Consider the following 57,671-nt stretch of genomic DNA (forward strand, 5'->3'; position numbering starts at 1 on the left):
GCCCGCCACCGCCACCCCGTTCCAGATCTGGGACTCCCCGGGCGGCGCCAACAACACGTGGACCTTCTGGTGCGGGTACCCGCGGGGGGTGGGGCGGGGGGCTCCCCCGCCCCACCCCGAAACCTCCGGGCCCACCGGGAGCCACCGGGGAGCACGACCCACCCGGTGCCGCGGCGCGGCCCGACCAGAATCCCGGTGACCTGGCAGTCGCCCAGGTCACCGGGCGTACGGAAGTCTCGACACCGTACGGGCAAGAGGCGCGGATTCCCGCGCCGGCCGAGTGACAACTCTTGGAGCGCGCACGCCCGGCGGCACTCGAATGCCGACAACACAGCCGTGTGCCAGCTCCGTCCGACCACCAAGGAGATTCTCCGTGCGCAGACGAAGTTCCAGCCGCGGGCACCTGTCCGCAGTACTCACCGCCGTGCTGGCGGTCGTGGCGGCACTGGCGACGCTGGTCGTCGCCAACCCCGCTCAGGCGGCCACCAGCGGCGCCCTGCGGGGCGTGGGTTCGGGTCGGTGCCTCGACGTGCCGAACGCCGGGCAGACCGATGGCACGAACCTGCAGATCTACGACTGCTTCGGCGGGACCAACCAGCTGTGGACGTCGACGGCCGGCAACCAGCTGACCGTGTACGGCAACAAGTGCCTGGACGTTCCGGGCCATGCCACCACGCCCGGCACCAAGGTGCAGATCTGGACCTGTAGCGGCGGTGCGAACCAGCAGTGGCGGGTGAACTCCGACGGCACGATCGTCGGCGTGGAGTCCGGGCTCTGCCTGGACGTCACGGGCGCCGGTACGGCCAACGGCACGGCCGTGGGGCTCTGGACGTGCGGCGGCGGCAGCAACCAGAAGTGGACCGGCCTGACCGGGACGACGCCACCGGGCGGCCCCTGTGCTCTTCCGGCGACGTACCGCTGGTCGTCGACGGGTGCGCTCGCGCAGCCGGCGAACGGGTGGACCTCGGTGAAGGACTTCACCACCGTGGTGTACAACGGCAAGCACCTGGTCTACGCGTCGGACGTGTCGGGCTCGTCGTACGGGTCGATGATGTTCAGCCCCTTCACCAACTGGTCGGACATGGCGTCGGCCGGCCAGACCGGGATGAGCCAGTCCACGGTGGCGCCCACGCTGTTCTACTTCGCGCCCAGGAACATCTGGGTGCTGGCCTACCAGTGGGGTGCCTGGCCCTTCATCTACCGGACGTCGAGCGACCCCACCAACCCCAACGGCTGGTCCGCGCCGCAGCCCCTGTTCACCGGCAGCATCCCCGGCGCCGCCCCGATCGACCAGACCCTGATCGCCGACGGCCAGAACATGTACCTGTTCTTCGCCGGTGACAACGGCAGCATCTACCGGGCGAGCATGCCGATCGGGAACTTCCCCGGCAACTTCGGCTCGTCGTACACGACGGTCATGAGCGACACGGTGAAGAACCTGTTCGAGGCGCCGCAGGTCTACAAGGTCCAGGGCCAGAACCAGTACCTGATGATCGTCGAGGCCCGGGGGGCGAACGAGCAGCGCTACTTCCGCTCGTTCACCGCCACCAGCCTGAGCGGGTCCTGGACCCCGCAGGCCGCCACCGAGAGCAACCCCTTCGCCGGCAAGGCCAACAGCGGTGCCACCTGGACCAACGACATCAGCCACGGTGACCTGGTCCGCGACAACCCCGACCAGACCATGACCATCGACCCCTGCAACCTGCAGTTCCTCTACCAGGGCAAGTCCCCCTCCGCGAACGGCCCCTACGACCAGCTGCCGTACCGGCCGGGCGTCCTCACCCTGCGGCGCTGACCTGCCCGAGCCACGGTGCTCGCGATCGGGTGCAGTCTGCCCGGTACGTGGAGCAGCGGTTCCACGACGTGGGCCACGACGCCGTGCCCCGGGCCCGGCCCCCGCCGCACGCGCCCCCGCTCGACGGGGGCCCGCGGCGGGGGCCGTCTCCGCACCGCTCCACGGTCCGTAGCCGTAGATCATCTTGTATGCGACCTCGGGCAGGAACTGCCCGGCGGTCGATCCGGCGCCGACGCCGCAGTTTCCGTCGGACTCACCGGGCACCTTGATCCACAACAGCATCTCGGCGCCGCCGCCCCACCGGGTCGTGGTCCCGATCCTCCGCCCCGCCGGGTTGCACCTGGCCGGATTCGCGGCCTGGGGTACCACCGCCCATCCTGTGCCGCTGTCCTGGGGCGGTGGCGGACGCGCTGGGGTCAGAACCCCTGGGCCAGCCGGTGGTAGGCCTGGTTCCAGCGCAGTTCCTTGGTGAACCGGCGGATGTTCGTGTCGTCGTCGATCACCAGCAGCTCCACGCCGATCATCTGGGCGAGGTCCTCCAGTTCCTCGACCCCGAGCGCACCGGAGAACACGGTGTGGTGCGGTGCGCCGGCCGTCAGCCAGGCCTCGGTGGAGGTGCGCAGGTCCGGACGCGGCTTCCAGACGGCGCGGGCGACGGGCAGGTTGGGCAGCGGTGCCGGCGGCTCGACCACGTCGACCTCGTTGGCGACCATGCGGAAGCGGTCGCCGAGGTCCGCCAGGCCGACCACTACCGCGGGACCGGGTTCGGCGTCGAAGACCAGCCGGACCGGGTCCTCGCGCCCGCCGATGGCGAGCGGATGGATCTCGCAGGACGGGGTGGCCGCCGCGATGCTCGGGCAGACCTCCAGCATGTGGGCACCGAGGATCAGCTCGCGGCCGGGTTCCAGGTGGTAGGTGTAGTCCTCCATGAAGGAGGTACCTCCGGGAAGCCCGGTGGCGGCCGCCTTGAGGGTGCGCAGCAGGGTCGCGGTCTTCCAGTCGCCCTCGCCGCCGAAGCCGTAGCCGTCGGCCATCAGCCGCTGCACGGCGAGGCCGGGCAGCTGGCGAAGCCCGCCGAGGTCCTCGAAGTTGGTGGTGAAGGCCCGGAAGCCGCCCTGTTCGAGGAATCCGCGCAGGCCGAGTTCGATCCGCGCGGCGTACCGCAGCGACTCGTGGCGCTCCCCGCCGGCCCGCAGCTCGGGCGCGAGGCGGTAGCCGTCCTCGTACTCCTTGACCAGCGCGGTGACGTCGCTCTCCACCGTCGCGTCCACGGCCTCGACGAGGTCGTTGACGCCGTAGGTGTTGACGGAGACGCCGAAGCGGAGTTGGGCCTCGACCTTGTCGCCCTCGGTGACGGCGACGTCGCGCATGTTGTCGCCGAAGCGGGCGAGCTTCAGGTCGCGCAGTTCGGCCCGGCCGACGGCCGCTCGGGCCCAGGTGGCGATCCTGGCGGACACCGCCGGGTCGCTGACGTGTCCGGCGACGGTCGTGCGCGGCACCCCGAGGCGGGACTGGATGTAGCCGAACTCGCGGTCGCCGTGGGCGGCCTGGTTCAGGTTCATGAAGTCCATGTCGATCGTCTGCCAGGGCAGTTCGACGTCGGCCTGGGTGTGCAGGTGGAGCAGCGGCTTCTGCAGGGCGTCCAGGCCGGCGATCCACATCTTCGCCGGGGAGAAGGTGTGCATCCAGGCGATCAGGCCGATGCAGTCGTCGGCGGAGTTCGCCTCCAGGCAGACCCGGCGAATCGCCGCGGCGTCGGTGAGGACGGGCTTCCAGACGATCTCGACCGGCACCGCGGCGTCGCCGTCCAGGGTCTCGGCGATCCGCTGGGACTGCCCCGCGACCTGGCGCAGCGTCTCCTCGCCATAGAGTTCCTGACTGCCGGTCAGGAACCAGACCTGGCGGCTCTCCAGTGGCTTCTTCATGGGGTGGCTCCTCACCGGGCCTGGGGCTGGCCGTAGACGTTCTGGTAGCGGAAGTTGAGGCTGTCGATGTCCGCCTGGGCGATCGGCAGGGGCTCGCCGAGCTGGCGGGAGAGGTGGACGGTGCGGGCGACGTCCTCGCACATCACGGCGGCCTTGACCGCTGCCTCGGCGTCCTTGCCGATGGTGAACACACCATGGTTCTGCATCAGGACGGCGGGCGAGCGGTGGCCCTTGAGGGTGTCCACGATGCCCCGGCCGATCGAGTCGTCGCCGATCAGGGCGAAGGGACCGACCGGGATCTCGGCGCCGAACTCGTCGGCCATCGCGGTGAGGACGCAGGGGACGGCCTCGCCGCGGGCGGCCCAGGCGCAGGCGTAGGTGGAGTGGGTGTGGACCACCCCGCCGACCTCGGGGAGGTGGCGGTAGACGTAGGCGTGCGCGGCGGTGTCGGAGGACGGCGCATGGCCGCCTTCGACGACGTTGCCGTCCAGATCGCAGACGATCATGTTCTGCGGTGTCAGTTCGTCGTAGGAGACGCCGCTGGGCTTGATCACGAGCAGGTCCTCGCCGGGGACGCGGGCCGAGACGTTGCCGGCGGTCCAGACCACCAGGTTGTAGCGGACCAGTTCCCGGTGCAGGTCGCTGACCTGTCGGCGGATGAGGTCGATGGTCGCGTTCGCGTTCACAGTGCCTCGCTGGGTGTGGTGAGGGCGGCGTTCCGGATGTCGCGCAGGCGGTGCAGGAGCTTGTCGGCGCCGAGGCCGAAGTGGTCGTGCAGGGCGCGGTACTCGGCGAAGAGCCGGTCGTACACGTCGGCGGCGGCCTGGTCCGGCCGGTAGGCGCCCCGCCGCACCCGGCCCATGGCGTCGGACGCGGTCCGTACGTCCGGGTAGGCCCCGGCGGCGACCGCGGCATGGATCGCCGAGCCGAGCGCGGGTCCCTGCTCCGACTCGGCCACCGAGACCGGCCGGCGCAGCACGTCGGCGTAGATCTGCATCAGCAGGGCGTTCTTCTTGAGGCCGCCGGTGACGATGAACTCGGTGACCGGGACCCCACCGCGTTCCAGTGCCTCGACGATGACCCGGGTGCCGAAGGCGGTGGCCTCCAGCAGGGCCCGGTAGATCTCCTCGGGGCGGGTGGCGAGGGTGAGTCCGACGATCACGCCGGACAGGTGGTGGTCGACCAGGGTGGAGCGGTTGCCGTTCATCCAGTCGAGCGCCACCAGGCCGTGGGCGCCGACGGGTTGGGCGGCGGCCTTGCGGCTGAGCAGCCGGTGCAGGTCCTCGCCGCCGGCCTCGGCCTCGGCCAGGTAGTCGGCAGGCACGCCCTGGCGCAGCCACCAGGCGAAGATGTCGCCGACGGCGCTCTGGCCGGCCTCGTAGCCGTAGGAGCCGGCGACGATGCCGTCCTCGACCACGCCACAGATGCCGGGGACGTCCGCGAGCACCGCGCCGTTGACGACGTGACAGGTGGACGTGCCCATGATGGCGAGGAGCCGGCCGTTGTCGACGGCGCGGGCGGCCGGGGCGGCGACGTGGGCGTCGACGTTGCCGGCGGCGACCGCGATGCCCTCCGGCAGGCCGGTCCACTGCGCCGCCCGTGCGGTGAGGGAACCGACCCGGGAGCCGAGAGGGGAGAGCGGGTGGTCCAGGCGGGTGCGGGCGAAGTCGGCGAAGTCCGGGTGGAGCGCGGCGAGGTAGTCCTCGCTCGGGTAACTCCCGTCCTGGTGGATGCCCTTGTAGCCGGCCGTGCAGGCGTTGCGGCTCTCGGCGCCGGTGAGCTGCCAGACGATCCAGTCGGCGGCCTCGACCCAGCGGGCGGTCGCGGCGTAGACGGCCGGGTCCTCCTCCAGGACCTGGAGTGCCTTGGCGTACTGCCACTCGGCGGAGATCCGGCCACCGTAGCGGGAGATCCACTTCTCGCCCCTGGCGTGGGCCAGGGCGTTGATCCGGTCGGCCTGGCCCTGGGCGGCGTGGTGCTTCCAGAGCTTGGGCCAGGCATGCGGGCGGGTCGCCCACCCGGACGTCTCGGCGAGCGGGGTGCCGTCGGCGAGCACCGGCAGGACGGTGCAGGCCGTGAAGTCGGTGGCGATCCCGATGACGTGCGCCGGATCGACCCCGGCGGCGGCGAGCGCGGCGGGGACGGCGGTGCGCAGCACCTCGCGCCAGTCACCGGGGTGCTGCAGCGCCCAGTCCGGCGGGAGCGGCCGGCCGGCGCCGGGCAGTTCGCGCTCGATGACGGCGTGCGGGTAGTCGTGGACGGCGGTTCCCACCTCCTCACCGTCCCGCACCCGGACCACCACGGCGCGGCCGGAGAGCGTGCCGAAGTCGATTCCGACCACGTAGCGGTCCGGATCCGGGGCGGCGGGATTGTTGGTCACGTGTGCTCATCCTTCGTACGGGGTAACGGCGTTGGTGCCGTGAGCAACTGTTGTCGCCTGTCGCCGGCACGGTCCACGACCGGGGCAGGGGGAGCACACCGGCGACAGGCGCCGTTCCGCTACCTCTCCCTCATGGAGGGCGGAACGCGGGGACCACCGGCCGAGCACTCAGAAGCGGGATGTCAGTGCTCGGCCGGTGGAGCTGGGAGGCTCTTGTTAACGCTCACAGGAATTGTGAGCGTTAACAATATCCGTGTCAAGAGAAGTTCCCTGGTCGGCGGCCAGGTTCGGAACGGGAGAACAGGAGCGCTACCGCGGACCTGCCGTGGGGTCAAGGCCGGGCAGCGGGGCCCACACTGTGGCGCAGCACCAGCTCCGGGGAGATCTGCACCTGGGCCGGAGAGGGCGCGGTGCCCTCCAGCTCCTCGACGAGCAGTTCCAGAGCCCGCCTGCCGAGTTCGCCGAAGTCCTGCCGCACGGTGGTCAGCGGCGGGATGAAGTAGGCGGCCTCCGGAATGTCGTCGAAGCCGACCACGCTGATCTCCGCCGGGACCGACCGGCCGGCCTCGTTCAGGGCACGCAGCAGGCCGAGGGCCATCTGGTCGTTGGCGCAGAAGACGGCCGTGACATCGGGCAGTTCAGCGATCCGCAGCCCCGCCTGGTAGCCCGAGCGGGCGCTCCAGTCGCCACGCTCCACGTCCGGCACGGGGGCTCCCGCCGCCTGCAGCGCGAGGCGCCACCCTTCCTCGCGGTCCTGGCTCTCGACCCAGTTCGCCGGCCCCGCCACGTGGTGCACGGTGCGGTGGCCCAGGTCGAGCAGGTGCCCGGTGGCCTCTCCGGCACCGAAGCGGTTGCCCACCGACACCATCGGCACCTGCGTCTGCCTGCCCGATCCGACCGCGACGACCGGCACCGAGCTGGAGAGCCGGGCCACCGCGCTGACGGCGGAGGTCTGCGGCGCGATCACCACGACGCCCTCCACCCCCTGGTCGCGCAGCCGGTCGACGGCCTCCTGGACCGATCGGCCGTCCAGCGAGCGCAGGCTGGTCACGCTGACGAAGTACCCGGCACTGCGTGCGGCCTGCTCGATTCCGTCCAGCATCGAGGCGGGCCCGTAGAGCGTCGAGTCGAAGCTGACGACGCCAAGGGTCTGCGAACGACGGGTGACCAGGGCGCGGGCGGCGGAGTTGGGCCGGTAGTCCAGCTCCCGGATGGCCGCCAGCACCCGGTCCCGGGTGTCCGGCCGGACGTGCGGCGCACCGTTGAGCACCCGGGACACCGTCTGGTGGGACACACCCGCCAGTTTCGCCACGTCCGCCATCACGGGCTGGCGCTGTTCCGTCCCGGCACTCTCGGTTCCCACTCGCAGTCCCCTCTCGGCTGTGACCACAGTACGCGACCAGGTCCAGGCCAATTCGTCACCCTCGATCCGAAGGGTGGTCCTCTTCTTACCAGCCCTTCCGGCCGCCGGCATGTGGCCATTGCGGCGAGGGAGCGCTCCGGAGTTCGCCCCAACCATCAAAAGGGCGCCGGATCGGACCTTTCGGCACGGACATGATCTCGACACCTCCGGCGCCTTCCCGCTTCGCGGCCGGGCCACAGTTTGGCGATCTCCACGCGCAAGCGACCACACCTCCGGTGACTCGACTCGGCCACCACCGCCGATCACCTGAACGCCAAGCGCGGGAGGAGGTCCTGAGCCCGCGCCGGATCCCGCCGCCCGCCCGTCGATCGGCCACGCCCTCACCCGACGTCTTCCGGCAGATCCTCCTCTTCGCCCCGCAGCGCACCGCGCACCCGGCCGACGGCGCACCGCGATCCAACGGTGATCCCGGACCCTCTTGACGCCACCTTTGTGAGCGTTAACAATTCATTTCACGCCAGGCCAGAGCTATCGCCGCCGAACACTCCACAGCGCGAGGACCCGCTCCGGCCGGCCCCCCTCGACCGCTCCCAGTCGCCCATCAGGGGTGCTTTGTGCCCGGTCGCGGAACATCACTGGAGGAACTGTGCGGAAGATTTCGGCGGGCCTGGTCGCCGGGGGCCTGGTGCTCTCGCTGGCGGCCTGCGGCCAGAGTGCCAACGGTGCCGGTGACGGCCCCGCCACGGGCGACGCCAAGGGTGGCCTGGTCGGCATCGCGATGCCGACCAAGTCGTCGGAACGCTGGATCAACGACGGCACCAACATGGTCAAGGAGTTCCAGGCCAAGGGCTACAAAACAGACCTGCAGTACGGCGACAACGTGGTGGAGAACCAGGTCTCCCAGGTGGAGAACATGATCACCAAGGGCGCCAAGCTGCTGGTGATCGCGGCCATCGACGGCTCCTCCCTCACCAACGTGCTGCAGAAGGCCGCCGACGCCCACATCCCGGTGATCTCCTACGACCGGCTGATCCGCGGCACGGCGAACGTCGACTACTACGCGACCTTCGACAACACGAAGGTCGGTGTCCTCCAGGGCAGCTACATCGTCGACAAGCTCGGACTCAAGGACGGCAAGGGGCCGTTCAACATCGAACTGTTCGCCGGTTCCCCGGACGACAACAACGCCACCTTCTTCTTCAACGGCGCGATGAGCGTCCTCAAGCCGTACATCGACCAGAAGAAGCTGGTCGTGCAGAGCGGCCAGACCGACTTCAACCAGGTCGCCACGCTGCGCTGGGACGGCGGTGTCGCCCAGTCCCGGATGGACAACCTGCTGAGCAAGGCCTACACCTCCGCCCATGTCGACGCCGTGCTCTCGCCGTACGACGGCATCTCGATCGGGATCCTGTCCTCGCTCAAGGGCGTCGGGTACGGCACCGTCAAGTCGCTGCCGGTCGTCACGGGCCAGGACGGCGAGCTGGCCTCGGTGAAGTCGATCATCGCGGGCGAGCAGACCCAGACCGTCTACAAGGACACCCGCCAACTGGCCAAGGCCGCCGTCCAGATGGGCGACGCACTGCTGACCGGCGGAAAGCCCGAGGTCAACGACACCAGCCAGTACAACAACGGCGCGAAGACCGTCCCGGCGCAGCTGCTCCAGCCGGTCAGTGTCGACAAGGACAACTACCAGCAGGTCCTGGTCGACAGCGGCCAGTACACCGCGGACCAGCTCAAGTAGCCCGCGGGGCCCGGCCGACGGGCCCCGCGCCGAGACCGGCGGTACGGATCCCGGGCTCCCCGGAGCCCCGGGGCCCTCCCCCACCGCACCGCCCCGAACGATACGGACGCACACCCATGGCTGGACCCGTTCTCGAAATGCGGTCGATCAGCAAGTCGTTCCCCGGTGTCAAAGCGCTCTCCGAGGTCAACCTGACCGTCTCCGCCGGCGAGGTGCACGCCGTCTGCGGCGAGAACGGCGCCGGCAAGTCCACCCTGATGAAGGTGCTCAGCGGCGTCTACCCGCACGGCGCCTACGAGGGCGAGATCCTCTTCGAGGGCGAGCCCTGCCGGTTCAGGGACATCCGGGCCAGCGAGCAGCGCGGCATCGTCATCATCCACCAGGAACTGGCGCTGGTGCCGTACCTGTCCATCGCCGAGAACGTCTTCCTCGGCAACGAACACGCCTCCCGCGGCATCATCAGCTGGCGCCGGACGCTCACCCACGCCGCCGAACTGCTCCGCCAGGTCGGCCTCGACGAGAGCCCGCACACCCGGATCGCCGACCTCGGCGTGGGCAAGCAGCAGCTGGTCGAGATCGCCAAGGCGCTGGCCAAGAAGGTCAAGCTGCTCATCCTGGACGAGCCGACCGCGGCGCTGAACGACGAGGACAGCCGCAAGCTGCTCGACCTGATCCTCGAACTCAAGGCGCAGGGCATCTCCTGCATCATCATCTCGCACAAGCTGAACGAGATCGCCCGGGTCGCGGACTCCGTGACCATCCTGCGCGACGGGCGGACCATCGAGACCATCGCGATCGGCCCCGGGGGCGCCTCCGAGGACCGGATCATCCGCGGCATGGTCGGCCGCGACCTGGAGCACCGCTACCCCGAGCGACAGCCCTTCACCGGTGACGGCGCCGGCGAACTCGCCTTCGAGGTCGAGGACTGGAGCGTCCGGCACCCCATCGACCAGCAGCGCATGGTGGTGGACGGCGCCTCGCTGAACGTGCGGCGCGGTGAGATCGTCGGCATCGCCGGCCTGATGGGCGCCGGCCGTACCGAGCTGGCGATGAGCGTCTTCGGCCGCTCGTACGGGCGGTGGGCCGCCGGCCGGGTGCGACTGCACGGCCGGGAGATCCGCACCCGGACGGTGCCCGAGGCGATCGGGCACGGCATCGCGTACGTGACCGAGGACCGCAAGCAGCTCGGCCTCAACCTCATCGACGACATCAGCCGGAACATCTCGCTGAGCGCGCTCGGCAAGGTCGCCAGGTACGGCCGGGTCAACCGACACGAGGAGAACAAGGTCGCCGAATCCTTCCGGCGCACCATGAACATCAAGGCCCCGACGGTGTTCACCCGGACCGGCACGCTCAGCGGCGGCAACCAGCAGAAGGTCGTCCTCAGCAAGTGGATCTTCGCCGAGCCGGAGGTGCTGATCCTCGACGAGCCCACCCGCGGCATCGACATCGGCGCGAAGGCGGAGATCTACACGGTCATCGCCGAGTTGGCCGCCCAGGGCAAGGCCGTGCTCGTCATCTCGTCCGAACTCCCCGAACTCCTGGGCCTGTGCGACCGGATCTACACCATGGCCGAAGGCCGGATCACCGGCGAGGTGGCCCGTGCCGACGCCACCCAGGAATCCCTCATGCGGCTCATGACCATGAGCACCGCATCCAGCAACGAGCAGGTGTGAGGCATGGCCCAGACCGAGATCATCCCCATCCCGGATTCGTCCCCGAAGGCACCGCAGGCCGGCCCCGGCCCCTCCCTCGGCGGCGTACTGGCCCGCGCGCTGCGCGGCAACGTGCGCCAGTACGGCATGCTGCTCGCCCTCGCGCTGATCGTGCTGCTGTTCCAGATCTGGACGGACGGCATCCTGCTCCAGCCGCTCAACATCACCAACCTGATCCAGCAGAACGGCTACATCCTCATCCTGGCGATCGGGATGATGATCGTCATCATCGCCGGGCACATCGACCTCTCGGTCGGCTCGCTGGCCGCCTTCGTGGGGGCCGCCGCTGCGGTGATGATGGTCAAGCACCACCTGCCGTGGCCCGTGGCGGTGCTGGCCGCGCTGGTGATCGGCGCCCTCGCCGGGGCCTGGCAGGGCTTCTGGATCGCCTACCTGGGGATCCCGTCGTTCATCGTCACCCTGGCGGGCATGCTGCTCTTCCGTGGCGGCACCCAGATCCTGCTGCAGGGCCAGTCGGTGGCGCCGTTCCCCAAGGGCTTCCAGAGCATCAGCAGCGGCTTCCTCCCCGAGGTCGGCCCGCACACCGACTACCACAACCTCACCCTGCTGCTGGGCCTCGCGGTGCTGGCCGTCGCGATCCTGCAGGAGGTGCGCGGCCGGCGGCAGACCGTCACGTACGGGCTGGAGCCGCTCCCCCTCGCGCTGTTCCTGGCCAAGCTCGCCGTGATCACCGCGGCTGTGTCCGTCTTCACCCTGCTGCTGGCCAGCTACCACGGCGTGCCGATCGTGCTGCTGATCCTCGGCGCGCTGCTGGTCGGCTTCGGCTATCTGATGCGCAACTCCATCATCGGGCGGCACACCTACGCCATCGGCGGCAACGAGCCGGCGGCCAAGCTCTCCGGGGTGAAGAGCAAGCGGGTCGTCTTCCTCGCCTTCACCAACATGGGCGTCCTCGCGGCGCTGGCCGGGCTGGTCTTCGCCGCCCGCCTGAACGCCGGCACCCCGCAGGCCGGCATCAACTTCGAACTGGAGGCCATCGCCGCCGCCTTCATCGGTGGCGCCTCCGCCAGCGGCGGCGTGGGCACCGTCCTCGGAGCGATCATCGGCGGCCTGGTGCTCGGCGTGCTGAACAACGGCATGTCGCTGGTCGGTGTCGGCACCGACTACCAGCAGGTCATCAAGGGCCTGGTGCTGCTCGCGGCCGTCGGCTTCGACGTCTACAACAAGCGCCGGGCCGGTTCCTGACCCCGGAACCACCCCGAACGCCCTCGCCCTCGGCCGTCCTCCATCGGACGGCCGAGGGCGACACGCGTTCGCGCCCCGGCGGACTCGACCAGGTCAGCCGGGCACGTGGTCAGGCCCGTGCCCGATCGTCAAGGCCGGACGCGGGCCACGAGAATCCTCGACCGGGCGGCAACCTCGCGCGCACCGGCGGCAACTGATGGACGACACCTTGGGCCGAACACCCCCGGGTCGTCCGATCGATCCCACCGCCGACCGCCGTCGCGCACCGCCTGACCGGGCGGGCGCGTGCTGGCGGGGCCGAAGCAAGGAGTAGCCCCCATGAACGACACGGATCCCACGGCGGACGGCCGCGACCGGCGCGGCCGCCCGGCCGCCAGTGGTGCGCGGCGTCCCCGTGGGCGTCACCGCCGGCGCTGGACCACGCTGGGCCTGGCCCTGGGTGTGCCCGGTGTGCTCGGCCCCTACCTGCTGTTCGGGCAGGCCGACTCGAAGGCCGCGTCGGTGGACCCCGACGCCTACTACACCGTGGTGTCCGTCCGCAGCGGCAAGGCGCTGGACGTGCCGGGAGCGGACACGGCCGACGGTGCCCGGATACGGCAGATGAACCGCGCGGCCGGCGCCGCGAGCCAGCAGTGGCGGACGCGGCTGACGGGGGACGGCTACTACGAGCTGGAGAACCGCGGCAGCCACAAGGTCCTCGGGGTGCGCGGTGACTCCTCGCAGTCCGCCGCCGCGGTCGAGCAGCAGAGCGACCGCGCCTCCGCCGCCCAGCAGTGGCGCATGCAGGACGTCGGGGACGGCGCGGTGAAGTTCGTCTCCCGCGGCACCGGCATGGTGCTGGACGTGTGGGGCGGCGGCAGCGACGAGGGCGTGCCCCTCGTCCAGTACGCCGACCGGGGCAGCACCAACCAGCAGTGGCGGCTGGTCAAGGTGTCCGGCACGGGCGGGTACACCTGGCACAACGCGCAGATCGTCGGCGGCGGCTTCGTCACCGGACTGGTCTTCAACCCCACCCGCAAGGACCTCCTCTACGCCCGGACCGACATCGGCGGCGCCTACCGCTGGGACGCGGCCGCCGGACGGTGGACCTCGCTGACCGACTGGATCGGCGGCACCGACTGGAACCTGCTCGGGATCGAGAGCCTGGCGACCGACCCGGTCGACCCGGACCGGCTGTACCTCGCCAGCGGCACCTACACCAACGACTGGGCGGGCAACGGCGCGATCCTCCGCTCCACCGACCAGGGCCGGACGTTCCAGCGCACCGACCTGCCGTTCAAGCTGGGCGGCAACGAGGACGGCCGGGCCATGGGCGAGCGGCTGGTGGTGGACCCGTCCGACCACCGCACGCTCTACCTGGGCACCCGCAAGAACGGCCTCTGGCGCAGCACCGACTACGGCGTCACCTGGAACCAGGTCGGCGGCTTTCCGGTCAAGGACGGTGCGAGCAGCGGGGTCGGCCTGTCCTTCGTGACCTTCGGCCCGTCCGGCAGCAGGACGATCTACGTCGGCGTGGCCGACAAGTCGACCTCGCTGTACCGCTCCACCGACGGCGGTGCCGGCTGGCAGGCCGTCCCGGGCCAGCCGACGGGGCAGCTGCCGCAGCACGGTGTGCTGTCCGGCGACGGCTCGTTCTACCTGACCTACACCAACGCGCCCGGCCCGAACGGGGTGACGGCCGGCTCGGTGTGGAAGTACACGCCGTCCACCGGGGCCTGGAAGAACGTCTCCCCGTCCAGCGGCGGTTACGGCTTCGCCGGCCTGGCGGTAGACCCGCAGCACCCGGCCACCGTGATGGTGACGACGCTGGACCGCTGGTGGCCCTCCGACGAGCTCTACCGCTCGACCGACGGCGGCGGCGCCTGGAAGGCCCTCGGTGCGAGCTCGGAGCGGGACAACTCCGCGGCGCCCTACGTGGGTACCGGCATCGGGCACTGGATGGGCACGCTGGCCATCGACCCCTTCGACTCCGGGCACGTGCTCTACGGCACCGGATCGGGAATGTGGGGCAGCAGCGACGTGACGGCGGCGGACAGCGGGCGTCCGACCCACTGGACCGTCCCCGCCAGGGGCCTGGAGGAGACCGCGACGCTCGGTCTGGTCAAGCCTCCCGGCCTCCCGCTGATCAGCGCGCTCGGCGACGTCAGCGGGTTCCGGCACGACGACCTCACCAAGGTCCCCGCCAAGGCGCTGAGCGGGCCTCTGTTCACCAACACCACCGGCATCGACTTCGCCCAGGGCAAGCCGGAGTTCATGGTGCGGGTCGGCCTCGGCGGCGCGCAGCACGGCGCCTACTCGACCGACGGCGGTACCGGCTGGACTCCCTTCGCGACGGCTCCGGTGGGCGACGCGGGCGGCGGTTCCACGGCCGTCTCGGCGGACGGCGGCGCCGTGGTGTGGAGCCCCGCGGGCCGGACGCCGTTCCTCTCGACCGACCGGGGCGCGTCCTGGGCGGCGGTCTCCGGCCTGCCCGAGGACACGGCAGTGGTGGCCGACCGTTCGGTGGCGAGCGCCTTCTACGCCCTCAGCGGTGGCACCCTGTACGCCTCCACCGACGGCGGGAGGCACTTCACCGCCCGGGCCGCCGGGCTGGGCGACGGGCAGCTCAAGGCGGTCCCGGGTGTCGCCGGTGACCTGTGGATCGCCGGCGGGGGCAACGGGCTGCGGCACTCCACCGACGGCGGGGCGGGCTTCCGCAAGCTCGACGGCGTCGAGCAGGCGAGCGCCGTCGGTTTCGGCAAGGCCGCACCCGGCGCCGGCTACCAGGCCGTCTACCTCAGCGGGAAGGTGAAGGGCGTGATCGGCCTGTTCCGCTCCACCGACGGCGGCTCGACCTGGGCCCGGATCAACGACGACCAGCACCAGTTCGGCGGGATCGTCATCAACGTCGTCTCCGGCGACCCCGACGTCTACGGCCGGATCTACCTGGGCGGCTACGGCCGCGGCGTGGTCTACGGCGACCCGTCCTGACCGGCCCGGCCCGCGGGCGGCAGATCCGCGTCGCCCGCCCCCGGGCCGGCCCCAGGAAGGGCCGGACAGAAAGCCGCGTCGGCGCGGCAACCTTTTCGCTCCCCGGCGCCCACTGCGCAGTGCGATGTCGAGTCGATCTACCGAATGGATGGGAATGAGGGCAACGAAGCACGCCGCCCCGCAGTCGAACCGCAGGCGTGGGCTGGTCATGGGCATTCCGTTGGCGCTGGCGGCGATCGGTGTGCTGATGTGCCTGGCCTTCGCACTCCTGCCGGGCCGCGGGGGTAGCGCCGAGTCCGCCGCGCCGGCTGCCGCCGGGTCCGCGGCGCCGGGTGCCGCCGGGTCCGCGGGGGCCACCGAGTCGAGCGTTCCGGCCTCCTCCGGCGTCCCGACCGGTGCCACTCCCTCGGCGGCGGCGCCGTCGGTGACCGGCCCCGCGCCCTCGGCCACCGGCACCCCGCCGTCCTCGGGCAGTCCCACGCCGCGGCCGGCCACCACGGCCTCCCCCACCGCGACCACTCCCGTCCCGGCCACCCCGTCACCGCCGGCCGCCGCCAGCGGTACCGGCGCCGCACCGGCCGCGGCGTCGCCGGCCGGGCGGATCAAGCCCGGGACGAGCTACCAGGGCGTCGCGACCTCCTACGACGCCGCCGACGGCAACGGCGCCTGCTCGTTCGGTCCGTCCGGCGATCTCATGGTCGCGGCGATGAACCACACCGACTACGAGTCGTCCAGGGCGTGCGGAGCGTCGGTGCTCGTCCGCGCCGCCAACGGGGTCGGCATCACGGTGCGGATCGTCAACGAGTGCCCCTTGCCCTGCGCGCCCGGGCAGCTCGACCTCAGCCACGAGGCCTTCGCCAAGCTCGCCGAACTCTCGGTGGGCCGCCTCCCGATCACCTGGACGGTGCTGAGCCCGGGCACGGCGCCGGACACGATGTCGATCCGGTACAAGAGCGGGTCCAGCCAGTGGTGGTGCGGGATCCAGGTGATCGGCCACCGGAACCCGGTGGCGGCACTGGAGGTCCGGACCGCCACCGGGTGGCGGCAGCTCGCCCGCACCGACTACAACTACTTCCTCTCCCCCGACGGTGGCGGGTGCGGCGGGCCGATCAGGGTCACCGACGTCTACGGGGAGCACCTGACCGTCGACGGGATCGCGGTGAAGCCGGACATCGCCCAGCCGACCCGAGTCCAGTTCGCCCGGCATTGACCGCGCCGCTCGCCCCTCGGCCGGCGGTCCCCCGCCGGGGCGACCACCGCCCCGTCCTGGAGACGGGCACTGCTAAGCTCACGCCTGTTGTTAGCGTTCACATTGCAGGGAGAGGGCGACCGGGGGAAATGCTCCTCGATGCCGCGGACGCGGAGTTCCACGACTTCTTCGAACGCCACTACGCCGAACTCGCCCGTCTCGCCCACCTCCTGACCGGCGAGACGGACGCGGCCGACGACCTCGCCGCGGACGCCCTGCTCGCCCTGTGGCAGCGCTGGGACCGGCTCCGCGCGGCCGACCACCCGCTCGCCTACGCGCGCGGGGTGGTCGCCAACATGGCGCGGGCCCGGATCCGCAGCGCGGTTCGCGAGCGGCGCCGGGTCCTGCTGTTCTGGTCCCGTGCCCCGGAGCGAACGGACGGCCCGGACACCGCTGCCGTGCTGGACGTCCGTTCGGCGCTCGCCCGGCTGCCGTTCCGCAAGCGGGCGTGCGTGGTGCTGCGCCACGCCTTCGACCTGTCGGAGAAGGACACCGCCGCGGCCCTGGGCGTCTCGGTGGGTACGGTGAAGAGCCAGACCTCGAAGGGCATGGCCGAGCTGGAACGCGCACTCGGCGCACGAGCGGTCGGCGAACTGACGACGGGAGGGAGGAACGAACGGTGAACGACCACATCGCCCGACGGCTGCGCGAGGCCGCCGAAGCCCACCAGCCCGACCGCGCACGGATGCTGGCACGGGTAGAACGCGGCGCGGCCGGCCCGCCCGCCCGCCACCGAACACCGTTGTTCGCGAGGTCGTGGCCCAGGGCCTCCCTCGCAGGCCTCGCCGTCGTCGGCATCCTGGCGACCGGCGGCCTCGCCGTCGCCGGCATCGTCCGGACGCCACCGCCGTCAGACACCGTCACCACCGCTCCGGCCGCCCCGTCTCCGACGGTCACCCCTTCGCCGACGCCACCGGCCGCCCCGAGCAGCGTCGCCCCGGCACCCGTGCCGGCCCCGGCCACCAGCACCCCGACCGGTCCGCGCCCGACCCCCTCGGCGAGCAGCCACCCCCAGGACGGATCGCTGCGGTCGGAGGGGTCGGTCGACCCGCACAGCACGGTCTACTGGTCCCAGCACAACCTCGTCCTCAAGACCGCCCAGCCGCTCACCTCACTCACCGTGGAGCTGCGCATCGCCCAGACCGGCGACGTACGGGACACCGGCAACTGGCGGACCCTGCCGAGCGACGACTTCACCGTCACCGCTCAGGAGTCCGGCGGCCTACTGGTCTACCGCTGGGTCCTGAAGCCGGGCCGCACGGTGCCGGCCGGACAGCACGAGTTCGCCGGCCAGTTCAACCACGCTACCGGCACGCGCAGCGCCGCGAACGACGGCTACCGGGTCGACGCCCAGTCGTCCAGCGGGCCCGCCTCGGTCTGGGGAGGGTTCGGCCCGGCACGGTGACTGGACGCGGCCGGCGCCCGCCGCAAGGACCTGCCCGCCCCGGGGGTGCGGGACGACGCCGAGCTGGCGCCCGCCGAGCGCAAGCGCTTCGCCGCGCTGAAGAAGGACGTCCGCACGGTGGCGGGGGATCAGATCCGCCGCCCGGAGGAGGCGATGATCGCCCAACGCTCATGGACGGCGCAGGAGTTCGACCAGATCTTCGTCGGGCATCCGCTGCTGCGGCACCTGGTGCGCCGCCTGGTGCGGCTGTCCGAGACGGACGGCGCGGTGACGGCGTCGCCTCGCCGAGGACCGCACCCTGGCGGACGTCCGGGACGAGGCGTTCGCGCTGCCGGCCACGGCCTCCGTCCGGCTGGCGCACCCGCTCCTGCTCGGCGACGGCCTCGCCGACTGGTCGGAGCTGTTCGCCGACCACGAGATCCTGCAGCCGTTCCGGTAGCTCGGCCGCCCGGTGTACGCGCTGACCGGCGAGGAGCGGGCCGGCCACCGCCTCACCCGCTTCGAGAACGGTCCGGTGCTGCCCACCACCCGGCTGGTCGGCATGGAACGGCGCGGCTGGCGGCGCGGCGAGCCCCAGGACAACGGCGTCGAGCAGTGGCTGTCCCGCCGGGTCGGGCCCGACCTCTACGTGGTGATCGCCGACCTCACCGAGCTGACCACGTTGTGACCCCTCGCCACCTCACCGACGGCCCCCCGGGTAGGCCTCCGTGACCACGATCACCACCGAGGAGGAGCTCCAGCGCCCGCCTGCCGAGGCCCGGCCCGCCGCGGCGTGCGCCGCGCGGGCCTCGGCCCGTCCCGGGTCACCGGCGGTCGACTGGCTGGACGCCGTCCACCGCCCCTGCCCGCGATGGCGTCTTCGTGACTTGTGAGGGCAGCGGACACGGGACCTATGCCCCAACCCGGGCCGGGCCGGGTACCTAGTACCAGGCGGTGCCCTTGGTGGAGCACTCCAGCACCTGGCTGCCGTTCAGCGCGCAGACCTGGAAGGTGAACTGGTCGCCCGACTTCAGACCCGTATGGGGGGACTGGTTGGAGGACTGGCCGTTCACACCGCTCTGCCAGCGGTGCCAGAGCGTCCCCGTCAGGCTGGAGTTGACCTTCTTCCAGATCACCCGGGTCGACGTCGTGTCGTCGGCCCGGTTGTCCCAGAGGCGGAACGTGTCGAGCTCGCTGATGTACTCGACGCCCGCGAGGTTGTTGGGCGTGCGCAGGGCGACGGTCTGGGCGGTGGCGGGAGCCACGGCCAGGGACACCGCGGCCACCGCTGTCGCGGCGGTGACGACGGCGCGACTCAGGTTCTTCATCGATCGCTCCTCAGGTCGACCCGCATCCTCGGCAGGATTGCCGTGGTGGGGTGCCTCGAGCTTGTGGACCGGCGCAGAGGTGGGTCAAGGTCGGTCGGTTGTCCCGGACACCATCCGGCGAGGCAGCGGGCTCTGGCCTGGCACGTCCCGGGCTGTCCGGGACGGACCCGGACGCCGTGAACCGTCCGCCCGGGCGGAATTCACCGGGGTGCGTGCCCTCGGCGGCCCTGACGAGGGCACCCGTCAGCAGTCCAGGCTGGTCTGCCGGCCGCCGGTGGGCCCTGCGCCGATGAGCTCGTCGGCGGTCGCGGCGCGCATGAACTTGCGCACCGTCTTCGGGTCCAGGCCCAGCTCGGCGACGATCTGGCTGTGCCCCATGCCCTTATCCATCAAGGCGTGGACGGCGGCGTGACGCTCGCGGGCCGCTGGGCGCGTCGTCCCTCGGGGAGCACCGTCCTCGTCCTTCTCCGGGGCGGGCGGAATCCACTGGGAGCGTAGGCGGGCGACCAGTCGCCCAGTGGCATCGCTGAGGTTCATCCACAGGTGGAACCTGTCGGCGACCTACGTGGCGGTGCCGGCACCACGGTTTGGCGCCATCGGCGTAGTAGCCGGCCCGGTCCCGGCAGATGACCTCGACGCCGGGGTGCGCGCGGTGAGCCAGGCGGCCAGCGTGTCGGCGGACCGTCCGGGCAAGACTTCGAGGGGGCAGCGGCCCTCGATGTCGATCAGGACAGTGCCGTAGTGGTGGCCCTTGCGCAGGGCGAAGTCGTCGACGCCGAGCACGCGCACCTGGCCGGTCGGCGGGTCCGGGAGTGCGCGGATCAGGCGAATCAGGGCGTCCCGGCCGATCCCGGCCGCCAGGTGCCCGGTAAGCCGGGCGCCGGCCCGACCACCCACGGCAAGGGGGCCTCGAGGATCTTCCGCAGTGGCACGGTATACCGCCCGTACCGGAAGGTCAGGCCGGTGACCTGCTCGGCGAAGGTCCGCTTCCCGCACCATGACCCGCCGCTCGTAACCGCTGTGGAACCGCTCGGACCGTGCCCCGCAGCCCGGGCAGCTCGCGCCGGCCGTCCGGCCCCGGGCGTGAACACGGACCGACCGGCCAGCCGATCTGACCAACTCGACGTGCGACAGCGCGAACTGAGGGAACAGGACGGCCAGAAGATCAGCAGCAGACACCAGTCATGATCGCCAACCGGCAACATCCCCGGGTGGCTTTCACGCAACTCCCGCCCCGGCCGTTTGCAGGAGTCGCTTCAACAGGACGGTCCGCGCCGCGCGGCGAGGGCCGTGCCTGTGGCGGGCCGGGCGGTGGCTCGGGATGGCGGGGTGCGAGAATTCGTGCAGGCCACCACTCATATGCCGGGTTCCGAACGGTTCCGGCCGAGGCCGACGGCGAGCGGACGGAAGGGCAGGAGAGCGTGGGAACGTACGGAACCGGGCTGTACTCAGACGACACCGCGTGCGATGTCCGTGATGCGTACCGTGAGGCTCTGGAAGCGGGGGCGGATACGGAAGAAGCCCGGGCACGGGTGCTGAATGCCTTCGCCGAGGAACTCTCCGCCCCGGACGAGTACGTCGTGGTACAGCTGGCACTGGCGGACACCCAGTTCAGGCTCGGTCGGCTGAGCGAGTCCGCCCGGCAGGAAGCCCTCGCCGTGCTGGACGCGGGCGGCGACCTGGAACGCTGGCAGGAAGCCGGGGTCGCGGAGGTACGCCGACGTGCTGCTGTCCTGCAACGGCTCCGAGCCCGCCTGGAGAGCCCACAGCCCGAACCACGTCCGGTCCGTGTCCGCCGCCCGAAGTCGTCACGGGCCGTCCCCGGCCGGGTGTACGCGTACCAGGCGAGGAGCGGGCAACCGTACCTGATCCGGGTGGTCGGCATTGCGGACGTAGGCTGCTCGACGGGCCCGGTCGTCCGGTTCCTCGACCATCCCGGGCCCGGCCTGCCGGACGCGGCCCACTTGGCGGAGATTCCCGAGCGGCGCTACCACCCGCGCTGGAAGCGGACCGAGGTGATCATCGCGGACGACGGCATAGCCGCACGCGAGCACGCCGGGCTGATCCTGGTCGGCGAGCACGCCCACACGCCACCGCCCCCGTCCCCCAACGGCCGGACAGTCTCCACCTGGACGCAGCTCTGCGCCTACGTGGAGACCCGCGACAACCCGGCCCCCACCGGCAACTGACTCGGTGCAGCTCGCCGAACGGCCAACGAGCTGCACGTCCTTCCCGGGGCAGAGGGATACTCGGAGGCGGGCAGGCCCTGCCGTGATCGCCAACCGGCAACACCCGTAGGCGGCTTTCTCGGAATCTGCGCCAGAGCCGCTAGGGTCTCGGCTGGCGGACACGTCAGATCCTTGCCCATTGAGAGGACGTTAAGTTCGTTAATCTGGTGTCGCCCGTTCGTGTGTACGGTGTCATTCGAGCTGACGGGCCTGTCGTGTGCATGTTGATGTTGGTGCGTGGAACGGATGCCGTACTCAACGGACTTGTCGGACGGGCAGTGGGCCTTGATCGAGCCGCTGGTCACCGCCTGGAAGCAGGAGCGGGTGTCGCGCTCGGCGACCGGGGACCCGGGCTCCTGCGACCTGCGCGAGGTCGTGAACGCGCTGATGCACCAGAACCGGACAGGCCGTCAGTGGCGACTCCTTCCGCATGACCTACCTGCCTGGTCGGCGGTGTTCTACTACTTCACCCTCTGGCGCCAGGACGGCCTTGACCAGCGGATCCAGGAGATCCTGCGCTGCCAAGTGCGGGAGCGGTCCCGGCGATTAGAGGACCCGTCCCCTGGTGATCATCGACACCCAGTCCGTCCGCGCGGCGGCCGGGGTGCCGAAGGAGACGACGGGGCTGAACGCCAACAAGAAGTCGCCCGGCAGGAAGCCGGGACTGGCCGTCGACGCACTGGGCCTGGTCATCGGCGTGGTGGTCCTGGCCGCAAGCGCGCACGACAACGAGGCCGGCATCGCCCTGCTGGACCAAGCGGTCGAACGATGCGGCATGCGCCTGGAGAAGGCCCTGGTCGACCAGGGCTTCAAGGACGCCGTGATCATCCACGGGGCGGTGAACGACATCACCGTCGAGGTGGTCCGCCGCAACCCCGACGACCGGGGCAAGGGCTTCGTCCCACAACCGAAGAGATGGGTGGTGGAACAGGTCAACGGCACCCTCATGCTCCACCGGCGCCTCGCCCGCGACTACGACCACCGGCCCGACAACGCCGCCTCCCACGTCTACTGGGCCTCCACCGCGGGCATGCCCCGCCGCCTCACCACCCCCAGCCCCGCCTGGCGCGACTACGTCGAGCTGGCCGCATGAACGTCACCGAACTCCTGCGGCGACTGCAGGCCGAGCAGGACGAGACCGCCTACAGCTCGATCGCCGACGCCTACGGCGGCTACACTTCCCGGCTGCGCGTGGTGACCATGCCGGACTGCACGCTGATCACGCCACAGCTCGCCGAGTGCCGTACGCGCACGCCGATCGACACCACCGTGGACCCGGCCACCAAGCGGATCACCGGCAGGATCGTCCTGCCGGGCGACACCGCGGCTCCCGCACAGGACTCCCCCGCGCACGGCTCCCTCACGAAGGTGCCCCAACCGAGGCGCCCCCCGCCACGACCGCAGCCTCCGCGCTCCGGCAGGAGATCCTGAATGAGCGCGGCCTCCGGTACCATGTCCCGCTGACCGCGCCGGTCGGCCCGGTCAGATAGCGCCACCCGTAGCACGCCGCAGGGCGTTTTCGGTGCAGGCAGCGGCCCCCGGGAGAGCCGGACAGCCCCGGCAGTCGTAAGCCGACCGCCCGACCGGAGACCGGCTACGGGGTGCGATAGTCCCGTATTGGATCGCGGGCCTCGTCGTGGTCGAACGGGGAGAACCAGTTCAGCGGTGCCGGGCTCACCAGGCCCAGAGTCTGGTTGACCTCGCTCTGCGGGTCTTCGGCGCCATCCAGACCGGCGTCGAAGAGCATCAGCACATCATGATCTTGAAGAAGCATGTCGGATGCGCCATCCAGGTCGATGTCGAACCGGTGGAACGGAGGTCCGCGATGCGCTCGGCCACCAGCCCGGGGCGGTCCTGCAGCAGTTCCTCGGCCCGGCGGATCGCCAGGTGCAATGCCAGCTCCTCGCCGGTGCGGCGTGGCAGCGGGGCACGATCGGCGGCGATGTCCGAGGCGAGACCGTCGAACGACCGGGCCATGTCCCTGCGCCAGGACCCGCCCAGACGCCGCGTGATGCGGGGCGGATCAGCGGACAGCCCGGCCGCCTGCCCAGAGAGCGCCTCGTCACCCAGCGCCGCGGCCTCCTCCCGCGAGGCCGCCGACCCGCACGCGATCCCGCAGCCGGCGGTTCCTGCCGCGGTGACGGCCTTCGACGACCGGTCCTCGCAGGCCGACGGCATCCACCCGTTCGGCGGCGGGCATGCATGCGGCGGATCCGGGCGGGGGAGACGGGGAGGCACACCTCGCAGCCCGCAGAAAGGAACCCTCATGTCCACCGACGCCATCGTTCTCCTCAAGGAGGACCACAAGGACGTCCGCCGTCTGTTCCGTGCCTTCACGAGCGCCGGCGAGAACGCCCGCGCGGAGAAGGCCGACCTGGTGAAGCAGATCCTGGAAGCCCTCACCGTGCACACCTACATCGAGAACGAGGTGATGTACCCCGAGGTCCGCAGGCTCGTGCCCGCCCTGGAGAGCGACATCCTGGAGTCCTACGAGGAACATCACGTCGCCGACCTGCTCTGCACCGAACTGTCCGCGATGAGCCCCGAGGACGAGCGCTTCGACGCCAAGACCACCGTGCTGATCGAGAGCGTGAGCCACCACATCGAGGAGGAGGAGAACGACTGGTTCCCCAAGGTCCGCGAAGCGCTGGGCCGAAAGGAGTTGCAGGAGATCGGCGCCCGCCTGATCGAAGCGCGGGCGAAGGCACCCCGCGCGCCGCAGCAGCCCGGCGCCCTGAAGAAGGCAGCCGACGCGATCCTGTCCTGACCCGAAGCGCTCCCGACCCGAACAGCCGCCCCAGCAGCGCGCCCGACCCACCCGGCCTCCATGCTGGGGGCGGCGCCAGGCCGCCTGGTCGTGAGTGCGCCGACCGATTCAGCACGTACCGCCCTTTCCGGCATCCGGAGGAACCGATGGACAAGTCCAACCCCGTACGGAAGGTCGTCGACGCCGTGGCGGACGCGGTGGCCGAGGTGAAGGACCGGGCCCGGCCGGCCGTCCCGGGCGCCCCCGGGGCCGAGCCACCGTCGGTGGCCGAGCCGACGGAACCGCGGGCTCCCCTTCCGTCCAAGCCCGACCAGGACGAGCCGGCCGTCGTCTCCGCCACCGGGCGCGACAGCGGGGCCGCTCGGGACGTGCGGTCGCAGAGCGGTGGCTACCTCACCACGGCGAACGGCACGCGGGTCTTCGACAGTGACCACTCGTTGAAGGCGGGCCCGCGGGGGCCGGTGCTGCTGCAGGACCATCACCTGCGCGAGAAGATCATGCATTTCGACCACGAGCGGATCCCGGAGCGGGTGGTGCACGCCCGGGGCGCCGCCGCCCACGGCGTGTTCCGCGGCTACGGCACCGCCGGAGAGGTCACCAAGGCGGCGTTCCTCGCGGACGGTGTCGAGACGCCGGTGTTCGTGCGGTTCTCCACCGTGCTGGGCTCCCGCGGGTCAGCGGACACGGTGCGCGACACGCGCGGCTTCGCGACGAAGTTCTACACCACCGAGGGCGTCTTCGATCTCGTCGGCAACAACATCCCGGTCTTCTTCATCCAGGACGCCATCAAGTTCCCCGACGTCATCCACGCCGGCAAGCCGCACCCGGACCGGGAGATCCCGCAGGCACAGAGCGCCCACGACACGTTCTGGGACTTCGTGTCCCTGCACACCGAGGCCACCCACCACACCATCTGGAACATGTCCGACCGGGGCATCCCGCGCTCCTTGCGGATGATGGAGGGCTTCGGTGTCCACACCTTCCGCCTGGTCAACGCCGAGGGCTCCGCCAGTCTGGTGAAGTTCCACTGGAAGCCGAAGGCGGGCGTGCACTCCCTCGTCTGGGAGGAGGCCCAGCTTCTGGGCGGCATGGACCCTGACTTCCACCGCCGCGACCTCGCCGACGCCATCGAGGCGGGGGCCTTCCCCCAGTGGGAGCTCGGCGTCCAGGTCTTCCCCGACGCCCCGGAGCAGACCTTTCACGGCATCGACCTGCTCGACCCCACCAAGATCGTTCCGGAGGAACTCGCCCCCGTCCGCCCGGTCGGCCTGATGACCCTCAACGCCAACCCGAGCAACTACTTCGCCGAGACCGAACAGGTCGCCTTCCACCCCGGCCACCTCGTGCCCGGCATCGACGTCACGGACGACCCGCTGCTCGCCGGCCGCCTGTTCTCCTACCTCGACACCCAGATCACCCGGCTCGGTGGCCCGAACTTCGCGCAGATCCCGATCAACCGCACCCACGCGCCGGTCAACGACATGCTCCGCGACGGCTTCCACCAGGACGCGGTGCACACCGGCGTCGCACCCTACAAGCCGAACTCGCTCGACGGCGGCTGCCCCTTCTTCGCCGGTGCCGACGAGCGCGCCTACATCGAGTTCCCCACCCCCCTCGCGGCCGCGAACAAGGTCCGCGAGGCGCCCGCGTCGTTCGGCGACCACTTCAGCCAGCCCCGGCTGTTCTGGCTCAGCCTCAGCCCCGTCGAGCAGCAGCACGTCATCGCCGCCTACACCTTCGAACTCACCAAGGTCTACGAGCAGGCGATCAAGGAGCGGGTTCTCACCGTCCTCGCCAACATCGACACCACCCTCTGTGCCGAGGTGGCGAGCGGCCTGGGCCTGCCCGCACCGCAGGCCACCGTCAAGCCCGCGGATGCCACCCCGAGCCCCGCCCTGTCCCAGCTCGGTGCGAGCTGGCCGGTCGACGGCCGCGTGGTCGGTGTCGTCGCCGCCCCCGGCAGCGACCTGGACACCGTCCGCCAGGCCCGCGACGCCGTCCGCGCGGCCGGCATGACCGCTCTGCTCATCGCCCCCACCGGCGCACCGCTCGCCGAGGACCTCACCGTTCAGCGGACATTCGCCGCCGCCCGCTCCGTGGAGTTCGACGCCCTCGTGGTCACCGGCGCGCCGGCGCCGGGCGCCGACGACCTGGGCGCGCGCGACGCCAAGTCCGGGCCGGCCCAGGGAGCGGTCGACTCCCGCGTCGCGCTGCTGGTCAACGAGGCCTACCGGCACGCCAAGCCCGTGGCCGGCCTCCCCGCCGCCCGGCCCGTCTGGGTGTCGGCCGCCGTCGACCCCCAGGCGCCCGGGGTACTCGTCGCGGACAACCCGGCCGACCTGGTCACAGGCCTGGCAGAGCTGCTCGCCACCCATCGCGTCTGGGCGCGCTTCCCCGCCCCGACCAGCTGACGCGGTTCACCCCGCTGACGCTCCTGCCCGCCGGAGCAGGCCTTCGGCCGACGCTCCGGCGGGCACCCCGGGACAGGCCCGGGGCGGAAGGTACACCGCGCTGGGCAATTGCCCGGACCGCGTCCGCGACGCGCTGCTCGGACCGCATCTGGACTCCTACACCCGGGAGCAGGACGGCTTCTGCGCCCACGTCCTTCACCTGACGGCCGCGCGGCACCTCGGCGAGCACCCGGAGGCGGCCGTGGTCCTCGACGGCCGCACCAGTTCCCGCCGCTACCGGGTCGATGACGTGCAGCGGCCGGCCGAGGAGACCGGCCGGCCGCTGCGCGTCATCGAGTGCGTCTGCACCGGGACGTGCGGACGGGCACGCACCCGGCCGCCAACCGCGACCCGGGCCTCCACCGGCGGCTCAAGACCTCCGCAGAGCCTGCTCACCGTCCCCGCGCTGCGCCTGGACACCAGCACCCCCGTGCAGGACTGCACCCGCGCCGCCCTGGCCCACCTGACGGCCGCGACCACCCTCACCCGACCTGCTCCGGAGGGAGCCGCTCACCATCCCGATATCGCCGCCCGCACCCGACAGCCGACGAGCGGGCCGGCGGCGATACCCGGTTCAACGACCGACCGGCCCGGCAGAGCACGGCCGTCGCGGATCCCGGCCGGAACGGCACCCGGCGCCCGGTCGGCCGGGAATGCCGGCGGGGCCCTCACCGGCCAAGGGTTCCTTGGCCGGTGAGGGCCCCGCGCGATGACGTGCCGTCAGAAGGCGGTGCCGGTGCCGCCGTAGTAGCCGTCGATTCGGTCGTGGTACTCGCGGTTGCCGGTGTGCTGGTCCTTGTCGAACGCCGGGGAGTTCTTCACCTCGTCCTGGGTCCGGGCGACCCACACCGTCTTCTCGTCCACGTCGACGCGGGTGATGGTGCCCGCCGGGAGGAGAACCTCGCGGCCGAAGATCCACGGGCCGGTGTCGACGACGATGTGGGCGGTGTCGACGTCCTCGGTGTGCTTGTCGACCTTGCCGATGTGCCCGTCGGTCGCCTCGACGCGGAAGCCGGTCAGGTCGGTGCCCGCCGCGTAGCCCTCGGTGTTCTCGTAGCCCCACAGTCCGCTGGTCACAATGTGCTCCTCGTCGTTCGGTGTTGCTTGGACGAGGGCCCGGCTACCCCAGCCGGTGGCCGGCATGCCTGCGCCTTCCGGAGGGATCAGGCCACGCGGGTGGCGGTGAGGTGCCGGGCCGACGCGGCTGGGAGAAGGAAGTGTTGGAGGCCGGATCAGGGGCAGGAGGGCGTGCCCGGGACGGTCGTGAGTGGGAGGTCATGGAATGCTGATCCTTCTGTTGGTGCTGCTGATCGGGGCGGCTGCCGTCGAAGTGGCCATCGCCCCCGCCGGGCGCCACCGAGGCGTTCGACGTGTCGTGCCGGTCGTCTCCGAGGGCGCGGCGGATGCCCGGCACCGCCGCTGACAGGCAGCCCGCCAGGCAGCCCCGTGAGACCCGTCTGATGCTGTGCCGGCGGCGGGGTCCGGGGCGTCGGCATGGAGGCTGTCAGCCGGTCCAGCCAATCTCGCTGTCGATGAAGCCACCGGTGAGCCCGCCCGGGCCGGCCATCACCGCGCCGGTGAAGCAGGAGGCGCCGTCCGGACCGAACTCGGCCTCGGTCGCTCACGGGTGGCCGTGTAGTCAGGGTCGCAGGTGCGGAAGGGTGAACTCGGGCAGGGCGTAGGCGCCGGCCTGGGGCGCTGCCGGGTCGGTCGGGAGGTCGGCTCCGGGAATGTCGACGGCGTGGGGTTCGGCGTTGTCGACGGGTGTGTAGTCCAGTACCGCCGGATCCGGGATCTCCCAGAAACGGCGGGCGTTGGCGGAGACTGCGTACACGGTGGCGAAGCGGGTGGAGGGCGGGGCCGTCAGCGCGGCCCGAATGTATCCGACGGCGTCGCGCGGGCTGAGCCACGTCGCCAGATGCCGGGGCTCGGTTGGGACGGGCTCGAAGCTGCCGATGCGCAGGCAGATGACGGACAGGCCGAACTTGTCGGCGTAGAGCTGTCCGAGAGCCTCGATGGCCGCCTTGCTCACCCCGTACAGGCCGTCAGGCCGTACGGGCTCCTGCGGCCTCGTGAGATGCCCGACGGGGTAGAAGCCGGTCACGCGGTTGCTGCTGGCCAGCACTACCCGCTCGGTGCCTGTTCGTCGTGCCGCCTCCAGGACGTGGTGGGTGCCGAGCACGTTGGCGTCGAGGAGATCCGTGAGCTGCGCTTCGTCCGGCACACCGCCCAGATGGAGCACCTGATCAGCGTCTGCGAGTGCCGATTCCACGGCGGCCGCGTCGCGCAAGTCGATGGTGCGCACGTCCTCGTTGTCGGCCTCCGGCCGCAGCGGCACCCGGTCGAGCAGGATCACACGCGCAGCTTCACCCCGAAGTGCCTGGCGCACGACGGACCCGATGTTCCCCGCCGCACCCGTTACCGCCACTGTCCCCAGACGCACTACGCCTCCCCGGATGACCTCGCCTTCTGTATCCTCGTCGCTGACCTTCCACCGATCAAGCGATGGCCCGCGAAAGCACCCGGCCACCCGGCGATCACCGTGGCCGGGTACGAGGAGCAGCCCGAAGAGGCTCCGGGGCTTTGTGCACGTTGAGCCGCACCTACCGGAGCCGTTCGGGCGTACGCCGACACGGGGAGGGCTGATCGCGCGTCAACCGCCGGGTTGACTTTCCGGCGCCCCGCCCGGGCGGCGAACCGAGGCGTGCCCGGCCGCTACTCCGTCCCGGCTCGGCGGGGCGGAGCCGGGGGCGTTCCGGACGGCCGTCACGACTGGGCTGGCGCACGGGCGGTCGGCGCGGCAGCACGGGTCAGGTGGGGAGGATGCCGCCTTCGCCGAGGTAGCGCAGGCGGCGGATGCCCGCCTGCGCGCCGAACCGGTCGAAGTACAGGGCGGACCTCGCCGCCGGCGGATGCCACCCACCGTCTCAGACCGCCCGGGAGCACCGACCCAGACTGTCGGCGGGCAGCCGCACCGCGACCCGCGGGGCCGCCGGTTCGTCCTGCAGCTCCGCCCCCGCCTTCCTCGCCAGGCCCCGACCCTACGTGCTTCGCCCGGCGTGCATACCGACAACGCGCACAGCGGGCAGGCGCACCGGACGGCCCGCGCCACCGGGGCGGCGCGCCCGGTGGTGTTCGGGAGCGCGTTCGGCGGCGGAACTCAGCGGGCCACCCTCCTTCTCGGGAGGGCGGCTGCCGGGATGGCGGTGCGATGACGAACGGACGACGAGGCCGCCGCCTTTCCCGGCTCAAGGAGCTGGGTGCCATCCCGGCCCCCGCCAGCGGGAACTGCCCCGGAATGGACGGTCGCCCCTCGCGCACTGGCTGGCCCGCCGCCTCCCCTCACCTCGCTACCGCGTGCGGAACCCGCCGCCGTCTCACCCCCGGGAGCGGGACCCAGGGCCCGGGGCGGCCGGGAGAAGCCGCTGTGGGTTGGCCGGACCCCCGGCTTCCACGAAAACTCCACCCGAATGGCGTGAATGGATCCGCGATCCCGGGGTATCCGGGGGCCGACTATTCACAGCGCGAGGGAAGGGAACGACATGGCCGTGACCAGTGGACTCCTCCAGGAGACCCGCCCCCTGACCGGCACGGAGGCCGCCCTCCCGTCCCGCTCGGCCGACATCGCCCCCGAGCTGGCCGACGTGGAGGACCTGGCGGAAGTCGCCCCCACGGATGCGCGGGACATGTCCCGGGTCCTGCTGGTGCGGCTGGCCTCACTGGAGGAGGGCACCCGCGAGTACTCCTACGTCCGCTCCTCCCTGGTCGAGCTCAACCTCTCCCTGGTGCGCTTCGTGCTGCGCCGCTTCGGCGCGCACCGCGAGAGCATGGAAGACCTGATGCAGGTCGGCTCGGTCGGCCTGATCAAGGCCATCGACCGCTTCGACCCCGACCGAGGGGCGGAGTTCACCACTTTCGCGATCCCCACGATCCTGGGCGAGATCCGCCGCCACTTCCGGGACACCACCTGGGCCGTCCACGTCCCCCGCCGCCTGCAGGAGCTGCGCCTGACGCTTGCCAAGGCCCAGGACGCGCTCGCGCACGACCTGGACCGGTCGCCGACGGTCGCCGAACTCGCCTCCTACCTGGAGATGTCGCAGGAGGAGGTCATCGAGGGCCTCACCGCGGCCAACGCGCACAGCGTCGACTCCCTCGACGTGCCGGCCGGCGACGGCGAAGGCCCGGGTGCGCTCGCTGCCCGGCTCGGTGGCACCGACGACCGCTTTACCCTGATCGAGGACCTCGTCTCCCTCCAGCCGCTGGTCGCGGCGCTGCCCGAGCGCGACCGGTTGATCCTGTCGATGCGCTTCACCCAGGAGATGACCCAGTCCCAGATCGGCGAGCGGCTCGGGGTGTCCCAGATGCACGTCTCCCGTCTGCTGTCCCGCATCCTCACCCAGCTCCGCAAGGGCCTGGAAGCAGCCTGACCCGCAACTCCTCGGGGCGGGGCGGCCAGTGCAGTGGCCGCCCCGCCCCGGGCGTGCGGACCGACACGACGCAGTTCCAGGAGGGGATGAGGATGTCGGCACGCCATGACCCGCCCGCGCTCGGAGCAGCGGATCTCGACGAGGAGGGTGTGCACGTCGAGATGCAATTGGCGCCCGGTCACACTGTGGTCGCCATCTCCGGCGACCTGGACATCGAGACCATGCTGCCGGCCCAGGAGGCTCTGGAGCGCGCCTTCTGGGACAACCAGGTCGTGATCGCCGACCTTGAGCAGGTCACCTTCTGCGACTCCTCCGCCCTCAACCTCCTCCTGAAGGTCCGTGCGAACGCGATCGCGGCCGGGGCGCAGCTGAGGCTGGCCGCGGTGTCGGAGCCGGTGCGGCGGCTGCTGGAGATCACCGGCTGCGCTGCGGTCTTCGATGTGTGCCCCACGGTGGGGGCTGCTCTCCCGGAAGCTTCGTGAGCACCGGCTCCGCACCGCCGCGCGGGCGGTACGAGCAGATTTGTGGTCTGAGTCGCGGCGCAGCGGGCAGTCGCAGCTCAAGACCGCTGATACGAAGGGCTGACCGAATGAGCGCACCCGGGCCGACCCTCAACGGCCACCGGCCCACGGCGGCACTGACGCTGCCGTCTGGCGGGCAGCGCCGCCGCCTGCCGCTCGCCGGGCAGCGCAGGCCCGTCGCTGTGGCGCGGGCCTTCGTCCAGACCGCGCTGGACGACTGGTCGTGGCCCGACCAGGGCGACATCGTGCTCCTGGTGGCGGAGCTGGTCGCCAATACGCTGCTGCACGCCGACGGCCCGCTGGAGCTGGTCCTGGACGCGACCGGGCAAAGGCTGCGGATCGAGGTCAGTGACGGCTCCCCGGTCCTGCCCGTCGCCCGCGAGCCGCACCTTCCCGCCCGGCCAGGCGGCCACGGCCTCCACATCATCGCCTGCACCAGCGACCGCTGGGGCGCCGCACTCCAGTCCTGGGGCAAGACGGTCTGGGCCGAGATCGACGCCCCGGCACCGCCTCGTCCCTGACCCTCCCCCACCACAGGCCGTGCCAGGGAGCCGACCACGCAGCCGGGCCGATTGTCCGCAGTGCGGCGGCAAGGAGGGGGGCGAGGGGGCAACCGGCTCGGGTGGCGGCGCGCGGGCCAGGCGCCGGATCCGGGCGAACGCGTCCTCCGGGGCGAGTTGGGCGGAGCGCTCGTCGGGGCTGTGGGCGAGCGCGGCGCGCCACACCGCCGGGGCGAGCAGGTCAGGTTGTTCTGGGGGATGTCCTCCAGCAGGCTGGCCGCGTCCGCGTTGCCCGGGGCAGTGAGTGCGGCGAGATCTTCACGCTGGTTCAGGATGGTCAGGCACCCGGCGTCAACGGCGTCGAGGACACTGTCGAGCATGTCCTCGATCTCGTCGAAGAGCTGCCTGGTCTCGGCTTCCACTGCCCTGGGGGCTTGCAGGTCCGTGCGGTGGGCGTGGGAGTGAAGGGTGCCGACGATACCCAGCCAGGTACTGCCGGCCGGGCCGGTTTCGGCGAAGCCGTAGGTGGCCAGGATCGACACCACCTCGCACTTCTGGGTGTCCTGCTTGTTCATTTCGGCCGCCTTGCGGTCTTCCTGGGAGACGAGGACCTCTCGGACCGAGCTCTCGAGCTCGCGCAGCGCGTGGAAGAGGTAGTTCGAGCGGCAGGCCGGCTGGAGGTCGTGGTCGACGAGGCGGCAGGCGTCGGCGAACCAGGCTGGCCGGCCCGGACCGAGGCGGGTGAGTCGGGTGGAGACGCTGGCCCGGCGCTGCTCGCGGTCGGGCTCCGGCATTTGAGGCTACGTCACCCATGTGGATTTCCAGATCACTTGGCCATCGGCGGCTCGATGGCTCGGGTGTTGGGCAGGGGATGAAGTGTCCTCGACTGCATTCTGAACGCGGCACGTCGACACCAGGACCGGGCCAGCCGCCTTGTTCGAGGACTCCGGGGCTGCGCACGGCCACCGCGTCCCAGGCGGCCGGGGCCGCCAGGTCCTCGGCGACGAGCCGGTCGAGCTTCACCGACAGGTAGGCCACGTCCGTGCAGTAGCGCTGGTCCTGGTCGAAGATGAAGGCCGGGCAGACGGGGTCGGCACTGGGTGCCGTGGAGTCGGCCTGGCCGCCCTCACCCGCTTGATCTAGTCGGCTCATATATGGGGCACCACGTCTTCGGTGAGGGTCAGCGCCAGGGTTAGGCCGATGGTGGCGGGGATGTACTTGACCTCGGTTCGTGTCTTTCGGTGAGTTCGGGAGCCGCTGATCGGGTGACCGACGGGTAGGACTCGGAGTCTCCGGGACGACGGCCATTGAGGCGCCCGTAGCTTTGCAGGGCGGGCTTTCGGTTGCCTCCCTGACACAACGTGGCCGGGGCCCGCTCCTTGGCGCGGTGCCGGTGTGTCACGGTAGCGCCTGGTGGGGCGTGTTGATGGGCTCGTTCGTCAGCGGAAGTCAAGCAAGGTGTGGGCGATGACCGCCTGCTCCGGCTGGAGCGTGCCGGCGCCGCCCTCGATGTCCCACAGAGCGTTCTGTAGGACGCGCCCGAGCGTCCACGCGGTGGCTTGCTGGCGGTCCAGCCCGATGACCTCGGTCATGAGATGGAACCGGTAGCTGACGGCGCGGGGAACGTTGCCGGTGGCCACGACGTCGTCCCATCGGTTGCGCAGGGCGGGTAGCAGTTCGAAGCCGGGGTGTCCGGCGAGCGGCTTCGGGTCGATGGCAAGCCACCGCGTCCGTCCCACGGGCTGGGACGCGGGGTGCTTGGCTAGGACGTTGTCGTAGTGGAGGTCCCAGTGCAGGAGCCGGTCGCCGGGTTCCGGGAGCACTTCCCGCGTCGCGGCCGCGCAGGAGGCGAGGAGGCGGCGGTCGGCCGGGGCGTCCAGCAGCGGAAGCGAGTGGGGTAGGCGGTCGAGCATCGCGGTGGCGGTGTCGGCCAACAGCGGCAGGCCCTGGGGTGCCGGGGAGGCCACCAGGCGGGACAGGAGCTCGCTGAGGACCTGCAGTGCGGCGGTGTCATCCGCCACGCCGGCGAGTGAGCGGCTGGCGTCCAGGCGTTCGAGGAGCATCGTCCCGGTGTCGGGGTCGCTGTCCAGGAGGCGGACCGCGTCGCGGCCGGACCACACGCGCAGGGCGAGCGGTTCGCCTCGGGTCTCCTCGTCCACCGGCTGAAGCTTGAGCACCGCCGGGGTGCCGTCGGCTCGGATGACCGGAAGGACCAGCGCGACGACCCCGTGGGCCGGCGGACCGTCCAGTCGCAGGTCCCAGCGGTCCAGGAAGCTCTCCGCCAGGGCGGGCAGGGCGGTGACCCATGCCCGCCCGAGGTCACCGCGGTGGGAGGCGGCCAACGCCTCGGGGACGCGGATTCGATGGTGCGGTGAGCCGACGGTCATGGCGCTCCTGCTTTCGACACCTGATGATGTCCCAGAATGCCTGGTGCGAGGACAGGGGCGGGCGTCAGGCCGGTGGCTCGGGTAGGCAGCGGCTCTGCGGTGCCGCCGGTCAGCCAGCGGCCGCTGCCGGGGCGGCGAAGGTCTCGCGGGGCCCGAGGTCTGTGTAGGTCACGGAGAGGGCGGATTTGGGGTTCGATGACGAGCACGGTCACGCCCATGTCGCCCCGAGGCCCCGGTGGGCATTGATAGTATGTCAATTACACAGTAGTGCAATGCTCTTGACCACCAAGGACTGGTACGCAACAGCGCAATTCCGGTCGGTGCGACGACGAAGGGACAGTCCGGTGAGTAGTCTCAACAAGGGTCTGGAACGGATCGAAGTAGGCCTGTTGTGGGATCCGAGTCCCGCAGGCTCGGCCCGTCACGATCTGGACCTCGTCGCCGCGACATACACCGCCCCCGCCCCGTCCGGCGCCCCCGCCTACCTGGTTCATTTCGACAGCCGCGCTCCCGACGGCACGATCACCCTCACCCGAGACAGCCTTGACGGCAAGGGCCTCGGCGTCGACGAACGCCTCGTCCTGGAGCTCGACCGTCTGGCCGACCGCTACGTCCGGGTGGTCGTGGGCGTCGCCATCCAACAGAACGCCGGCCGACTGACGTTCGGGGACATAGCGAACCCCGTGGTGAAGATCCGGAACGGGCGCGATGAGTTCGCGGCTGTGGACTTCGCCGGCGCCGGTGAGGCGACAGCGGCGAGGGTCGCGGAGTTCGTCCGGGACAGCTCGGGGGCCTGGGGATTCCAGCCCGGCGTCTACGGCTTCGATGCCGATCCGGCGACTTTCGCGAGGATCATGGGCACCTGAAACCTGTTGCAGAAGGTCGGGTACGAGTAGGCCGGGATGCCTTGAACTACCCTCCTGATGCCGTCCGCGATCTCCCGCACCAGCAGTTCACCCCCGCCTCCGGTGTGCAGGAGGGCGTTGGGCATTCGCAGCTGGGCTCGCACGATCTCGCGCACGTGCGGCCGGCGCGAGAGATCCCGCTAACCCCCGACACCATCGCGCCTGCCCTGAACCTGCCGCCCGCCGCCCCAGGCCCAGGACCCTCGGTGCGAGGCGATCACCCACGGAACCCTGGTCGGCTGACCGGTGGCACGCACCGCTGCCCGTCGGAGCGCGGCACCCCTCACGGAGCGGCAGCCCCCACGAAGTACCAGCCGGGGCGGCATTACCGCGACGGTGGCTGCCAGGCCCCGGATCGTGCGTGCGCCGTTCGGCCCGCTGTAGTCCTCCCCCTGCGGCGCCCGCCCGGGTGGGCGCCGCAGGGGCCCCGGTGATGCCGACGATCCGGTGCTGCGCCACCGGCAGGCCGCGGTGGCCGTCGACCGGCCGCAGGCGCAGCACGCCACGCCGGGCGTCCCAGGTGTCGAGGAACCCGAACACTGCGGTCCGACCTCCTCGTCGGCCAGCAGTGGCTTGAGCAGGTCGCGGACGTTCCCGTCGTGGTGGTGGGCGGCGTCCGCCGGGGCCTTCGCGTAGCCGGGCCAGGGCCGCCTGCCTGGCCCACAAGGCTGCCCCAGTGGCCGACTATCGCGTCCAGGCCCGGGCGAACCCGGCATGGCTGATCGGGCCGCCGGGGAATCGAAAAGTGCCGGGCTCGCCGGGAACCGCCAGATTAGGAATCGGCTTGCTCGCCCCATTCGAACATGGGCAGGATCCTCACTCATGGAACAGACCTGGCAGATTGTCAACTCCCTTGCCAGTAGGCTCGATGTGCACTTCGACCGCAGCGAGGAGCTGCGCTGGACGGTGCAGGCTCTGAAGCTCCAGGAGGAGGCCGGGGAGGTCGCGGAGGCCGTCATCGGGGCCCTCGGCGCCAATCCCCGCAAGGGCTTCTCCCACGACTGGGACGACGTGCGCAAGGAGACCTGCGACGTGGCGCTGTCCGCCCTGGTGATGCTCGCCCGGATGGGCGGCGACCCCCGCCGGTTCTTCGACGAGCACCTTCGCTCGGTCGCCGCCCGCGACGCCCACGGGAGCACCCCGGCCTGAGCACCCGCCGCAGCCCGAGACCGGGAGTCCACTCCCGCCCTCGGGCTCCACGCCCGTACGCCCACCCGTCGACGGAAGGAACCGGATGAGCAGGACTCCGAATCGCGCCGAGGAGGTCTCCGACAGCGAGCAGCTGCTGTTCGGCGGGCCGATGCGCTACGACTACGGCTGGGCCAAGCACGAGATGGCCAGCGGGGAGGTCACGTTCTGGGCGGTGGCCCGGCAGATGCCCCGCTTCCTGCGTCTGGCCGGCCGGATGGCGTGGGAGGCCGACCCCCGGGCGCTGGTCGCCCTGATCGGCGCGGAGGTCCTCCGCGGCCTTGCCGCGGCCGGCGCGCTGATCGCCACCAACCGCGCCCTGTCCGCGGTCCTCGCCCCGGGAGAGGTCGGACAGGTACTGCGGGCCGCCGTCCCGGCGGTCGTCGCCGTCGGGTTCCTGGCCGCGTTCTCCTCGTTCCTGTCCGTGGCCTCCGGTTGGGCGGGCGGAAAGCTGGAGCCCGCCGTCTTCCGTCGGGCGACGGTGGAGTTCCTGGGCATCGTCAGCCGCTCCGAGCTGGAGGCCATCGAGGACCCCGAGTTCCTCGCCGAGGTCGACAGCGCCCGCTGGGGCGCGATGTCCCTGCAGAACATCATCGGCCAGGCCACCTCCGTGCTCACCGCAGGACTGTCGCTGATCTCCGCAGCCGGCGTCCTGTCCCTCCTCCACCCCGCCCTGCTGCCGATGCTGGTACTGATCACCGCGCCACGCGGCTGGGGCGCCGTGCTCACCGCCCGCCGCCAGTACGCCTCCACCCGCGCCTGGCTCCAGCACTCCCGAGCCAGCAGCGCACTGGCGGACATGATGATCCGCCCCTACTCCGCGGCCGAGCAGCGCGTCCACGCCAGCGGACCCTTCCTCCTCCACCACTACGAACAGATGGCCGCTTCCGCCGAGAGGGAACAGGCCCGCCTCGCCGGCGCCCGCGCCCGCACCGACCTGCTCACCGCCGCCCTCGCCGGCCTCGCCACCACGGGAGCGTTCGCCGTGCTCGGCTGGCTCGTCATGGACGGCGTGATCCCCCTCGCCGCCGCCGGCACCGCCGTCGTCGCCATCCGCACCGGATCCGCGAGCATCGGCGGCCTCGTCTCCCAGATCAACCGCCTCTACGAGGAGTCGCTCTTCGTGCGCGACCTCGACCAGCTGCGCCGCGACGGCCACGTCCGGGCGATCCCCACCGGAGGTACCCCCCTGCCGGACCGCCCTGAGACGATCACCGTCGAGGAGGTCACCTTCAGCTACCCCGGCCGCGACACCCCGGCCCTGGACAAGGTCACCCTCACCCTTCCGCGCGGGAAAGTCGTGGCTCTCGTCGGCGCGAACGGGTCGGGCAAGTCCACGCTCGCCCACATCCTGTGCGGCGTCTACCAGCCCCACCAGGGCAGGGTGCTGTGGGACGGGGTCGACACCGCTTCGGCCGACCGTCACCAGCAGTTCCGTTCGGTCACCCTGCTCGCGCAGAACTTCCAGCGCTGGATCTTCACGGTGCGGGCCAACCTCCTGCTGGGACGCCCCGAAGTCCCCCTGGACCAGGAGCGCCTGGACACCGTCGCCGACCACGCCGACCTGCAGACGGTGATCGACGAACTGCCCCGCGGCTGGGACACTTTGCTGGCCAAGGGGTTCGAGGGCGGAGTGAACCTCTCCGGCGGACAGTGGCAGAAGGTCGCCCTCGCCCGCACCCGCCTACGCCTGACCACCCCCGACACGGACGGCCGCCTCCCCGCGCTGGTTGTCGTCGACGAGCCGACCTCCGCCCTCGATCCCCAGGCCGAAGTCGAAGCCTTCGAGCAGATCCGCCGTCTCAGCGACCTCGGCGTCACCGTCGTCCTCATCACCCACCGCCTCGGGGCCACCGCGAAAGCCGACCACATCTTCGTCCTCGACCACGGCAAGCTCACCGAGGAGGGCAACCACACCGACCTCATGACCCGCCAACCCCCCTCCCGGTACCGGGAGGCGTATCTGCTGCAGGCACACCAGTACGAGACCACCGTCCCCGGTCAGGCCCGCGGCCGGGCCGACGCCGACACCCGCTGAGCCCGATCCGGGCACCGGCCAGCGAAGCTCCTCGCTCACCGTCCCGGCTCTGCCTCGCACCCCGACGTCCGGCAACCGGTGGTCCCGCCCTTCCTGCACCGCTGCACACCGATGAGAGGCGCTCCCGTGCCGCAGCCGTCCTCCGCGCTCGCCGTGGTCGCGCACCCGGACGACGAGGCGCTCCTCGTCAGCAGGGTCCTCGCTGGCCCTCCGCTTCGACGCCCGATCGGCCGTCCTCCGACGGGGGGCTCGCCCACCTCCGGGCCCCAACCTGTGGCGGACCGGCAGGCTGACCGCAGGGTCGCGGCCCCTGCTCTCCGGACTCTGGGAGATCACGGAGAGGATCCTGCAGACGGTGGCCGACGCGCAGCAGCACGCCGACCTGAGCGGCACGCTCACCGCGGTCGAGGCGACGCCGTTCGCCACGGCGGAGCAGACGGCCGCCCGCCGCCTGGCACGGTCATCGAAGGTTGACGAGTCTCACCGGAGTTTGACCGGCGGGCCGGGCGGGACGCGCTACGCCCGTACCTCGGTTGCGGTCAAGCCGCGGCAAGGTCGGGCAAAGGGCGGGGCAACCTGTTGGGGCGGGCCCGGGACGGCCGGCGACGCGAGGTCAGGGAAGGGCGACGTACGCGGCGTGGATCACGTTGGCGCCGAGGTCGCACCAGGCAGTGGAGGTGCCACCGCCGGCCAGGCCCACTCGGGCGGGCCGTCGTGGCGGTACTCGTAGCCGTTGTCGAGGCGCTTGCAGGTGATCGCGGCCTGGAAGCGCGACCTGCCGTCACCCTTGCAGGTGATGGCGGCACCGCGGTGTCCGCCGCTGCCCGTGACGTACTTCTGGGTGCAGCCGGTGATGGTGGCGGAGGCGGGAGGCGCGAGGGTGATCGCGGCTCCGACGACGATGGTCGAGGCGGTGGCCGCCGTGATGAGGCGTTGCCGCATGCGCACAGGGTGCTCCTGTTCGTCGGGACGAAATGCCTTGACGAAAGCATGACATATCAAGGTCGGCGGCGCACTCGAACACGGCGAGCGAAAGCGTCGCCCCGCCCCGGCCGGGGCGCGTCGGCGCGAGCGCGGCGACGCGCTACGCGAGGACGGTGATCGCGATGGCGAGTAGGCCGTCGCGCCCGGCCCAGCGGCCGTCCGGCCCTTTCCGGGTAGAGGATCGAGCTGCGGATCAGTGAGTCGGAAGCGAAGCCGGTCTTCGGCTCAGCTCGTGCACTGTGCCAGCGGATACAGGCGGTGAGGGCGGCTTCCTGCTCGCCGGGGCCGGGGTGGTCGGCGCCGTTGAGGGCGAAGTAGCGCAGAGCGGCGAACTCGGACTCGATCCAGTTCAGCCACGACCCCGTAGGTCGGCAGGAAGACCAACTGGACGTCGTCGGCCGCCGCCCAGACCCGCACGTTCGGGTGCTGGTGCAGGGAGAAGTCGTCCAGCAACGACGTACAGCTTCTCCCCGGGCCACCGGGCGCGCAAAGCCTTGAACAGGGGCGGGACCTCGCGAACGGGCGACGGACGGGTACCGGTGCGGTGCCGTGGACGTTGCGCCCCAGGCAGGCCGCTCAGGCCCAGGGCGTCCTCCTACCTCGGACGAGAGCTTGCGCAGACGGTCGAGGCGGCGGCCCGTCAGCTCCCCCGCCACTGACCGGGAGTTGCTGGTCAGCCCGGGCCGCACGGGGCCCGGGCTGCCGGACTCGGCCGACGTCGGGCTCTGAACAGCCCCGGCAAGCTCAGCGGCGGCGTCCTCGACTCGCCATGCCGCCGGCACCACGCCCGGACACGGCGGCTCGGGTCACCAGCTCCTCCCACTCGACCCGGACGCAGTCGTCGCAACGGGTGCCGGTACGAACCGGGGGGATCAGGTGAGCGCCGGCGATTGCGCGCCATCGACCGGTGCGGACTCGACGAGCTTGAACACCGTCGGGAGGGCCGCGGTCGGGTTGCCGGCCCGCCAGGGGGACCATGGTGCGGAGCTTGACCGTGGCGAACGTCGACCGATCGGACTCGTCATCTATGGCCGCGTGAAGATCACGACCCGCCAGCCGGAGCCGTCGAGGCAACCCTGATACCGGGTCCGGCGGCCTGAGGGGCGGTCGCCGCTGCCGGCACCATCAGGTGCTCCTTGCCGTGCAGCCCGGACAGAACGCAGCGGCGCGGACGCTCGATCGTCCGGGGCGCCTCCGAACGCCTCCGAACTCCCCCGAGCACCGCGGCTGGTGCCTTCGGCGCGCACCTCAGCATCCGTGCCGGCGTCATCGCGGGACGCCGATGGGGGTCCGCAACAGCCCGCCGCGCAACGGCACCCGACCGGCGTCACCGGCGTCCGGCACCAGCAGCAGGGCCGGACGATCCGTCGCGCTCCCTCGCCACGCGAGAAGGGTGCCGGTGGTGGCGCGGCAGCGATTCTCCGGGTGTGTCCGCCGTTCAGGCCCGCGCATCCGCGAGGAAGCGGCCGTAGCGACCTCCCCCTGACCACCGGCCATACGTGGCCGGTGCTTTGACCTGTGCGGTTGTCCGGCGACGCGTCAGCATCGACAGCGGATGGCAGGTTCGGCGGCCCCGGCCTCCCCGCGCGCGGCCGACCCGGGCTGCCCCGTTCGTGACGCCCGTGCGCGTACGTGAGGGAGGGGGTCCGACGGCGGAGGCGAAGGGGTCTCCGGCTGCCGGCCGGCGTGGTGGCCGACGAGTCGGGCTCACAACGTACCGGCGACAGCTGGGCGGACAAGGTGGCGTCGCTGTGCCAGCAACCGCGGGCGGAGCCGATGACCGCGGCCGAGCTCCGGCCGGCCGTACCGGGCATCCGGCCCGACCTCCACCGCCGTGATGGTCGCGGTGTTCCTCCTCCCCGTCCCGTGCCACCGATGAACAGCACCGACCCGAACCCCGTGACGAAAAGGACGCCATGCCGGACCACTACGGGAACCAGGACCCAGCCACGCCGACACCGCCCGCCTGGCAGCAGACGCCGCACGCGGTGGCGCCCCGGCCCGGCGACAGCGGCCGCCCGCCATCAGCCCCGGTCGGGTCAGCGTCCGCCGCGTCGTCTGCCGCGGCACCGTCCGCCCTCGCGCCGCCGGCGCGACCGCCGGGCCGAGGCACACCGCAACCCGCGTCGGCTGCCGCGCGACCGGTCGCGGGGCGGGGGGCGGAGCCTTCGTCGGAGGCGGCGGTACCGCCCGGGGTGCGGGCGACGCGGCGGGGAGCCAAGGTGCTGCGCCACTGGCCGCTGCTCGTGGCCGCTCTCCTCCCCTGCCTGGTGCTGGCCGGTATCGGGTGGTGGGTGTGGCCTCAACAGCCCGCGGGACGTGCGCCGCACGTGGCCGCGGGGACGGTCCAGGCGCAGCTCCTCGGCGCTGACAGCGTCAGCCGGCTGGCCGGGACGACGGTGGTCGCCGGCCCGCAGTCGGACCGGCCCCACGCGCCGCTCGACGTGGCGCCGCCGGAGTGCGCCGTCGCGGCGGGGCCGACGACAGAGGCGGTCTACGGGCAGGCGTGGAAGGCGTTCCTGTCGGCGACCTACCAGGACGCCGCGGGCACCGGCGGCTACACCGTGAACCAGGTGTTCGGCGTCTTCCCGGAGGCCGAGAAGGCCGGCGCCGCTTTCCGGACGCTCACCGAGGGCCTGGCCAAGTGCCCGTCGGCCACGGTCGCCGGTCAGGCCGGCCGCAGCTCGAAGTGGGTCTACACGGCGCGCCCCAGCACTGAGGTCGCGGTGGCGTGGACCGCGGCGCAGGAGGGTAGCGCGGGCTGGGCCTGCTCTCACCAGGCGTGGGTGAAGGGCACGAGCCTGGTGCAGGTCTCCGTGTGCCAGGCGGGTGACGGCGAGGCGACCAGTTGGAAGGTGGCCGACGAGCTCACCAAGCAGGTGACCGGATGACCGCGACCCCGCTCGGGCCGGCCGGCCGCCCCCGGCGGGCTGTGGGGCGTGCCGTCGCCCTGGTGCTGGCGCTCCTGCTGCCGCTCGTCGGCACGGCGGCAGTGACGAGGGCTGCGGCCGACACGCCGGTCATGGCCCCGCCCGACACCGTGGCCGCCCTGGCCCAGCCCAGGGACGTCGCGGCCGTCGCCCCGGCGCTCGCCCAGAAGGTCGAGGCGCAGAAGCGGACGGAGGCCGAAATCGAGCAGATGGTCAGGGAGGTGATCGCCGAGGCCGAACGGATCACCAAGGAAGCCGCGGAGGTGGAGAGCGCCGACACCGCGCTGTCCGCCAGGGCCGCCGCGGTGAACAGCGAGATCGACGCCCACAACACGCGCGCGAGGGCGCTGAGCGGCAAGATCGACGCCCACAACGCGGCCAAGCCTCCCGCGGATCAGGCCGCCGCGGTCGGCCGCTACAACGCCGAAGCGGCCCAGCTGCAGACCGAACAGAGCCAGGTCAAGGCCGAGGAGGCCAAGCTCCAGGGCGAGGAGGACGCGGTCAGGCAGCAGGAGGCGCAGCTCAACTCACGGAAATCCCAGCTCAACGCCGCTTCCAGGACCAATGCGGAGAAGTCCTCCACGGCAAGGGCCAGGTCCCAGCAGCTCCAGGTCCAGACCCAGCAGCTGCTCCAGGAGATGGCCGAGGTCCTCCAGAGCCTGGCCCGGACCCCGCCCGATCCGGCGGTGACGATGGATCAGGGCGGCGACGCTCCCGCGCCGCCGGAGCGCGACCACGAGGCCCGGGGCCGGGAAGCCGACACGGCAGACAGCCCCTACCGGCAGCCGCAGACCTCCGCCATGAAGCAGTACGGGCAGCAGAGCGGTACGACCGTCGACACGCGGCCGGGGACGGCGTACCTGACGCCCGAAGCCGTCCGGCGGCTGCCGGCCGCGCAGGCGGCCATGCTCACGAGCCCTGCCGTCCCCTACGACGGGTTGGCCCGCAAGCCCAACGGGCACTACACGGCACTACGGGTCCAGGCGCCCACCACTACCGCATCCCCGGCTCCAGCACCGGCACCGGCACCGGCACCGGCCACCACCGCATCCCCGGGCCCGGCCCCCACCGCTACCGCACCCCCGGCCCCGGCTCCGGCTCCAGCTCCCGCCCCGGCTCCGGCTCCAGCTCCAGCTCCCGCCCCGGCTCCCGTGCTGGCCCCGGAGGTCTTCGAATCCGGCGGGGTCGTCGCGTACCGCGACGGTGAAACGCTCCCCCTCGACGGGATCACGACGGTTCAGGAAGTACCCGCCTCCCCGGAGCCCGCTCCGGTGCCCAGCAACCCCGGCTCCGAGGAGAACGCCGACCGGCGCGTTCCCACCTGCAAGGATCTGGAGCCGACGGGGGCGGTACCCCTGAACGGCGGCGGGTGGGTCAGCTACCTGCCGTCGGACGGTCAGAACCGCAACCAGGGCGTCAATGCCTGTCTCGAAGGCACGCCCGGCTCCAGCAGGGGGCAGGCCGCGGCCGGCGACATCCGGGGCTGGACCGATGCCAAGGCGCGGGCGGCCACCCTGGGGTTCACTTCGGATTCCGACATCGCTCGCTGCCACTCCGTACCGCGCATGGCCGGCGGAACGGCGGACGAGCGGAACCTGACGCCGTGCTTCCAGCGGGGGGCCAACACCAACCAGCGAACCGGCGGCACGATCACCAACAGCATGCGGACCTTCGAGACCAGAGCCGAGAAGGTCATGGGCCGCGGCCCTGTGCTGTACAACGTGTTTCCGCAGTACAGCAGCCTCAGCAGCACCGTTCCGAACGGGTGGGCGATGTCGCTCCACGCCTGGGACGCCGCCACCGGGGCGACCACGGACTCCGCCCGGACATTCGTGGACAACCGCACGTACGGGCCGAACGGCCTGGTATCCCTGGGCAACTAGCCCCGGGCGAGAACGGACGACTGATGGGAGTGGACGTGAGCATCGAGAAGATGCTGGAGCGGCTCGGCTCGGTGATCGGGCCGCCTCTGGACGGGGTGGTCCCCGTCCCGTGGGAGTTGGGGCCGGAGGTGCTCGGGTTCCAGCTGCCGGCGGACTACCGGGCGTTCGCCGACCGGTACGGGATGGTCAGCATCAGCGACGAACTCCATATCTACACACCATCGGCAGCGCCCAGTCCCAAGATCGGGGAGCCGCCCGGCTTCGCCGGATTCCGGTACGGCACGACGAACCCCTACGGGTACTGTGCCTGGCTGGCCCAGGCCTACCGGGACGGGGACTACGAGGAGTGCCCGTATCCGTTGTTCCCGGCCGAGGGCGGCCTCTTGAAGTGGGGGAACAACTGGAACTCCGACCACTTCTTCTGGCTGATGCGGGGCCCCGACCCGGACCGGTGGCCGGTCGCCGCCAAGTTCGACTCGATGCGGGAGTGGGATCTCTTCGAGGGCGGATTCCTCGAGTTCCTGCTGGCGGCGGTGACGGAACAGTACCCGTACCACGGGGACGTCCTCCCCGGTGGGATGAAGCAGATCGGTGACGGCCGTGCCTACCGCTCCCGGGGAGACTGGTCGAAGAACCTTCGAGCGTGAACCCGCGCAGGTGGTGGACCACCCGCTCGGGGCGGCGTCCGCACAGGGACCTCAGGGCCCTGCGCGCCCGCCCCGGGAATGGAGGCGTTGGCCGTTCTTCAGTCGCTGAGGCCGGCCGGGCCGGGCGGTGGGGGCGGGCCCGCCCCTACCGCCCGGCCCGGGCGGTCTACTCGAACGCGGCCGCCGCCTCCCGCAGCGCCCGGACGACCGTCTCCGGGTCGTACGGCGCCGGCTCACCGGGCAGGTAGGTGACGGCGTGCAGCCCGCCGGTGTAGCGGAAGGAGCGGTGCCGTTCGTGCACCGGCCAGGAGACCGGGGACTTACGGTCGATCCCGACGCTGATGCCCTGGAACGGTGCCATGCCGATCAGTTGGTGCACCGGGCCGAGCCGGCCGCCCTCCGCGCCGTCCACCAGGATGCGGAACTCCCACTTGAGGTCGGCCACGGCCGTGGCCTCCAGGGTGATCCGGCGGGCGCCCGGCGCGAGCGGGCCGCCGTCGGCCTCGAAGAGCTCGCCGTACTGGTTGTAGGCGAAGTGCAGCCGGCCGTCCTCGACGTAGAGGCTGTAGCCGCCGCCCTGGTCGCCGTGCGAGACCAGGACGCCCCGGTCGTCCGCGCCGTGGGCGGTCAGCTCGACCTCGACGGCGAAGGAGCGGAAGGAGATCAGGCGGGAGGAGCGGTAGCGCTCCAGCTCGGGGGTGCCGGCCAGCAGGGTGACCGGCCGGCGGAGGCGGTCGGCCTCGGGTCCGCGCAGGGCGAGGGCGCCGCTGCCGTCGGCCAGCGGGAACACGCCGTTGCGCCAGGCGGCGGCCTCCCAGGCGGCGGCCAACTCCTTGACCAGTTCCGGGTGGTCGGCGGCGACGTCGTGGATCTCGGTCGGGTCGGTGCGCAGGTCGTGCAGGGCCCACTCGCTGTCGTCGTACGGCGCGCCGAACCGGTGCAGGGTGACCAGCTTCCAGCCGTCGCGGTAGTAGCTGCGGTTGCCGGTCATCTCGCAGTACTGCTCGGGGTGGGTGGACGGCGCGCCGGGCGTGCGCAGCACGGGGGCGAAGCTGATGCCGTCGAGCGACTGCACCGGTTGCCCGCCGCGCTCCGACGGCCTTTCGACACCGGCGAGTTCGAGCAGGGTGGGCAGGATGTCGGTGACGTACTGGTACTGCTCGCGGACCCCGCCGTCGGCTTCGGCGCGGGGCAGCCCGGCCGGCCAGGAGAGCACGAACGGCACCCGGACGCCGCCCGCGTAGGTCTGGCCCTTGTAGAAGCGGAACGGCGTGTTGGAGGCCATGCCCCAGCCGCGCGGGTAGTGGACGAGGGACTGCGGGCCGCCGATCAGCTCGATCTCCCGCTCCACGTCGGGGTTCCAGTCCTCGGGCAGGTTGGGGTGGTGGACGAAGCGGCTGAAGTAGCTGCGGGTGCCCTCCGCGCCGCCCTCGCCGGTGCCGCCGTTGTCGGAGGTGAACACGATGATGGTGTTGTCGAGTTCACCGAGCGCGGCGAGGGTGTCGGTGAGCCGGCCGAGGTTCTGGTCGACATTGTCGACCATGGCGGCGTACACCTCCATGTAGCGGGCGTACACCTTCTTCTGGACGTCGGTGAGTTCGTCCCACGGGCCGACGTCGTGACCGGCTTCGCCGTTGCGCTCGGGCAGCTCGGTGCCGGGCGGGAAGTGACCGGCGGCGAGCTGGCGGGCGAACCGGGCGGCGCGCAGCTCGTCCCAGCCGGCGTCGTACCGGCCCTTGTGCCGGGCGAGGTCGGCCGGCTTGGCCTGGAGCGGGCCGTGCACCGCGTTGTGCGCCAGGTAGAGCAGGAACGGCTTCTCGGCGTCGTGCGCCCGCAGGGACTTCACCATGGCGATCGCCTGGTCGGTGATGTCGTCGGTGTAGTAGTAGCCCTCGGGGAACTCGTCGATGTCCAGCGGGCTGTTGTCGCGGACGAGTTGGTGTGGGTGGAACAGGCTGGTGAGGCCCTCCAGCACGCCGTAGTACTGGTCGAAGCCTTTCTGCAGCGGCCAGTTGGCGCGGTTGTCGGCCGCGTTGGAGGCGGAGTCCCGGGTGAGGTGCCACTTGCCGACGGCGTAGGTGGCGTAGCCCCGGTCGTGCAGCAGCTCGGCGAGGGTGGGGATGTCCCCGGCGACCTCCATGCCGTAGCCGGGGAACCCGGGGTCGGCGTTGGCGACGAAGGAGTAGCCGACCCGGTGCGGGTTGAGGCCGGTGAGGAGGGCGGCGCGGGCGGGAGAGCAGAGCGGCATGGTGTGGTAGTTGGCCAGCTTGACGCCGGTCGCCGCGAGCCGGTCCAGGGTGGGCGTGGGGATCTCGGAGCCGAACGGGCCGATGTCGCTGTACCCCATGTCGTCGATCAGGACGACGACGATGTTGGGCGCGCCCTCGCGCGGGCGGACCGGCTCCGGCCAGGCGGGGGTGGAGGCGCCGAAGGTGCGGCCGACGGTGCCGGGGAACCCGGCGTAGGGGTCGCGGCGGTGCGGGTCGGCGGCGGTGCCGGGGGCGGTGCCGGCGCCGTCCTCGGCGAGGCGGGCGTCCGCGGCGGGGCGGGCGTCCGCGGCGGGGCGGGCGTCCGCGGCGGGGCGGTGCGGGTCCGGGGTGCTGGTCATACGGGGCTCCGGGTGGTGAGGTGCGGGGCGAGCTGCGGGGCGGACTCCAGCCGGGGGACGGCGGCCAGGAGTTCGGCGGTGTACGGGTGTTCGGGGGCGGTGACGACGCGGTCGGCCGGGCCGGTCTCGACGATCCGGCCGCGGTGCATCACCGCGATCCGGTGGCTGACCTGCCGGACCACCGCGAGGTCGTGGGCGATGAAGAGGATGGCGAGCCCGAGGTCGCGCTGGAGCCGGGCGAGCAGCTCGATCACCTGCGCCTGCACCGAGACGTCCAGCGCGGAGACCGGCTCGTCGCAGATCAGCACGCTCGGCTCGGGCGCCAGCGCCCGGGCGATGCCGATCCGCTGGCGCTGTCCGCCGGAGAAGGCGCGCGGGTGCCGGTCGGCCGTGGCCGGATCCAGCCCGACCTGCCGGAGCAGTTCGGCGACCCGCTTCTCCCGGGTCGCCCGGTCGCCGAGCCCGTGGGCGATCAGCGGTTCGGCGATGATCTGCCCGGCCGTCATCCGGGGGTTGAGCGAGGCGTACGGGTCCTGGAAGACCATCTGCACCTCGCGGCGGGCGGCGGCACCGCCGCCGCGGCCGAACTCCTCGCCGCGGAACCGGATGGTGCCGGCCGAGGGTGCGTGCACCTGGACCAGCGCGCGGGCCAGCGTCGACTTGCCGGAGCCGGACTCGCCCACCAGCCCGAGCGTCTCGCCGGGGTGAAGGACGAGGTCGACGCCGTCCAGCGCGGTGACGGCCCGTCGGCGCGGCCCGTACGTCTTGCCCACCCCGCTGACGGTGAGCAGCGGTTCGGGGCCCGGGGTGCTGTTGGCGGCGGCCTCGGAGGGGGCGTCCAGCCGTGGCACGGCGGCCAGCAGCTCCTTGGTGTACGGGTGCCGGGGCGCCGCGAGCACCTCGGCCGTCCGGCCCTGCTCGACCACCCGGCCTTCCCGCATCACCAGGATCCGGCGGCACGTCCGGGCGATCACGCCGAGGTCGTGGCTGATCACCACGAGGGCGGTGCCGGTCTCCCGGTTGATCCGGGCCAGCAGCCGGAGGATCTGCTGCTGGACGGTCGGGTCGAGTGCGGTGGTCGGTTCGTCGGCGACGAGCACCTCGGCGTCGTGGGCGAGGGCGAGCGCGATCATGATCCGCTGGCGCTGGCCGCCGGAGAACTGGTGCGGGTGGTCGCGCAGCCGGCCGGCGGCGTCGGGGATGCCGACCAGGCCGAGCAGCTCGACCGCCCGGGCGGCCCGCGCGGTGCGGTCCGCCGTGCCGTGCGCCCGCAGGGCCTCGTCCAGCTGCTTGCCCACGGTGAGCACCGGGTTCAGCGAGGACATCGGATCCTGGAAGATCATCGCGATCCGCCGTCCGCGCAGCTGGCGCAGGGCCGGCTCGGGCAGCGCGGCGAGGTCCTGGCCGTCGAGCTCGACCGAACCACCGGTGATCCGGCCGCCCGGCGGCAGCATCCGCAGCAGGGCCAGCGCGGTGGTCGACTTGCCGGAACCGGACTCGCCGACCAGCCCGAGCGTGTCGCCGGCCGCCAGCTCGAAGCCGACCCCGTCGACGGCGCGGACCTCGGGGACGGCGCGGACCTCGGGGACGGCGCCGACCCCCCGGCCGGTGGCGGCTCCGGCTCCCTCCCCCGCCCCGCCGAACGCGACGGTGAGGTCGCGGACCCGGAGCACCGGGCCCCTCTCGGGACCGCTCTCCGGGCGACTGTCGGGGCCGTGCTCCGGGCGGCTCGCCGGGCGGCTGTCGGGGCCGTGCTCCGGGCGGCTCGCCGGGCGGCTCATCGGCGCACTCCCTTGTTCAGCGCCTCGGCGATCAGGGTGAAGCCGAGGACCAGGGCGGTGGTGGCGGCCAGCGGGGCGGCCGCGAACGTGGGCTGGGTGGAGAGGTAGGCGACGGACTGGCTGAGGATCGAGCCGAGGGTGGGCTCCGGCGGCCGGACGCCGAGGCCGAGGAAGCTCATCGCGCCCTCGATGAAGACGCCGATGGAGAGCGCGACGGCGGTCTGCACGATCAGCGGGTCGGCCGCGTTGGGGACGACGTGGCGCAGCAGCACCCGGAGCCGGGAGGCTCCGCCGACCCGGGCTGCCAGGGCGTACTCCCGCTCCCGCTGGACGAGGATGCCGGCCCGCAACTGGCGGCCGAAGCCCGGGATCTCGGCGAGCGCGATGACGATCAGGACCGGCCAGCGGCCGGGGCCGAGGACGGCCGTGACGGCCAGGGCCAGGATGATCCCGGGGAAGGCGAGCAGCAGGTCGAAGACGCGCTGGACGGCGAGGTCGGCCACCCGGGACGAGGCGGCGAGCAGGGCGAAGGAGCAGCCCAGCAGGGCGCCGACCGGCACCGCGGCGAAGGTGATCGCGAGGTCGGTGCCGGTGCCGTGCAGCACCCGGCTGAAGAGGTCGCGGCCCAGGTCGTCGGTGCCGAAGGGGTGGGCGGCGCTCGGCCCGGCCAGGGCCAGCGCGCTCTGGGCGTTCGGGTCGAGGTCGGTGAGCAGCGGCGCGGCGAGGGCGGCCAGGGCGATCACGCCGACCAGGGCCAGGCCGGTGAGGCCGCGGCCGGTCAGCAGCCCGGCCAGGTAGCGGTTGTGGCGGCGGGCGCCGGGGGACTTCGGCCGGTCGGCCGTGAGGACGGTCATCGGTTTCACTCCCACCGGATCCGGGGGTCCAGCCACGCGTACACCAGGTCGGTGAGCAGCTGGACGGTGACGTAGACGGCGACGATCAGCAGCAGGAGGTCCTGCACGACGGGGTAGTCGCGGCGGATCACGCCCTGTTCGATCAGCTGGCCGAGGCCGGGCCAGGCGAAGATCCGCTCCACCAGGACGGCGCCGGCGATGAGTTGGCCGATCTGCAGGCCGAGCACGGTGATCGCGGGCGGCAGCGCGTTGGGCAGGGCGTGCTGCCAGACGATCCGCCGGCGGGAGACGCCGAGCGCGGTGGCGGTGCGGACGTAGTCCTCGGCGAGTGCGCGCTCCATGCCGTCCTTGAGGTAGCGGGCGAGCACGGCGGCGCTCGGCAGGGCCAGGCAGACGGCCGGCATCAGCAGGTACTGGACGGCGAGGTCGGGCTGGTCGAGCAGCGACTCGTGGCCGCCGGCCGGCAGCAGCCCGAGGGTGACCGCGAAGAGCAGCACCAGCAGGACGCCGGTGACGAACGGGGGCACGGCGAGGACGGCGGTGGTGAAGGCGCGGACGGCGGCGGCGACCGGCCGGCGCCGGGTGGTCGCGCCGAGCACCCCCAGCGGGAGGGCGATCAGGATCACCAGCAGCAGGGCGCCGAGGGTGAGTTGGACGGTGGCGCCGAGGCCGTTGCCGATCAGGTCGGCGACCTGCCCGCCGATCGCGTAGCTGGGCCCGAGATCCCCGGTGACGAGGTGGCCGAGCCAGCTGACGTACTGGGTGAGCAGCGGTCGGTCGAGGCCGAGCCGGCCGCGGACGGCGGCGACGGCCTCCGGGCCGGCGTCGGGTCCGGCCAGCGAGGTGGCCGGGTCGCCGGGGATCAGCCGGAGGATGAGGAAGACCAGGAAGGAGGCGAGGACGAGGACGAGCAGCCCCGAGGGCAGCCGTTTGACGAGGAAGGTGCGCATCGGTCAGGCCGTCAGGTAGGCGTCGTCGAGGTTGAGGTAGCCGAACTTGTTGAGGTCGGCGCCGCGGGCCTTGCCGCCGGCGACCTCGACCAGGCCGGCGATGGCGAGGTCGATGACGAACTCCTCGTCCAGCAGCACGTCGGTGATCTGCTGGTAGAGCGCCTTGGCCTCGGCGCCGTCGCTGTCCGGCCGGTTCCAGGCCTTCTGGACGACGTCCGTGTAGGCGGGCGAGCTGAAGCGCGAGCTGTTCTTCGCCTCGTTGAACGGGTAGGCGCTGACCGCCAGGGTGGCCGGGTGCAGCTGGGCGAAGCCGTGGCTGAGCGTCCAGAGGGCGGGCATGGTCTGGGAGATGAGCTGCTTCTGCATGGTGGGGGAATCGGTGGGCTGGAGCACCGTCTCGATGCCGACCTGCTTGAGGTCGTACTGCAGGATCTGGGCGACGGCGGTGGAGCCGGGCTCGTTGGAGTGCGCGAACGGCAGGGTGATGCTGTCGAGGCCCGCCTCCTTGAGCAGCGCCCGCGCCTTGTCCGGGTTGTGGCTGTAGCGGGTGGCGTTGGCCTCGCTGTAAGCGGGCGAGGACTTGGGCCAGGGGGCGGAGGAGACGGTGCCGTACCCGCCGAGGGCCTGCTGGACGAGCCGCTCGCGGTCCACCGCCCAGGCGATGGCCTGCCGGACGCGCTTGTCGCCCACGTGCTCGCCGGTGAGGTTGGCGCCGATGTAGTAGGCGCCGGCGCCGGTGTCGTACTGCTTGATGTGGAACTGCGGGTCGTCCTTGAGGGTGGCCACGTCCTTGCCGCGCACGGAGTAGGACAGCTGGGTCTGGCCGGTCCTGAGCGAGGACAGCAGGGACTCCGCCTGCGGGACGATCCGGATCTCGACGCCGTCCAGGTAGGGGCGGCCGGGGTTCCAGTACTTCTCGTTGCGGGCGAAGGTGATGGAGCTGCCGGGCTTGCGGTCGGTGAGCGTGAACGGGCCGGTGCCGATCAGTTTGGTGCCGGCGACGGCCTCCTCGACGCTGGCCGAATCCGGGATGATCATGAACTCGAAGAGGTCGAAGAGGTTGCTCACCGGGTGGGCGAGGACGAGGGTCAGCTCGAAGTCGCCGTTCTTCCGGAAGTCCGTGACGGCCGCGGCGGTGGACCGCAACTGGGCCGACCGGGCCGGGTTCTGGAGGTTCTTGACGGCGAACACCACGTCGTCCGCGGTGAACTTGCGGCCGCTGTGGAAGAGCACGTCCTCGCGCAGCTTCAGCGTGACCCCGGTACCGTCCGCCGCCACCTGCCAGGAGGTGGCCAGCTCGGGCTGCGGCTGGAGCCGGTCGTCGTACCTGGTCAGGGTGTTGAAGACCAGGCGCTGGACGAGGGTGTTGGCGCTCTGGGCGAAGAGCAGGCTCGGGGTGAAGTCGACACCGGCACCCACCGTGAGGACGCCGCCCCGGCGCGGGGCCGCCGATCCGCTCGCGGCGGAGGTGGCGGTGTCCGCGGCCGAACGGCAGGCCGCCAGCGTCAGCAGGCCGGCGCCGGCGAGGCCTCCGCGGAGCAGGGCCCGGCGGGAGACGCCGGGGGCGGAGGAAGTGGTGAACGCGGTCATAACGGGTCCTTCGACGGGGTGGTCGGGCGGGCGAGTGGGAGGGGTGGGGCTGGGGTGCTGGGCGGCGAGCGAGTGGGAGGGGGTGGGGCTGGGGTGCGGGGCGGGGGGTGTCGGGTCGTGGGGTGGTGGGGTCGTCCGGTCAGAGCAGCCGGCCGGGGCCGGCGGGCGGCGCCGGGGCGGACGCCGTCGCCTGGAGCGGCCGGGCGTACAGCACGCCCAGGACGGCGGCGCCGGCCGCCACGGCGAGCACGTCGGCCCCGCGCCGCTGGGCGATCAGCAGGTCCGCGTCCCGGTGCAGGTGCGAGCGGAGCGCGAACTCGGCCCGGACCACGTCCAGGTAGAGCGGATCGAGTACCGCGAAGGTCTCGGTGAGCACCAGCAGGTCGGGGTTGACCACGTCCGCCAGCAGGGCGAGGGCCCGGCCGACGATCGCGGCCCGGCGGCGGACCAGGAGGTCGGCCCGCCGGTCCCCGGCCTGCACGGCGGCGATCAGCTCGGCCCGGTCGGGCCGGGACGTGATCCCGTCCGCGGCCGCCGCCTCGAAGAGCGTGGTGTCCGAGGCGGCGGCCGCCAGACAGCCGGTCCGGCCGCAGTGGCAGAGCGTGTCGTCGCCCGGCACCGGCAGGTGGGCGACGTCGCCGGTGGCCGAGGCGGGGCCCAGGTGCACCACGCCGGCCACCGCGAGCGCCGCGTCCACCACGTGCCCGACGAAGAGGTGCACCATGGAGCGGCGGGCGGCCGGGTGCCCGAAGAGGATCTCCGCCTGGGTGAGCGCCCGGGCGTGGTTGTCCACCCGCACCGGCAGTCCGGAGGCCCGGGAGAGCAGCTCGCCGAGCGGCATGTCCTTCCATTGGAGCGGATCATGACGGATCGTCATGCCGCGGTCCGGATCGACCGTGCCACCGGTGACGGCGCCCAGCCCGACCACCGTCCGGCCGCCCGGCACCTGGGCGAGCAGCCGGGGCAGCCGCTCCAGCAGTGGCCCCAGCACGGCGTGCCCGGTACGGCCGCGGTTGCTCAACTCCTGCCGGTAAAGCACGTTTCCGCGCAGGTCCAGCAGGGAGAAGGTGGTGTAAGGCACCCCGATGTGCAGCCCCGCCACCGCCAGTCGGCCGGTGTCGACGTCCACCGGCAGCTGCGGCCGCCCGACCGTGCCCGCCCCGCCGCCGGTCAACTCGGGCCGCTCGCAGAGCAGTCCGATCCGGGTGAGGTCCACCACCTGCCGGGACACCGCGGAGGCGCTCAGCCCGGTGAGTGCGGCGACCCGGCTGCGGGCGATCGGCCCGCGGTCGAGCACGGTCCGCAGCACGGTGGCGGCGTTGACATCCCGCCGGTCGTCCCCGATGCGGCGGTCGTCGCCGGCCCGGCGGTCGTCCGCGGGGCGGAGGGCGGGGTGCGGGAGCGTGTCGGACATCGCGGGTGCCTTTCGGGCTGCGGGGCTGCGGGTCTGCGGGGTTGCGGGGCGCCGGCCCGCGGGTGGTGGCCCGGGCCCGGGGGACGGCCCGGGCCCGGGGGACGGCCCGGGCCCGGGCCGGTCGGCTCACGCCGGGAGGGAGGCCTCCAGCTCCTCGGCGGGGACGAGACCGGCCACCTTGGGCGGCTCGGTCGGCTCCAGCAGACGGCTCGGGGTGCCGTCCACGCCCACCGGCAGGTCGCCGTCCAGGGTGATCCGGCGGACCAGGCGCGGCTCGTCGCCGTAGTCGTTGACGGCGTAGTGCTGGGTGGCGCGGTTGTCCCAGACCGCCACGTCGCCGACCTGCCACTCCCAGCGCACGGTGTTCTCCAGGCGCTCGACGTACCGCTGGAAGAGGTCGATCAGGGCGCGGCTGTCGGCCCCCGACACGCCCACGATGCGCTGCGCGAACGCGCCGAGCAGCAGCGTCTTCTCGCCGGTCACCGGGTGGACGCGGACCAGCGGGTGCTCGGTCTTGAACGCGGTCGAGACGAACACCTGGCGGAACAGCTTGGCGATCTCCGCGTTGTCGGCCAGCTCGGGCCGCAGGGCCAGGCTCGCCGCGTAGTCGTAGTCGTTGGTGTGAACCGCCCGCAGGCTCTCCGCCAGCACCTTCAGCGGCTCCGGCAGGTCCTGGTAGGCGGCGACGGTGTTGGCCCAGACGGTGGAGCCGCCGGCCGGCGGGAGTTCCAGCGAGCGGAGGATCGACGCCTTCGGGTAGGACGGGACGAAGGTGACGTCGGTGTGCCAGTTGTTGGCGCGCACCCCCTTGGTGGCGTCCAGCTCGAAGATGTACCGGCCGTCCGCGCTGGGCACCGTCGGGTGGCCGACCGGCTGGCCCAACCGTCGGGCGAACGCCTCGTGTTCGGCGTCGTCCAGGTGGTTCTGGCCGCGGAAGAACAGCACCTTGTGCTCGTACAGCGCGGCCTCGACGGCAGCGACGGTCTCGGCGGGCAGGTCGCCGCCGAGCCGGACGTCGTGCACGATCGCGCCGATCCGGCCGGCGGCCGGGGTGATGCGGAGCTCGGTGAGGGCGGTGGTCATGGCGGAACCTCGGCTTTCGCGGGGAGGGGGGACGGGACGGCGAAGGAACGAACCGGCAAGGAGATGCCGGCCGGCCGCGCCGGTGTGGGGCAGGGCGGGCGTGCGGCAGGACCTGCCGGCGTGGCGCGGACCGGATACGGAACGCGGCGCAGGGAGGGGCGGCACAGGGAGGGGTGGCACAGGGCGGCGCGACGCACGCAGGTGTAGCGCGGTGCCGTGCGGTGCCGTGCAGGGAGTGCGGGCGGCGCCGGGTAAGCGGCCGTGGCGGACGGGTGTCCGACGGGCGCAGGGGCGGTGGGCGCCTTGCCCGGGGGCGGCGCCGGGCTCTACCGGATCAGCGGTACGGGCTCAGCACGGCCCCGGGCGGGAGCGGGCGTTCAGCGACAACAGCGGCTGCGGCCGTGGCCACGGCAGGGGCGGGGACAGGCAGGGCACGGGACCCCGAGTACGTCGGTCATCGGCCCTCCTTCCGGCGTGCTGCGAGTGGGCTCGGCGCTCATCGTGCTGAACGCCGAGGCCTGCTGTCAATCGCCGTTCTGCCTGCTGGTCAGCGGAGTTGCGGCGGTGTTGCGTCCCGTTGCGGCCGGTGTCCGAGCGATGGCGGGCGTGCGTCACGAGGGCATTCGGCCTTGTCGGGGGGCCTGGCGGAGTTATTAGCTCTCGGAGCGGAAGAAACTCCGACGGTCTCCGCAGGCCCGCTGCGGCCGCTCTCGGGCGCTGTTCGGTGCCGCCGCGCAGGCCTGCGGGCGCGGCGGCGTCGGCCCGATCGGGTTCGTGTCCGCATGCGCCTTCGTCTTCGTCGTGGTGCTCGTGATTTCGTCCCTGTCCCTGTCCCTGGTCCCGTTCCCGAGGGGAGAAGCCCGGTGCTCGACCTGGCACGTGAGGGGTGGCGCGGCTCTCCTGACCCTGGCGCGTCAGAGGCAGCGTCGGCGGCTGTCGAGGGCGACGTAGATCGCCGCGGGCCACCGGGTCAGGGCCCGGACGGCCCAGGAGCAGTCGCCGGCGCACAGCGGGTAGACGCAGGCCTCGAGGTTCTCGGCGCGGACGGCGAGGCGGGATCCTGGGACGGCGGCGATGTCGGCGGCGAGGAGGGGGCTGAGAGACCGTACGGATCTCGTGGAGGGCGTCGGCGGACAGGTCGATGGAGACCGCCTCTTGGAGCGCATCCCCACGACGGCCGACCGCCGCTTCCCACGCGCCCTGACCTGCCTGCGTCAGATCACCGACCAGATGATCGCCGAGCACCGACGGCGCCCCGCCGACTGCGTTCTGTCCGCGCTTCTCGGCGGAGTAGGCGAGGTAGCGGTCGATGACGGCTCGGTCGATCGGGGGGCGGGCGATGTCGGAACCCGCCAGTGCGCGGGTGGCGTTGGTCCGGTCGAAGTGAACGCCGGTGGGCCGCCCCCGCCCGCAGGCGGCCTGCGCAGTGTCCAAGGATCTGGGGAAGGTTGGCGAGCGTGTCGGCGCGTCCGCCGACCCCTGGTCGGCGGACGCAATGACCGCAGCAGATCAATCACCGAACAGGTGGGGCGGGGCGGGTCAGCCGCCGCACGCGCAGCCTGCGGCGGTCTTCGCCTCGGCCGGGCTCTGGGTGGGGTCGACGGCCTGTTCGTCGGGGGTGCAGCAGGCGGTGGTGCCGCAGCAAGCCTCCGGCGCACTGTCGGCGCTCTTGCCAAGGGTGTCCGCGTCGGCCTTCACGACGTAGACCTCCCACGGCTCCTTGCCGGGGCCGTGCACCCACGTCTTGTCCTGGAGCGCGTAGCAGCAGGAGGTGTCGTTCTCCTCGAAGGTGGCCAGGCCCGCGTCCTTGAGCCGGCTGGTCGCCGCGGCCACCTGCTCGGTGGACGCGACCTCGACGCCGAGGTGGTCCAGGCGGGTGTCCTCGCCGGCCTCACCCTCGATGAGGACGAGCTTGAGCGGGGGCTCGGTGATGGCGAAGTTCGCGTAGCCGGGGCGGCGCTTGGCCGGCTCGGTGCCGAAGAGTCTGGCGTAGAAGGCGATGGAGCCTTCGAGGTCGGCGACGCGTAGGGCGAGCTGAACACGGGACATGGCGGTTCCCCGATCCGAGGTCTTGTTTCGACATCTGTCGATACAGTGAGCTTGCCTCTCCGGATAGATGGCTGTCAACATAGACGTATGTCGAATCTGGAACTGCCGGTGCTCGGCCAGGACGACGCGGCGGCGTGCTGCTCGCCGATGGTCCGCGAGCCCTTGGGCGAGGAAGCCGCCATGGACCTGGCGAAGATGTTCAAGGCCCTGTCGGACCCGGTGCGGCTGCGGCTGCTGTCCCTGATCGCCTCGCACGAGGGCGGAGAGGCCTGCGTCTGTGACCTGACCGGCCCCTTCGAGGTCTCCCAGCCCACCATCTCCCACCACCTGAAGGTGCTGCGCGAGGCCGGGCTGGTCGGCTCCGAGCGGCGTGGGACCTGGGTCTACTACTGGGTGCTGCCCGCCGCGCTGGCCAAGCTGTCCGCCCTGCT

Annotated in this window: 46 protein-coding genes and 3 pseudogenes (1 of these 49 running past the window's edge); 27 read left to right on the forward strand and 22 right to left on the reverse strand. The window is 72.0% G+C overall.

All coding sequences use genetic code 11. From position 1 onward, the window contains the following. Positions 1–373 precede the first annotated feature (373 nt). Entirely contained in the window at positions 374–1,795 is a 1,422-nt protein-coding gene (locus tag ACFWA9_RS00005; RefSeq protein WP_380381905.1) for a non-reducing end alpha-L-arabinofuranosidase family hydrolase, read from the forward strand. A 168-nt stretch (positions 1,796–1,963) separates the two neighbouring features. On the opposite strand, the pseudogene ACFWA9_RS00010 reads toward ACFWA9_RS00005, so the two are convergent. The 5 genes and pseudogenes from ACFWA9_RS00010 to ACFWA9_RS00030 form a co-directional block, all read right to left on the reverse strand. Further along, positions 1,964–2,149 (reverse strand): annotated as a pseudogene (locus tag ACFWA9_RS00010) (glycoside hydrolase family 6 protein); the annotation flags it as partial. A gap of 62 nt (positions 2,150–2,211) precedes the next feature. After that, the gene (gene araA / locus ACFWA9_RS00015) at positions 2,212–3,720 is read right to left on the reverse strand and encodes an L-arabinose isomerase (RefSeq protein WP_380381907.1); all 1,509 of its coding nucleotides are present in this window, start codon (positions 3,718–3,720) and stop codon (positions 2,212–2,214) included. A gap of 11 nt (positions 3,721–3,731) precedes the next feature. Continuing rightward, positions 3,732–4,406: an L-ribulose-5-phosphate 4-epimerase gene (locus tag ACFWA9_RS00020; protein ID WP_380381908.1), complete on the reverse strand. Its 675-nt coding sequence runs from the start codon at positions 4,404–4,406 to the stop codon at positions 3,732–3,734. Then, positions 4,403–6,100, reverse strand: a complete 1,698-nt coding sequence (locus ACFWA9_RS00025; protein WP_380381910.1) for a ribulokinase — start codon at positions 6,098–6,100, stop codon at positions 4,403–4,405. Before ACFWA9_RS00025 ends, ACFWA9_RS00020 begins: the two co-directional genes overlap by 4 nt. Before the next feature lie 331 nt (positions 6,101–6,431). Continuing rightward, positions 6,432–7,463 carry a LacI family DNA-binding transcriptional regulator gene (locus ACFWA9_RS00030; protein ID WP_380381912.1) on the reverse strand — a complete coding sequence of 344 codons (1,032 nt, stop codon included), beginning with the start codon at positions 7,461–7,463 and terminating at the stop codon, positions 6,432–6,434. A 646-nt stretch (positions 7,464–8,109) separates the two neighbouring features. Between ACFWA9_RS00030 and chvE the strand changes: the two genes are divergently transcribed. The 10 genes and pseudogenes from chvE to ACFWA9_RS00080 all read left to right on the forward strand — a co-directional run bounded on the left by chvE (position 8,110) and on the right by ACFWA9_RS00080 (position 18,416). Then, positions 8,110–9,204, forward strand: coding sequence for a multiple monosaccharide ABC transporter substrate-binding protein (gene chvE, locus ACFWA9_RS00035; RefSeq protein ID WP_380381914.1), 1,095 nt, complete (start codon positions 8,110–8,112; stop codon positions 9,202–9,204). Positions 9,205–9,320: 116 nt separating this feature from the next. Beyond that, positions 9,321–10,880 (forward strand): multiple monosaccharide ABC transporter ATP-binding protein, encoded by a 1,560-nt coding sequence (gene mmsA / locus ACFWA9_RS00040; protein WP_380381916.1) that lies wholly within the window; start codon positions 9,321–9,323, stop codon positions 10,878–10,880. A 3-nt stretch (positions 10,881–10,883) separates the two neighbouring features. Then, positions 10,884–12,125 carry a multiple monosaccharide ABC transporter permease gene (gene mmsB, locus ACFWA9_RS00045; RefSeq protein ID WP_380381918.1) on the forward strand — a complete coding sequence of 414 codons (1,242 nt, stop codon included), beginning with the start codon at positions 10,884–10,886 and terminating at the stop codon, positions 12,123–12,125. A gap of 318 nt (positions 12,126–12,443) precedes the next feature. Further along, complete coding sequence (locus ACFWA9_RS00050) at positions 12,444–15,095, forward strand: RICIN domain-containing protein (RefSeq protein WP_380381920.1); 2,652 nt, start codon at positions 12,444–12,446, stop codon at positions 15,093–15,095. A 208-nt stretch (positions 15,096–15,303) separates the two neighbouring features. Beyond that, positions 15,304–16,305 carry an expansin EXLX1 family cellulose-binding protein gene (locus ACFWA9_RS00055; RefSeq protein ID WP_380381922.1) on the forward strand — a complete coding sequence of 334 codons (1,002 nt, stop codon included), beginning with the start codon at positions 15,304–15,306 and terminating at the stop codon, positions 16,303–16,305. A 128-nt stretch (positions 16,306–16,433) separates the two neighbouring features. Continuing rightward, on the forward strand, positions 16,434–16,967 hold the full coding sequence (locus ACFWA9_RS00060; protein ID WP_380381924.1) for a SigE family RNA polymerase sigma factor: 534 nt from the start codon (positions 16,434–16,436) through the stop codon (positions 16,965–16,967). Next, positions 16,964–17,749 (forward strand): hypothetical protein, encoded by a 786-nt coding sequence (locus tag ACFWA9_RS00065; RefSeq protein ID WP_380381926.1) that lies wholly within the window; start codon positions 16,964–16,966, stop codon positions 17,747–17,749. The genes ACFWA9_RS00060 and ACFWA9_RS00065 overlap by 4 nt, the downstream gene beginning before the upstream one ends. Before the next feature lie 45 nt (positions 17,750–17,794). Beyond that, positions 17,795–17,956 (forward strand): annotated as a pseudogene (locus ACFWA9_RS00070) (DUF4132 domain-containing protein); the annotation flags it as partial. Between the two features lie 121 nt (positions 17,957–18,077). Further along, the gene (locus ACFWA9_RS00075) at positions 18,078–18,188 is read left to right on the forward strand and encodes a DUF4132 domain-containing protein (protein WP_380382117.1); all 111 of its coding nucleotides are present in this window, start codon (positions 18,078–18,080) and stop codon (positions 18,186–18,188) included. 12 nt (positions 18,189–18,200) lie between these two features. Continuing rightward, a complete protein-coding gene (locus ACFWA9_RS00080) occupies positions 18,201–18,416 on the forward strand; it encodes a hypothetical protein (protein WP_380382128.1) in 216 nt (71 codons plus the stop codon). Between the two features lie 253 nt (positions 18,417–18,669). Here ACFWA9_RS00080 and ACFWA9_RS00085 read toward each other — a convergent pair whose 3' ends face one another. The 3 genes from ACFWA9_RS00085 to ACFWA9_RS00095 form a co-directional block, all read right to left on the reverse strand. Next, a complete protein-coding gene (locus tag ACFWA9_RS00085; RefSeq protein ID WP_380381928.1) occupies positions 18,670–19,056 on the reverse strand; it encodes a hypothetical protein in 387 nt (128 codons plus the stop codon). 243 nt (positions 19,057–19,299) lie between these two features. Further along, on the reverse strand, positions 19,300–19,434 hold the full coding sequence (locus ACFWA9_RS00090; RefSeq protein WP_380381930.1) for a hypothetical protein: 135 nt from the start codon (positions 19,432–19,434) through the stop codon (positions 19,300–19,302). A gap of 183 nt (positions 19,435–19,617) precedes the next feature. Continuing rightward, positions 19,618–19,953, reverse strand: a complete 336-nt coding sequence (locus tag ACFWA9_RS00095; RefSeq protein WP_380381932.1) for a transposase — start codon at positions 19,951–19,953, stop codon at positions 19,618–19,620. Positions 19,954–20,588: 635 nt separating this feature from the next. Between ACFWA9_RS00095 and ACFWA9_RS00100 the strand changes: the two genes are divergently transcribed. From ACFWA9_RS00100 to ACFWA9_RS00110, 3 genes and pseudogenes are all read left to right on the forward strand, one after another. Beyond that, entirely contained in the window at positions 20,589–21,245 is a 657-nt protein-coding gene (locus tag ACFWA9_RS00100; protein WP_380381934.1) for a hypothetical protein, read from the forward strand. Between the two features lie 276 nt (positions 21,246–21,521). After that, positions 21,522–22,377 (forward strand): annotated as a pseudogene (locus ACFWA9_RS00105) (IS5 family transposase). Continuing rightward, positions 22,374–22,715, forward strand: coding sequence for a hypothetical protein (locus tag ACFWA9_RS00110; RefSeq protein WP_380381935.1), 342 nt, complete (start codon positions 22,374–22,376; stop codon positions 22,713–22,715). The pseudogene ACFWA9_RS00105 and the gene ACFWA9_RS00110 overlap by 4 nt, the downstream one beginning before the upstream one ends. 163 nt (positions 22,716–22,878) lie before the next feature. Here the strand turns inward: ACFWA9_RS00110 and ACFWA9_RS00115 are convergent, their stop codons facing one another. Next, positions 22,879–23,031 (reverse strand): hypothetical protein, encoded by a 153-nt coding sequence (locus ACFWA9_RS00115; protein ID WP_380381937.1) that lies wholly within the window; start codon positions 23,029–23,031, stop codon positions 22,879–22,881. Continuing rightward, complete coding sequence (locus ACFWA9_RS00120; protein WP_380381939.1) at positions 23,031–23,462, reverse strand: hypothetical protein; 432 nt, start codon at positions 23,460–23,462, stop codon at positions 23,031–23,033. Before ACFWA9_RS00120 ends, ACFWA9_RS00115 begins: the two co-directional genes overlap by 1 nt. A gap of 88 nt (positions 23,463–23,550) precedes the next feature. On the opposite strand from ACFWA9_RS00120, the gene ACFWA9_RS00125 reads away from it, so the two are divergent. Both ACFWA9_RS00125 and ACFWA9_RS00130 read left to right on the forward strand, forming a co-directional pair. Then, a complete protein-coding gene (locus ACFWA9_RS00125) occupies positions 23,551–24,051 on the forward strand; it encodes a hemerythrin domain-containing protein (protein WP_380381941.1) in 501 nt (166 codons plus the stop codon). Positions 24,052–24,197: 146 nt separating this feature from the next. Beyond that, positions 24,198–26,462 (forward strand): catalase, encoded by a 2,265-nt coding sequence (locus ACFWA9_RS00130; protein ID WP_380381943.1) that lies wholly within the window; start codon positions 24,198–24,200, stop codon positions 26,460–26,462. Positions 26,463–27,221: 759 nt separating this feature from the next. Here ACFWA9_RS00130 and ACFWA9_RS00135 read toward each other — a convergent pair. Beyond that, on the reverse strand, positions 27,222–27,578 hold the full coding sequence (locus ACFWA9_RS00135; protein ID WP_380381944.1) for a PRC-barrel domain containing protein: 357 nt from the start codon (positions 27,576–27,578) through the stop codon (positions 27,222–27,224). A gap of 205 nt (positions 27,579–27,783) precedes the next feature. Between ACFWA9_RS00135 and ACFWA9_RS00140 the strand changes: the two genes are divergently transcribed. After that, positions 27,784–27,924: a hypothetical protein gene (locus ACFWA9_RS00140; protein ID WP_380381946.1), complete on the forward strand. Its 141-nt coding sequence runs from the start codon at positions 27,784–27,786 to the stop codon at positions 27,922–27,924. 216 nt (positions 27,925–28,140) lie between these two features. Here the strand turns inward: ACFWA9_RS00140 and ACFWA9_RS00145 are convergent, their stop codons facing one another. Then, positions 28,141–28,944: an NAD-dependent epimerase/dehydratase family protein gene (locus tag ACFWA9_RS00145; RefSeq protein WP_380381948.1), complete on the reverse strand. Its 804-nt coding sequence runs from the start codon at positions 28,942–28,944 to the stop codon at positions 28,141–28,143. Positions 28,945–30,043: 1,099 nt separating this feature from the next. On the opposite strand from ACFWA9_RS00145, the gene ACFWA9_RS00150 reads away from it, so the two are divergent. From ACFWA9_RS00150 to ACFWA9_RS00160, 3 genes are all read left to right on the forward strand, one after another. After that, a complete protein-coding gene (locus ACFWA9_RS00150) occupies positions 30,044–30,928 on the forward strand; it encodes a SigB/SigF/SigG family RNA polymerase sigma factor (protein WP_352292628.1) in 885 nt (294 codons plus the stop codon). Between the two features lie 92 nt (positions 30,929–31,020). Continuing rightward, entirely contained in the window at positions 31,021–31,410 is a 390-nt protein-coding gene (locus ACFWA9_RS00155; RefSeq protein ID WP_380381949.1) for an STAS domain-containing protein, read from the forward strand. A gap of 107 nt (positions 31,411–31,517) precedes the next feature. Then, positions 31,518–31,970 (forward strand): ATP-binding protein, encoded by a 453-nt coding sequence (locus ACFWA9_RS00160; RefSeq protein WP_380381951.1) that lies wholly within the window; start codon positions 31,518–31,520, stop codon positions 31,968–31,970. A gap of 1,418 nt (positions 31,971–33,388) precedes the next feature. Here the strand turns inward: ACFWA9_RS00160 and ACFWA9_RS00165 are convergent. After that, positions 33,389–34,336, reverse strand: coding sequence for an aminoglycoside phosphotransferase family protein (locus ACFWA9_RS00165; protein ID WP_380381953.1), 948 nt, complete (start codon positions 34,334–34,336; stop codon positions 33,389–33,391). A 344-nt stretch (positions 34,337–34,680) separates the two neighbouring features. Between ACFWA9_RS00165 and ACFWA9_RS00170 the strand changes: the two genes are divergently transcribed. The 3 genes from ACFWA9_RS00170 (at position 34,681) to ACFWA9_RS00180 (ending at position 38,467) form a co-directional block, all read left to right on the forward strand. Then, on the forward strand, positions 34,681–35,202 hold the full coding sequence (locus ACFWA9_RS00170) for a TerD family protein (protein WP_352292634.1): 522 nt from the start codon (positions 34,681–34,683) through the stop codon (positions 35,200–35,202). Between the two features lie 861 nt (positions 35,203–36,063). Further along, entirely contained in the window at positions 36,064–36,390 is a 327-nt protein-coding gene (locus ACFWA9_RS00175) for a MazG-like family protein (protein WP_352292636.1), read from the forward strand. 85 nt (positions 36,391–36,475) lie between these two features. Further along, positions 36,476–38,467: an ATP-binding cassette domain-containing protein gene (locus ACFWA9_RS00180; RefSeq protein ID WP_380381955.1), complete on the forward strand. Its 1,992-nt coding sequence runs from the start codon at positions 36,476–36,478 to the stop codon at positions 38,465–38,467. A gap of 642 nt (positions 38,468–39,109) precedes the next feature. Here the strand turns inward: ACFWA9_RS00180 and ACFWA9_RS00185 are convergent. Beyond that, positions 39,110–39,409, reverse strand: coding sequence for a hypothetical protein (locus ACFWA9_RS00185; RefSeq protein ID WP_380381956.1), 300 nt, complete (start codon positions 39,407–39,409; stop codon positions 39,110–39,112). A 2,264-nt stretch (positions 39,410–41,673) separates the two neighbouring features. On the opposite strand from ACFWA9_RS00185, the gene ACFWA9_RS00190 reads away from it, so the two are divergent. From ACFWA9_RS00190 to ACFWA9_RS00200, 3 genes are read left to right on the forward strand one after another with little or no spacing between them, the layout of a single operon-like run. Then, on the forward strand, positions 41,674–42,342 hold the full coding sequence (locus ACFWA9_RS00190) for a sensor domain-containing protein (RefSeq protein ID WP_380381958.1): 669 nt from the start codon (positions 41,674–41,676) through the stop codon (positions 42,340–42,342). After that, on the forward strand, positions 42,339–44,264 hold the full coding sequence (locus ACFWA9_RS00195) for a hypothetical protein (RefSeq protein WP_380381960.1): 1,926 nt from the start codon (positions 42,339–42,341) through the stop codon (positions 44,262–44,264). The genes ACFWA9_RS00190 and ACFWA9_RS00195 overlap by 4 nt, the downstream gene beginning before the upstream one ends. 35 nt (positions 44,265–44,299) lie before the next feature. After that, positions 44,300–44,911, forward strand: a complete 612-nt coding sequence (locus ACFWA9_RS00200) for a hypothetical protein (RefSeq protein ID WP_380381962.1) — start codon at positions 44,300–44,302, stop codon at positions 44,909–44,911. Between the two features lie 166 nt (positions 44,912–45,077). Here the strand turns inward: ACFWA9_RS00200 and ACFWA9_RS00205 are convergent, their stop codons facing one another. The 8 genes from ACFWA9_RS00205 to ACFWA9_RS00240 form a co-directional block, all read right to left on the reverse strand. Further along, the gene (locus ACFWA9_RS00205) at positions 45,078–47,519 is read right to left on the reverse strand and encodes an arylsulfatase (protein ID WP_380381963.1); all 2,442 of its coding nucleotides are present in this window, start codon (positions 47,517–47,519) and stop codon (positions 45,078–45,080) included. Next, positions 47,516–49,300, reverse strand: a complete 1,785-nt coding sequence (locus ACFWA9_RS00210; protein ID WP_380381965.1) for a dipeptide ABC transporter ATP-binding protein — start codon at positions 49,298–49,300, stop codon at positions 47,516–47,518. The genes ACFWA9_RS00205 and ACFWA9_RS00210 overlap by 4 nt, the downstream gene beginning before the upstream one ends. Next, complete coding sequence (locus ACFWA9_RS00215) at positions 49,297–50,154, reverse strand: ABC transporter permease (RefSeq protein ID WP_352291310.1); 858 nt, start codon at positions 50,152–50,154, stop codon at positions 49,297–49,299. The genes ACFWA9_RS00210 and ACFWA9_RS00215 overlap by 4 nt, the downstream gene beginning before the upstream one ends. 5 nt (positions 50,155–50,159) lie before the next feature. Next, the gene (locus ACFWA9_RS00220) at positions 50,160–51,104 is read right to left on the reverse strand and encodes an ABC transporter permease (RefSeq protein WP_329491832.1); all 945 of its coding nucleotides are present in this window, start codon (positions 51,102–51,104) and stop codon (positions 50,160–50,162) included. 3 nt (positions 51,105–51,107) lie between these two features. Beyond that, positions 51,108–52,694 (reverse strand): ABC transporter substrate-binding protein, encoded by a 1,587-nt coding sequence (locus ACFWA9_RS00225; RefSeq protein WP_352291312.1) that lies wholly within the window; start codon positions 52,692–52,694, stop codon positions 51,108–51,110. Positions 52,695–52,833: 139 nt separating this feature from the next. Next, positions 52,834–54,108, reverse strand: coding sequence for an ROK family protein (locus ACFWA9_RS00230; protein WP_380381968.1), 1,275 nt, complete (start codon positions 54,106–54,108; stop codon positions 52,834–52,836). Positions 54,109–54,234: 126 nt separating this feature from the next. Beyond that, the gene (locus ACFWA9_RS00235) at positions 54,235–55,191 is read right to left on the reverse strand and encodes a TauD/TfdA dioxygenase family protein (protein WP_380381970.1); all 957 of its coding nucleotides are present in this window, start codon (positions 55,189–55,191) and stop codon (positions 54,235–54,237) included. A gap of 1,539 nt (positions 55,192–56,730) precedes the next feature. Continuing rightward, positions 56,731–57,240, reverse strand: a complete 510-nt coding sequence (locus ACFWA9_RS00240) for an ArsI/CadI family heavy metal resistance metalloenzyme (protein ID WP_380381972.1) — start codon at positions 57,238–57,240, stop codon at positions 56,731–56,733. Positions 57,241–57,327: 87 nt separating this feature from the next. Here ACFWA9_RS00240 and ACFWA9_RS00245 point away from each other — a divergent pair, with 87 nt between their 5' ends. Continuing rightward, on the forward strand, positions 57,328–57,671 hold the 5' portion of the coding sequence (locus ACFWA9_RS00245) for a metalloregulator ArsR/SmtB family transcription factor (RefSeq protein WP_352291316.1). The gene runs 49 nt beyond the window's last position; only the first 344 of its 393 coding nucleotides appear in the window; it begins with the start codon at positions 57,328–57,330; its stop codon lies off the right edge, out of view.

The organism is Kitasatospora sp. NPDC059973, assembly GCF_042737525.1.
GTDB lineage: Bacteria > Actinomycetota > Actinomycetes > Streptomycetales > Streptomycetaceae > Kitasatospora.

Excerpts from the sequence above, each read along its gene's own strand:
- araA (WP_380381907.1), bottom strand. The coding sequence starts at position 3,720 with ATGAAGAAGCCACTGGAGAGCCGCCAGGTCTGGTTCCTGACCGGCAGT.
- mmsA (WP_380381916.1), top strand. The coding sequence starts at position 9,321 with ATGGCTGGACCCGTTCTCGAAATGCGGTCGATCAGCAAGTCGTTCCCC.
- mmsB (WP_380381918.1), top strand. The coding sequence starts at position 10,884 with ATGGCCCAGACCGAGATCATCCCCATCCCGGATTCGTCCCCGAAGGCA.
- ACFWA9_RS00050 (WP_380381920.1), top strand. The coding sequence starts at position 12,444 with ATGAACGACACGGATCCCACGGCGGACGGCCGCGACCGGCGCGGCCGC.
- ACFWA9_RS00055 (WP_380381922.1), top strand. The coding sequence starts at position 15,304 with ATGGGCATTCCGTTGGCGCTGGCGGCGATCGGTGTGCTGATGTGCCTG.
- ACFWA9_RS00060 (WP_380381924.1), top strand. The coding sequence starts at position 16,434 with ATGCTCCTCGATGCCGCGGACGCGGAGTTCCACGACTTCTTCGAACGC.
- ACFWA9_RS00085 (WP_380381928.1), bottom strand. The coding sequence starts at position 19,056 with ATGAAGAACCTGAGTCGCGCCGTCGTCACCGCCGCGACAGCGGTGGCC.
- ACFWA9_RS00090 (WP_380381930.1), bottom strand. The coding sequence starts at position 19,434 with ATGGGGCACAGCCAGATCGTCGCCGAGCTGGGCCTGGACCCGAAGACG.
- ACFWA9_RS00110 (WP_380381935.1), top strand. The coding sequence starts at position 22,374 with ATGAACGTCACCGAACTCCTGCGGCGACTGCAGGCCGAGCAGGACGAG.
- ACFWA9_RS00115 (WP_380381937.1), bottom strand. The coding sequence starts at position 23,031 with ATGCTCTTCGACGCCGGTCTGGATGGCGCCGAAGACCCGCAGAGCGAG.
- ACFWA9_RS00120 (WP_380381939.1), bottom strand. The coding sequence starts at position 23,462 with ATGCCGTCGGCCTGCGAGGACCGGTCGTCGAAGGCCGTCACCGCGGCA.
- ACFWA9_RS00125 (WP_380381941.1), top strand. The coding sequence starts at position 23,551 with ATGTCCACCGACGCCATCGTTCTCCTCAAGGAGGACCACAAGGACGTC.
- ACFWA9_RS00130 (WP_380381943.1), top strand. The coding sequence starts at position 24,198 with ATGGACAAGTCCAACCCCGTACGGAAGGTCGTCGACGCCGTGGCGGAC.
- ACFWA9_RS00140 (WP_380381946.1), top strand. The coding sequence starts at position 27,784 with ATGCTGATCCTTCTGTTGGTGCTGCTGATCGGGGCGGCTGCCGTCGAA.
- ACFWA9_RS00150 (WP_352292628.1), top strand. The coding sequence starts at position 30,044 with ATGGCCGTGACCAGTGGACTCCTCCAGGAGACCCGCCCCCTGACCGGC.
- ACFWA9_RS00155 (WP_380381949.1), top strand. The coding sequence starts at position 31,021 with ATGTCGGCACGCCATGACCCGCCCGCGCTCGGAGCAGCGGATCTCGAC.
- ACFWA9_RS00160 (WP_380381951.1), top strand. The coding sequence starts at position 31,518 with ATGAGCGCACCCGGGCCGACCCTCAACGGCCACCGGCCCACGGCGGCA.
- ACFWA9_RS00165 (WP_380381953.1), bottom strand. The coding sequence starts at position 34,336 with ATGACCGTCGGCTCACCGCACCATCGAATCCGCGTCCCCGAGGCGTTG.
- ACFWA9_RS00175 (WP_352292636.1), top strand. The coding sequence starts at position 36,064 with ATGGAACAGACCTGGCAGATTGTCAACTCCCTTGCCAGTAGGCTCGAT.
- ACFWA9_RS00180 (WP_380381955.1), top strand. The coding sequence starts at position 36,476 with ATGAGCAGGACTCCGAATCGCGCCGAGGAGGTCTCCGACAGCGAGCAG.
- ACFWA9_RS00185 (WP_380381956.1), bottom strand. The coding sequence starts at position 39,409 with ATGCGGCAACGCCTCATCACGGCGGCCACCGCCTCGACCATCGTCGTC.
- ACFWA9_RS00195 (WP_380381960.1), top strand. The coding sequence starts at position 42,339 with ATGACCGCGACCCCGCTCGGGCCGGCCGGCCGCCCCCGGCGGGCTGTG.
- ACFWA9_RS00205 (WP_380381963.1), bottom strand. The coding sequence starts at position 47,519 with ATGACCAGCACCCCGGACCCGCACCGCCCCGCCGCGGACGCCCGCCCC.
- ACFWA9_RS00210 (WP_380381965.1), bottom strand. The coding sequence starts at position 49,300 with ATGAGCCGCCCGGCGAGCCGCCCGGAGCACGGCCCCGACAGCCGCCCG.
- ACFWA9_RS00215 (WP_352291310.1), bottom strand. The coding sequence starts at position 50,154 with ATGACCGTCCTCACGGCCGACCGGCCGAAGTCCCCCGGCGCCCGCCGC.
- ACFWA9_RS00220 (WP_329491832.1), bottom strand. The coding sequence starts at position 51,104 with ATGCGCACCTTCCTCGTCAAACGGCTGCCCTCGGGGCTGCTCGTCCTC.
- ACFWA9_RS00225 (WP_352291312.1), bottom strand. The coding sequence starts at position 52,694 with ATGACCGCGTTCACCACTTCCTCCGCCCCCGGCGTCTCCCGCCGGGCC.
- ACFWA9_RS00230 (WP_380381968.1), bottom strand. The coding sequence starts at position 54,108 with ATGTCCGACACGCTCCCGCACCCCGCCCTCCGCCCCGCGGACGACCGC.
- ACFWA9_RS00235 (WP_380381970.1), bottom strand. The coding sequence starts at position 55,191 with ATGACCACCGCCCTCACCGAGCTCCGCATCACCCCGGCCGCCGGCCGG.
- ACFWA9_RS00240 (WP_380381972.1), bottom strand. The coding sequence starts at position 57,240 with ATGTCCCGTGTTCAGCTCGCCCTACGCGTCGCCGACCTCGAAGGCTCC.